General features: G+C 57.9%; 54 protein-coding genes (1 of these 54 cut by a window edge). 36 read left to right on the forward strand and 18 right to left on the reverse strand.

Translation table 11 applies throughout. The features are described from left to right. The 4 genes from PHD44_RS00005 to PHD44_RS00020 form a co-directional block, all read left to right on the forward strand. The coding region (locus PHD44_RS00005) for a transposase domain-containing protein (RefSeq protein WP_300186679.1) at positions 1 to 88 on the forward strand (88 nt) is incomplete at its 5' end. Between the two features lie 342 nt (positions 89 to 430). Continuing rightward, positions 431 to 1,366 (forward strand): branched-chain amino acid transaminase, encoded by a 936-nt coding sequence (locus PHD44_RS00010; RefSeq protein ID WP_300186550.1) that lies wholly within the window; start codon positions 431 to 433, stop codon positions 1,364 to 1,366. Next, the gene (locus PHD44_RS00015) at positions 1,363 to 1,575 is read left to right on the forward strand and encodes a zinc-finger domain-containing protein (protein WP_300186552.1); all 213 of its coding nucleotides are present in this window, start codon (positions 1,363 to 1,365) and stop codon (positions 1,573 to 1,575) included. The genes PHD44_RS00010 and PHD44_RS00015 overlap by 4 nt, the downstream gene beginning before the upstream one ends. 14 nt (positions 1,576 to 1,589) lie before the next feature. Beyond that, the gene (locus PHD44_RS00020) at positions 1,590 to 1,733 is read left to right on the forward strand and encodes a hypothetical protein (RefSeq protein ID WP_300186554.1); all 144 of its coding nucleotides are present in this window, start codon (positions 1,590 to 1,592) and stop codon (positions 1,731 to 1,733) included. 91 nt (positions 1,734 to 1,824) lie between these two features. On the opposite strand, the gene PHD44_RS00025 is transcribed toward PHD44_RS00020, so the two are convergent. Together PHD44_RS00025 and PHD44_RS00030 are read right to left on the reverse strand one after the other, a co-directional pair. Further along, complete coding sequence (locus PHD44_RS00025) at positions 1,825 to 2,841, reverse strand: mitochondrial fission ELM1 family protein (RefSeq protein ID WP_300186556.1); 1,017 nt, start codon at positions 2,839 to 2,841, stop codon at positions 1,825 to 1,827. Continuing rightward, positions 2,838 to 3,509, reverse strand: coding sequence for a 2OG-Fe(II) oxygenase (locus tag PHD44_RS00030; RefSeq protein ID WP_300186558.1), 672 nt, complete (start codon positions 3,507 to 3,509; stop codon positions 2,838 to 2,840). Before PHD44_RS00030 ends, PHD44_RS00025 begins: the two co-directional genes overlap by 4 nt. A 90-nt stretch (positions 3,510 to 3,599) precedes the next feature. Between PHD44_RS00030 and PHD44_RS00035 the strand changes: the two genes are divergently transcribed. The 8 genes from PHD44_RS00035 (at position 3,600) to PHD44_RS00070 (ending at position 12,460) form a co-directional block, all read left to right on the forward strand. Continuing rightward, a complete protein-coding gene (locus PHD44_RS00035) occupies positions 3,600 to 4,769 on the forward strand; it encodes a glycosyltransferase family 4 protein (RefSeq protein WP_300186560.1) in 1,170 nt (389 codons plus the stop codon). Then, entirely contained in the window at positions 4,766 to 5,842 is a 1,077-nt protein-coding gene (locus PHD44_RS00040; RefSeq protein ID WP_300186562.1) for a glycosyltransferase, read from the forward strand. The genes PHD44_RS00035 and PHD44_RS00040 overlap by 4 nt, the downstream gene beginning before the upstream one ends. 3 nt (positions 5,843 to 5,845) lie before the next feature. Then, complete coding sequence (gene asnB, locus PHD44_RS00045) at positions 5,846 to 7,678, forward strand: asparagine synthase (glutamine-hydrolyzing) (RefSeq protein WP_300186564.1); 1,833 nt, start codon at positions 5,846 to 5,848, stop codon at positions 7,676 to 7,678. An 85-nt stretch (positions 7,679 to 7,763) separates the two neighbouring features. Further along, positions 7,764 to 8,426 carry a 2OG-Fe(II) oxygenase gene (locus tag PHD44_RS00050; RefSeq protein ID WP_300186566.1) on the forward strand — a complete coding sequence of 221 codons (663 nt, stop codon included), beginning with the start codon at positions 7,764 to 7,766 and terminating at the stop codon, positions 8,424 to 8,426. A gap of 42 nt (positions 8,427 to 8,468) precedes the next feature. Next, positions 8,469 to 9,239 carry a polysaccharide deacetylase family protein gene (locus PHD44_RS00055; RefSeq protein ID WP_300186568.1) on the forward strand — a complete coding sequence of 257 codons (771 nt, stop codon included), beginning with the start codon at positions 8,469 to 8,471 and terminating at the stop codon, positions 9,237 to 9,239. Then, positions 9,236 to 10,069 (forward strand): glycosyltransferase family 2 protein, encoded by an 834-nt coding sequence (locus tag PHD44_RS00060; RefSeq protein ID WP_300186570.1) that lies wholly within the window; start codon positions 9,236 to 9,238, stop codon positions 10,067 to 10,069. The genes PHD44_RS00055 and PHD44_RS00060 overlap by 4 nt, the downstream gene beginning before the upstream one ends. Then, positions 10,066 to 11,343, forward strand: coding sequence for an O-antigen ligase family protein (locus PHD44_RS00065; RefSeq protein ID WP_300186572.1), 1,278 nt, complete (start codon positions 10,066 to 10,068; stop codon positions 11,341 to 11,343). Before PHD44_RS00060 ends, PHD44_RS00065 begins: the two co-directional genes overlap by 4 nt. Next, complete coding sequence (locus tag PHD44_RS00070; RefSeq protein WP_300186574.1) at positions 11,306 to 12,460, forward strand: glycosyltransferase family 4 protein; 1,155 nt, start codon at positions 11,306 to 11,308, stop codon at positions 12,458 to 12,460. Before PHD44_RS00065 ends, PHD44_RS00070 begins: the two co-directional genes overlap by 38 nt. Here PHD44_RS00070 and PHD44_RS00075 read toward each other — a convergent pair whose 3' ends face one another. After that, complete coding sequence (locus PHD44_RS00075) at positions 12,461 to 13,387, reverse strand: lipid A biosynthesis lauroyl acyltransferase (RefSeq protein WP_300186576.1); 927 nt, start codon at positions 13,385 to 13,387, stop codon at positions 12,461 to 12,463. On the opposite strand from PHD44_RS00075, the gene PHD44_RS00080 reads away from it, so the two are divergent. The 7 genes from PHD44_RS00080 to PHD44_RS00110 all read left to right on the forward strand — a co-directional run bounded on the left by PHD44_RS00080 (position 13,362) and on the right by PHD44_RS00110 (position 18,029). Then, positions 13,362 to 13,631, forward strand: a complete 270-nt coding sequence (locus PHD44_RS00080) for a hypothetical protein (protein ID WP_300186578.1) — start codon at positions 13,362 to 13,364, stop codon at positions 13,629 to 13,631. The two genes, PHD44_RS00075 and PHD44_RS00080, sit on opposite strands and share 26 nt — an antisense overlap. Further along, positions 13,628 to 13,858 carry a hypothetical protein gene (locus PHD44_RS00085; protein WP_300186580.1) on the forward strand — a complete coding sequence of 77 codons (231 nt, stop codon included), beginning with the start codon at positions 13,628 to 13,630 and terminating at the stop codon, positions 13,856 to 13,858. Before PHD44_RS00080 ends, PHD44_RS00085 begins: the two co-directional genes overlap by 4 nt. Before the next feature lie 100 nt (positions 13,859 to 13,958). Then, positions 13,959 to 14,504, forward strand: coding sequence for a GIY-YIG nuclease family protein (locus PHD44_RS12690; RefSeq protein WP_367181996.1), 546 nt, complete (start codon positions 13,959 to 13,961; stop codon positions 14,502 to 14,504). After that, complete coding sequence (locus PHD44_RS00095) at positions 14,501 to 15,748, forward strand: 3-deoxy-D-manno-octulosonic acid transferase (RefSeq protein ID WP_300186582.1); 1,248 nt, start codon at positions 14,501 to 14,503, stop codon at positions 15,746 to 15,748. Before PHD44_RS12690 ends, PHD44_RS00095 begins: the two co-directional genes overlap by 4 nt. Positions 15,749 to 15,750: 2 nt before the next feature. Beyond that, the gene (locus tag PHD44_RS00100) at positions 15,751 to 16,698 is read left to right on the forward strand and encodes an ATP-binding cassette domain-containing protein (RefSeq protein WP_300186584.1); all 948 of its coding nucleotides are present in this window, start codon (positions 15,751 to 15,753) and stop codon (positions 16,696 to 16,698) included. After that, complete coding sequence (locus tag PHD44_RS00105) at positions 16,695 to 17,543, forward strand: ABC transporter permease (RefSeq protein WP_300186586.1); 849 nt, start codon at positions 16,695 to 16,697, stop codon at positions 17,541 to 17,543. The genes PHD44_RS00100 and PHD44_RS00105 overlap by 4 nt, the downstream gene beginning before the upstream one ends. A gap of 210 nt (positions 17,544 to 17,753) precedes the next feature. Next, entirely contained in the window at positions 17,754 to 18,029 is a 276-nt protein-coding gene (locus PHD44_RS00110) for a hypothetical protein (RefSeq protein WP_300186588.1), read from the forward strand. A gap of 473 nt (positions 18,030 to 18,502) precedes the next feature. Here the strand turns inward: PHD44_RS00110 and PHD44_RS00115 are convergent, their stop codons facing one another. The 4 genes from PHD44_RS00115 to PHD44_RS00130 form a co-directional block, all read right to left on the reverse strand. Next, on the reverse strand, positions 18,503 to 20,512 hold the full coding sequence (locus PHD44_RS00115; protein WP_300186590.1) for a hypothetical protein: 2,010 nt from the start codon (positions 20,510 to 20,512) through the stop codon (positions 18,503 to 18,505). A gap of 189 nt (positions 20,513 to 20,701) precedes the next feature. Then, positions 20,702 to 21,445 carry an SDR family oxidoreductase gene (locus PHD44_RS00120; protein WP_300186592.1) on the reverse strand — a complete coding sequence of 248 codons (744 nt, stop codon included), beginning with the start codon at positions 21,443 to 21,445 and terminating at the stop codon, positions 20,702 to 20,704. A gap of 10 nt (positions 21,446 to 21,455) precedes the next feature. Beyond that, positions 21,456 to 22,067, reverse strand: coding sequence for a GTP cyclohydrolase I FolE (folE, locus tag PHD44_RS00125; RefSeq protein WP_300186594.1), 612 nt, complete (start codon positions 22,065 to 22,067; stop codon positions 21,456 to 21,458). A 249-nt stretch (positions 22,068 to 22,316) separates the two neighbouring features. Beyond that, complete coding sequence (locus tag PHD44_RS00130) at positions 22,317 to 23,171, reverse strand: GyrI-like domain-containing protein (RefSeq protein ID WP_300186596.1); 855 nt, start codon at positions 23,169 to 23,171, stop codon at positions 22,317 to 22,319. Between the two features lie 133 nt (positions 23,172 to 23,304). Between PHD44_RS00130 and PHD44_RS00135 the strand changes: the two genes are divergently transcribed. Continuing rightward, positions 23,305 to 28,542 (forward strand): ESPR-type extended signal peptide-containing protein, encoded by a 5,238-nt coding sequence (locus PHD44_RS00135; RefSeq protein ID WP_300186598.1) that lies wholly within the window; start codon positions 23,305 to 23,307, stop codon positions 28,540 to 28,542. A 344-nt stretch (positions 28,543 to 28,886) separates the two neighbouring features. Here the strand turns inward: PHD44_RS00135 and PHD44_RS00140 are convergent, their stop codons facing one another. Next, positions 28,887 to 29,009 carry a hypothetical protein gene (locus tag PHD44_RS00140; RefSeq protein ID WP_300186600.1) on the reverse strand — a complete coding sequence of 41 codons (123 nt, stop codon included), beginning with the start codon at positions 29,007 to 29,009 and terminating at the stop codon, positions 28,887 to 28,889. Positions 29,010 to 29,128: 119 nt separating this feature from the next. Here PHD44_RS00140 and argS point away from each other — a divergent pair, with 119 nt between their 5' ends. The 6 genes from argS (at position 29,129) to trpE (ending at position 35,269) form a co-directional block, all read left to right on the forward strand. Beyond that, a complete protein-coding gene (argS, locus tag PHD44_RS00145) occupies positions 29,129 to 30,850 on the forward strand; it encodes an arginine--tRNA ligase (RefSeq protein WP_300186682.1) in 1,722 nt (573 codons plus the stop codon). Positions 30,851 to 30,880: 30 nt separating this feature from the next. Continuing rightward, the gene (locus PHD44_RS00150) at positions 30,881 to 31,465 is read left to right on the forward strand and encodes an SPOR domain-containing protein (RefSeq protein WP_300186602.1); all 585 of its coding nucleotides are present in this window, start codon (positions 30,881 to 30,883) and stop codon (positions 31,463 to 31,465) included. A 109-nt stretch (positions 31,466 to 31,574) separates the two neighbouring features. Beyond that, positions 31,575 to 32,270: a ribulose-phosphate 3-epimerase gene (rpe, locus tag PHD44_RS00155; protein WP_300186603.1), complete on the forward strand. Its 696-nt coding sequence runs from the start codon at positions 31,575 to 31,577 to the stop codon at positions 32,268 to 32,270. Beyond that, complete coding sequence (locus PHD44_RS00160) at positions 32,270 to 32,953, forward strand: phosphoglycolate phosphatase (protein ID WP_300186605.1); 684 nt, start codon at positions 32,270 to 32,272, stop codon at positions 32,951 to 32,953. Before rpe ends, PHD44_RS00160 begins: the two co-directional genes overlap by 1 nt. A 26-nt stretch (positions 32,954 to 32,979) precedes the next feature. Next, the gene (locus PHD44_RS00165) at positions 32,980 to 33,657 is read left to right on the forward strand and encodes a phosphoglycolate phosphatase (RefSeq protein WP_300186606.1); all 678 of its coding nucleotides are present in this window, start codon (positions 32,980 to 32,982) and stop codon (positions 33,655 to 33,657) included. A 103-nt stretch (positions 33,658 to 33,760) separates the two neighbouring features. Continuing rightward, a complete protein-coding gene (trpE, locus tag PHD44_RS00170; RefSeq protein ID WP_300186607.1) occupies positions 33,761 to 35,269 on the forward strand; it encodes an anthranilate synthase component I in 1,509 nt (502 codons plus the stop codon). Between the two features lie 86 nt (positions 35,270 to 35,355). On the opposite strand, the gene bioB is transcribed toward trpE, so the two are convergent. Together bioB and PHD44_RS00180 are read right to left on the reverse strand one after the other, a co-directional pair. Then, a complete protein-coding gene (bioB, locus tag PHD44_RS00175; protein WP_300186608.1) occupies positions 35,356 to 36,396 on the reverse strand; it encodes a biotin synthase BioB in 1,041 nt (346 codons plus the stop codon). A 55-nt stretch (positions 36,397 to 36,451) separates the two neighbouring features. After that, a complete protein-coding gene (locus tag PHD44_RS00180; RefSeq protein ID WP_300186609.1) occupies positions 36,452 to 36,874 on the reverse strand; it encodes a hypothetical protein in 423 nt (140 codons plus the stop codon). A 45-nt stretch (positions 36,875 to 36,919) separates the two neighbouring features. Between PHD44_RS00180 and PHD44_RS00185 the strand changes: the two genes are divergently transcribed. From PHD44_RS00185 to PHD44_RS00195, 3 genes are all read left to right on the forward strand, one after another. Continuing rightward, the gene (locus tag PHD44_RS00185) at positions 36,920 to 37,678 is read left to right on the forward strand and encodes a ComF family protein (RefSeq protein WP_300186610.1); all 759 of its coding nucleotides are present in this window, start codon (positions 36,920 to 36,922) and stop codon (positions 37,676 to 37,678) included. Positions 37,679 to 37,871: 193 nt separating this feature from the next. After that, the gene (locus tag PHD44_RS00190) at positions 37,872 to 38,117 is read left to right on the forward strand and encodes a type B 50S ribosomal protein L31 (protein ID WP_298218422.1); all 246 of its coding nucleotides are present in this window, start codon (positions 37,872 to 37,874) and stop codon (positions 38,115 to 38,117) included. Between the two features lie 19 nt (positions 38,118 to 38,136). Next, complete coding sequence (locus PHD44_RS00195; RefSeq protein WP_300186611.1) at positions 38,137 to 38,973, forward strand: thermonuclease family protein; 837 nt, start codon at positions 38,137 to 38,139, stop codon at positions 38,971 to 38,973. A 23-nt stretch (positions 38,974 to 38,996) separates the two neighbouring features. Here PHD44_RS00195 and hemF read toward each other — a convergent pair whose 3' ends face one another. The 8 genes from hemF to PHD44_RS00235 form a co-directional block, all read right to left on the reverse strand. After that, positions 38,997 to 39,938, reverse strand: coding sequence for an oxygen-dependent coproporphyrinogen oxidase (hemF, locus tag PHD44_RS00200; protein WP_300186685.1), 942 nt, complete (start codon positions 39,936 to 39,938; stop codon positions 38,997 to 38,999). 156 nt (positions 39,939 to 40,094) lie between these two features. After that, positions 40,095 to 41,084 (reverse strand): sensor domain-containing diguanylate cyclase, encoded by a 990-nt coding sequence (locus PHD44_RS00205; RefSeq protein ID WP_300186612.1) that lies wholly within the window; start codon positions 41,082 to 41,084, stop codon positions 40,095 to 40,097. Positions 41,085 to 41,091: 7 nt separating this feature from the next. Further along, a complete protein-coding gene (locus PHD44_RS00210) occupies positions 41,092 to 42,273 on the reverse strand; it encodes a DUF917 family protein (RefSeq protein ID WP_300186613.1) in 1,182 nt (393 codons plus the stop codon). Between the two features lie 282 nt (positions 42,274 to 42,555). Continuing rightward, complete coding sequence (locus tag PHD44_RS00215) at positions 42,556 to 43,113, reverse strand: Sua5/YciO/YrdC/YwlC family protein (RefSeq protein WP_300186614.1); 558 nt, start codon at positions 43,111 to 43,113, stop codon at positions 42,556 to 42,558. A 64-nt stretch (positions 43,114 to 43,177) separates the two neighbouring features. After that, entirely contained in the window at positions 43,178 to 45,682 is a 2,505-nt protein-coding gene (locus PHD44_RS00220) for a DNA topoisomerase I (RefSeq protein WP_300186615.1), read from the reverse strand. A gap of 199 nt (positions 45,683 to 45,881) precedes the next feature. Next, entirely contained in the window at positions 45,882 to 46,382 is a 501-nt protein-coding gene (locus PHD44_RS00225; RefSeq protein WP_300186616.1) for a DUF494 domain-containing protein, read from the reverse strand. A 47-nt stretch (positions 46,383 to 46,429) separates the two neighbouring features. Further along, positions 46,430 to 47,584 (reverse strand): DNA-processing protein DprA, encoded by a 1,155-nt coding sequence (gene dprA, locus PHD44_RS00230; protein ID WP_300186617.1) that lies wholly within the window; start codon positions 47,582 to 47,584, stop codon positions 46,430 to 46,432. Between the two features lie 299 nt (positions 47,585 to 47,883). Further along, positions 47,884 to 49,065 (reverse strand): LysM peptidoglycan-binding domain-containing protein, encoded by a 1,182-nt coding sequence (locus PHD44_RS00235; RefSeq protein ID WP_300186618.1) that lies wholly within the window; start codon positions 49,063 to 49,065, stop codon positions 47,884 to 47,886. Between the two features lie 502 nt (positions 49,066 to 49,567). Here PHD44_RS00235 and def point away from each other — a divergent pair. The 7 genes in view from def to trkA are tightly spaced (at most 25 nt apart) and all read left to right on the forward strand, a layout consistent with a single transcriptional unit that may run on beyond the window. Continuing rightward, on the forward strand, positions 49,568 to 50,083 hold the full coding sequence (gene def / locus PHD44_RS00240; RefSeq protein ID WP_300186619.1) for a peptide deformylase: 516 nt from the start codon (positions 49,568 to 49,570) through the stop codon (positions 50,081 to 50,083). Positions 50,084 to 50,093: 10 nt separating this feature from the next. Continuing rightward, the gene (gene fmt / locus PHD44_RS00245; protein ID WP_300186620.1) at positions 50,094 to 51,029 is read left to right on the forward strand and encodes a methionyl-tRNA formyltransferase; all 936 of its coding nucleotides are present in this window, start codon (positions 50,094 to 50,096) and stop codon (positions 51,027 to 51,029) included. Beyond that, the gene (gene rsmB, locus PHD44_RS00250; protein ID WP_300186621.1) at positions 51,022 to 52,518 is read left to right on the forward strand and encodes a 16S rRNA (cytosine(967)-C(5))-methyltransferase RsmB; all 1,497 of its coding nucleotides are present in this window, start codon (positions 51,022 to 51,024) and stop codon (positions 52,516 to 52,518) included. Before fmt ends, rsmB begins: the two co-directional genes overlap by 8 nt. Continuing rightward, positions 52,484 to 53,125 (forward strand): DUF4390 domain-containing protein, encoded by a 642-nt coding sequence (locus PHD44_RS00255; protein ID WP_300186622.1) that lies wholly within the window; start codon positions 52,484 to 52,486, stop codon positions 53,123 to 53,125. The genes rsmB and PHD44_RS00255 overlap by 35 nt, the downstream gene beginning before the upstream one ends. After that, positions 53,122 to 55,569: an ATP-binding protein gene (locus tag PHD44_RS00260; protein WP_300186623.1), complete on the forward strand. Its 2,448-nt coding sequence runs from the start codon at positions 53,122 to 53,124 to the stop codon at positions 55,567 to 55,569. Before PHD44_RS00255 ends, PHD44_RS00260 begins: the two co-directional genes overlap by 4 nt. A gap of 12 nt (positions 55,570 to 55,581) precedes the next feature. After that, entirely contained in the window at positions 55,582 to 56,967 is a 1,386-nt protein-coding gene (locus tag PHD44_RS00265; protein ID WP_300186624.1) for a sigma-54 dependent transcriptional regulator, read from the forward strand. 25 nt (positions 56,968 to 56,992) lie between these two features. Beyond that, positions 56,993 to 57,553: the start of a Trk system potassium transporter TrkA gene (gene trkA / locus PHD44_RS00270; RefSeq protein WP_300186625.1), read on the forward strand. It continues 816 nt past the right edge of the window; 561 of the gene's 1,377 nt are visible here — the first part of the coding sequence; its start codon is at positions 56,993 to 56,995; its stop codon lies beyond the right edge, outside the window.

A 57,553-nucleotide genomic window follows, 5' to 3' on the forward strand; every position in this document is an offset into this window, starting at 1 on the left:
CGCCTGGTTGAAAGACACCCTCGAAAAACTACCCACCTGGCCCAACAGCCGCATCGATGAACTGTTGCCCTTCAGGCAGAAAGCATAAACGACCCATGTTTTACAGGTGGAGCGGTTGGACGCTTACGAAACGGTACACTAGGTCTGCTCTCGACCTATGGCTACTTGCAACTTGGTGTATCATTATTATCTTGCTCAGAAAGTTAGAGCAGTTACGTTTTATTGCCAAGACCCTTCATTTTTCTTGTTGACGGCAAGTCGCGGACTTGCTGGTATCGGTGAAAAAAGCGTCACTGATGATCGATCTTCGCTCGATAGCGTGCTCAAGAGAAGGCCCTGCGCCTGTCTTTGTCTGGATTGATTTTCTGGGTTGATTTATGTTCGGTTGCCCATGCGGGTAGGTGCTTTTCAATATTTCAGAGGCTTAATCATGTCGATGGCTGATCGTGACGGTTTTATATGGTTTGATGGTGAGTTGATCGATTGGCGCTCTGCTCAGGTCCATGTGCTGACGCACAGTCTTCACTATGGTATGGGTTGTTTCGAGGGCGTTCGAGCCTATAAGACGGATCGAGGAACATCCATCTTCCGATTGGAAGATCACACGCGCCGCCTGGCGAACTCTGCCCGCATTCTCGGGATGCCCTTGCCTTATTCGGAGAGTGTGATCAACGAAGCCCATCGCGAAGTGATTCGTTCGAACAGGCTTGAGAGTGCCTATATGCGTCCGATCGTGTTCTATGGTTCCGAGGGTATGGGGCTTCGGGCGGATAACCTGAAAGTCCACGTGGCGGTCGCCGCCTGGGAGTGGGGTGCTTACTTGGGTGCGGATAACATCCAAAAGGGCATCCGGATCAAGACGTCAAGCTATTCGCGGCACCATGTCAATGTGACAATGTGCAAGGCCAAGTCGACCGGCTCTTACATGAATTCCATGATGGCGTTGCGCGAAGTGACACACGACGGGTACGACGAAGCCATGCTGCTGGATACCCAGGGCTTTGTTGCGGAAGGTTCCGGCGAGAATATCTTTCTAGTCAAAGACGGTATTTTGTATACACCGGATCTGACGGCAGCTCTAGACGGTATCACGCGCCGCACCATCATCACTTTGGCGAAACGATTTGGTTATGAAGTGATTGAAAAGCGCATCACCCGCGATGAAGTCTACATTGCCGATGAAGCATTTTTCACCGGGACGGCGGCCGAGGTCACGCCTATCCGTGAAGTCGATAACCGGCCGATCGGCAGTGGTTCACGCGGCCCGATTACCGAACGCTTGCAGTCGGCCTATTTTGATCTGGTCCATGGTCGCTTCGATACCCAATTCGATGGTTGGCTCGATTTTACCGAGGTGCGTGCATGAACCCGAATACCGCAGCCCATCCTGAGCAATACAAAAAGGCCAGCGCTGCGCGTGAAGTAGCCGTCCATCAGTCGGATCTGCCCGTATTTTGTCCTCGTGCAGATGAGACGCTTTGGAATGCGCATCCTCGTGTTTATATTCATCTGGAGAAGCCGGGTGATCAAGCGCGCTGTATTTATTGCGGCACGCTTTATCGGCTGATCGATTAAGTCGGATAAAGCGCATGTGGACTTTGGTGCAGAACAATCCGGTGATGGTTGCCATCATCGTCGCGGTGGTGCTGATCGCAATTGCGCTTCACGTGGGTATTTATCTGGTGATCAAGCGATTGGTGAATCGTGACTTGCCCCCGGCATCGGATGAATAAGTGCCACTTAATACCAGGTTTTTACTGTCCCGCCTTTGCGGGATTTTTTTCGCGTCCGATTGCTGGTTGGTGTGTCGCTAGAAATACAACGTCAGGTGCGACGGTGCTGATGAAACCGTTCACGTACCAACCGGGCAACATGAGGCGTGTCGTTGACGGGATCATAGTTCCAGTGTTCCAGCTTGTGTTCCAGTGCGCGTTCAAATGGACGTGTGACGCCTTCTTCGCGCAGCATACGATGAAAGTCCACAAGTCGCCCCGAGTAGCCATCGAAATCCAGCGTATATACTGGTTTGCCGGTTGAGGCGGCTTCCGACACCATCGACACCGAATCGCCGGTCACGATCAGATAATCGGCCATGCCGAGAATCGCGTGATAGGGGTTCGGCCCCTCGTTGTTCCAGAACCAGTGCGTTGTGCCCGCAAGCGCCGCTTCCATGGCAGCGATATTTTCCGTGCCTGTGCGTCGCGATGCCGTGATCCATAAGTGAGCGCTTTGTTCGGCGGCTACCTTCAGCAGTGTTTCGATCAGTGCTCGACTTTTTTGGGGCGTCAGGGTTGCCGTCGCATTACTGCCGCCAATCAGAACGCCAATAATTGGTCGTTGTTGTTTGATCTCGATCAACTCCGGGTGAATGTTGGTTTGCTGCGAGATGGCCTGTTCGATTTTTTCAGGCGTGACATGGTGCAGTGCACCACGGGTATTGACGACATTCGACCCGATCAAGCCATCGTGACGGGGTGGCGCGATCAGATCCACCAGATGATGCGGCATCTGCGGGTTCTGGATATGCACGGTGAATACCCGCCCGCGGCTGGCCCGTTTGACCCCCAGCGCGGCTGCGGCGCCCAGGCGCCCACAGGATATGATGATGTCCGGCCAGGGCGCCTTCAATGGAGAGGATTGCGGCGTGAGGCGGGTGTGCGCTTTGGGTAGCCAGTGACCGGGCAGCCAACGCCAGGGCTTGGTCAGATTGACCAGCTTGACCTCGAATGGCCAGCCGATGTGCTCGGCCAAGCCAACCGCCTGGTTGCGCAAACCGACGGCATCATTCGTCAGTAGCCAGATTTTTGGGGGCGATGATGTTTCCTGCGGTTCTGTGCTCATGCCGAGGTGACAGGTTTGTTCGGGAAGGCGAGCTCGTGGCGGTTACGCCATTCCTGAGTGACATAGTTGATAATCAGGGTTCGGCGTATGCCATTGATTTTTCTTGGTTCGAACCCATGCCACGTATTGGTTGACGGGACGAAGATCATGGCCGTGTTGAACGTGGCGAGTACGCGCTGTGCGGGCGATTCTTTGGTCAGATAAATGTCCGTTCCCCAGCTTTCATGTTCCGGATCTTCGGACATGTACGCCAGCATGGTGAATTTTTTCACGCCCAGATCGGTGTGAGGTTCCAGCCAGAAGCCTTGCGTGTCGAGCGCGTATTCGATCCGGAGGTTGGTGCCGGTCAGGTCGAGGCCACAGCACTTCTCAATCACACGAATCATTTCGGGTGATTGCAGTGCATGTGCAATGGCAGAGCAGGTGGGGTAGCGCGCGATGGCATCCTGATCAAAAAACTTACGCAGTTCGTTGTGGGTTTCCCGTCGCCCACCCGTATCATCGATGACGGGCGGCGAGAACGGGAGCTTGGCAATCGATCGGGCCGTTTCCAGTGGAAACAACTCACGCAAGCGCCAGTGCCGGTAGGGTGACTCTTCCTGTTTAGCGGACTCGAATGAGTGCTTCAGGCTGGCTTTTACGGCATCTAATAGCGTTGAATCGGGCATACGCATGACCTTAAGATAACTAAACGATGAGAAGATATTGACAGGTATAATAATCCTCTTATCGCCTAAACGTTAATTTGTGTCCAATCTATGACCCTATTGCCAGTTAATCCGGCCACTGATCGGCCCGTCGAGCGTCAGTCGCTGATTGTGATGCAATTGCTGCCCGCGCTTGAAAGCGGCGGTGTCGAGCGCGGGACCATTGAAATTGCGGCCGCGCTCATGGCGGCAGGACACAAGGCCATCGTGGTGTCGGGTGGCGGGCGCATGGTTGCCGAGTTGGAGGCGCTGGGTGCGGAACATATCACCCTGCCTATTGGTAAGAAATCCCTGACCAGTCTGCGCTATATTCCGATTCTGCGGCGCTTGATGCGGGAAAAGCAGGTGGACATCGTCCACCTGCGTTCCCGATTGCCGGCCTGGTTGGGTTATCTGGCCTGGAAGAAGCTCGATCCAGCTACTCGCCCGCGTCTGGTCACCACCGTGCACGGGCCGTACACCCCAAACTTCTATAGCGCTGTCATGCTCAAAGGCGAACGAATCATTGCGGTTTCCGACATGATTGTTGCGTACATTCGGCGGCATTACCCCTGGGTTGATCCCGTCAAAATCACACGCATCTATCGTGGCGTCGATCCGGTTGCATTCTCGCCGGAATATCAACCCGAGTCGTCATGGTTGTCGCGTTGGCAGACTGAGTTCCCGCAAGCGGTCGGCAAATGGACGATTACCTTGCCGGGGCGAATCACCCGCTGGAAGGGGCAACTTGATCTTCTTCATATTGTTGTACGTCTGAAGGCGGAAGGTATCCCAGTTCATGCATTAATCGTCGGCGGCGCGCATCCGCGAAAGCAGTCGTTTTTGCAGGAAATCGAAGCGGAAATTTCGCGACGGAATTTGACCGAAGACGTGACCCTGGTCGGTCAGCGTTCAGACCTCAAAAACATCATGGCGATCAGTGACGTGGTGCTCTCGCTGTCGACCGAGCCGGAAGCATTCGGACGGGTCAGTCTGGAAGCCTTGAGTCTTGGTCGCCCCGTCCTTGGCTATGCCCACGGCGGCGTGGGTGAACAACTCGCGACCATGTATCCCGCCGGTGCCATCGCGTTGGGTGATATCGATGCGGCCGTTGCCACCTTGTCACGCTGGTATCGAGATGGCGCGCCCGAGGTGCCCTCCGAGCGTCCGTTTACTTTGGCTACCATGCAGGCACAGACACTGGCACTGTATCGTGACCTTCAAGCCAGCCCTCGACAATGAGTGATTCTGAGATCCAAACAATGCAAATCATCGGTTCTGCCCGCATGGGCGGGGCTGAAAACTTTTTTCTCCGGCTGCACAAGGCGTTGAACGAGTCCGGTGTGCCGTCCCTCGCCGTCACGCGCAAAGGCAGCGAATTGACCGATCTCGTGCAAGGTGCGGGCATCACGGCGCGAATGGGTAATGTGTTCGATCCGTTTTCCCGATGGTCGCTTTCGCGGGCGATCAAATTGCACCGGCCGGACATCGTGCAAACCTGGATGGGTCGGGCAACCCGGCTGGTTCACCTCAAACCGAAGCTGCGACCGGCGCATGTCGCGCGACTGGGTGGTTTCTATGATCCCGCGCAATATCGTCACGCCCATGCGCTGGTCGGGAACACGCGAGGGATCTGTGATTTTTTGATTCGTCAAGGCGTGCCTGCCGATAAGGTTCACTTTATCGGCAATTTCGTGCAACCGACGCCCCAAGTCGCGCCGGAATTAGTGCAACAGTGGCGTGAGAAACTCGGTCTTGGGGCCGATGACCGGGTGATCTTCGCACTGGGCCGACTGCATCCGAATAAAGGCTTTGACACGCTGATCGCGGCTTTCTCCCAACTTCCGCCAACCGCTGGTGCGCCTCATCTGGTGATTGCAGGCGATGGCCCCTTGGCCGAGCAACTGGATCGACAGATTTCCCAGAGCCCCGTTGCGGCGCGGATTCATCGCGTGGGTTGGCAGCAGCAGACCGACGCCTTGTTTGCGCTGGCCGATCTGTTCGTCTGCCCTTCGCGACATGAGCCCCTGGGGAATGTGATTCTGGAGGCATGGGGGCACGGTTTGCCCGTGCTTTCAACAATGTCCGATGGCGCATTGGAATTAATCACGCCCGATGAAAATGGCGTAATGACCCCCATCGACGAACCCGAAGCCATGGCGGCGTCGATAGCGTCCTTGTTGAATCTGCCGAACACTCAGTTGGTGGCATTCGGACGTGCCGGTGCAGCCGAACTGTTGCGGCATCACAGCCAGGATGCGGTGGTCGCGCAGTACGCAGCGCTCTATCGCAAGCTCATGACAACCTGGGTTTGATCCATGTGCGGTATTGCAGGCATCTACACACCCGGTCACGCGATTGATTCCAGCATTCTGGATCAAATGGCCCAGCGCTTGGCACACCGCGGCCCCGATGGCGCGGGGCAATTTATCGATCACGATCTGGGGTTCGTGCACACGCGGCTGTCCATAGTGGATCTGGCCGGTGGCGCTCAGCCATTGTTCAGCCCATCGGGTCGGTCCGTCACCGTTGCCAACGGTGAAATTTACAATGCCCCGGATGTCTTTCGTGATCTGGCCGCGCGATCCATCACGCCCACCTCGCATTCCGATTGTGCCGTCATTCCCATATTGGCAGAGCAGGACGCGGCGGGTTTCTTGCCAATGTTGCGCGGCATGTTCGCGCTAGCCGTGTTTGATCGTGATCGACGCACGTTGGTGATCGCTCGGGATCGCATGGGCATCAAACCCTTGTATATTTGTCGCGTGCCCCACGGGCTTGCGTTTGCCTCGGAAATCAAGGGTCTTTGGCCGCTGGTCTCGGCTCAGGCAACCATGAATCCTGCCGCGGCTATGGCTTTCCTGCAGCAGAATTTCGTGATCGGCAGAGAAACAGCCATCCACGGCATCGAGCGACTCATGCCGGGTGAGCGGATCGATCTCGCTGCCGACGGGCAGATTCGCACATCGGTTTGGTGGTCACTGACCGATGAGGCACGCGCTGCGCGTGAAACCGATTGGACGCAGACGGATGCCCTGACCCAATTCGACGAATTACTGCATGCGTCCATGGCGGAGCACCGCCACGCGGATGTGCCGATTGGCCTGTTCCTCTCCGGCGGAATCGATTCATCCATTTTGGCCTATCAGCAAGCCGGAGCTCCTGACGCGCATGCCTGGACGGTCGGTTTCGACACCCACTCGGTGCACGATGAACGCGCTGCTGCCCAGCAATTGGCAGAGCAGTTGCATATACCGCTCAGCACGATTGCGCTTCGCCCTGAGCGATTGTTTGATCGTCAGGTCATGGCCTTGTGGGCGGGTGACGATCTGATGGGCGATGCGGCCTGCCTGCCCACACTGGAATTGGCGCAGGCGGCGAGTCGATCACACAAGGTGGTGTTTTCGGGCGAAGGCGGCGACGAGGTGTTTGCCGGTTATGGTCGATATCGACCGGTGCCGGTCCAGCGCTGGTTGCGCGCGTTGTTGAAGCCGGGTAGTGGCGGTTTTCGCACGCGTGGACGGCTCGACCGAACGCCACGTGGTCTGTTGACCTCCGAATTCTGGCGGCAGGATGACATCTGGCGGGATACCCAGGCCGAATACTGGCAGCAGAGCCGTGGACTGGACCTGATGACGCGGATGCAGTTGCTCGACATGCAAGGGTGGTTGGTCGAGGATTTGTTGACCAAGCTCGACCGGATGTTGATGGCCTATGGTGTCGAAGGGCGCGTACCGTTTCTGGATCACCGAATGGTGCTGTTTGGCTTATCGTTGCCTGTGCAGTTGCGCCGTCAGGGGCGGCTCGGTAAACAACTGTTGCGCCAGTGGTTGGCGAAGCAATCGGCCGCATCAATCAATCCCGCGGCCACTGCCCGCAAGAAAGGATTCACCGTTCCGGTGGGTGATTGGATTCGCAGTGTCGGCGCGCACGACCTGTTCGAGGCGCTTTCTCGGCAGGCTGTTATCGCGGACATGTTTCATCTTCCTGCTTTGCGCCAATGCGTACAGCAAGCGGCGCTTGGTGACCGTTCATCGGTGGATACGGTGATGGGTATCGTTCAGTTGGCCATTTGGCACCGCATCGTCTTTGAACAGGACTTTTCCCGTCCGCCGGACAGGGTCGACCCCATCGCTTGGCTTAAGACGTGATTTTTTGCGTTATTCCCGGACGACATGCGCCTTCATGGTGCGTGTTATGATTTGGCAATTGGATTCTTGTAAGGGTGATAAAGTCATGCTGAAAGCCGATCAACTGGTTGATTTCGCTGCTTTTGATGCGGCTCCTTTGGTAAAGGAGCCCTTCGTGCATTTTGTGGCACATGATTTTGTGCCCAAGTCGGTGATGGCTGATATCGACCGGGACTTCCCTGAGGTGCCCAAGCGCGGCAGCTTCCCCATGAGCGAACTCGACAGTGGGCCGAGTTTCAAGGCCTTGGTCGAGTACCTCGAAAGCGAGGAAGTGGCGCGCAAGTTTTCCGAAAAACTGGGTATCGACCTGGTCGGTAAGCCCACGACCATGACGATTCGCGGGTACAGCGGTGAACAGGACGGACGGGTTCATACCGACTCGCGCAGCAAGCTGGTGACGGTGCTGCTGTATCTGAACAGTGACTGGAATCCCGCTGATGGCGGCCTGCGGCTGCTCAATTCAGATAACTTGGAAGACAGCTTCGATGAAGTGATTCCGGCGGCAGGCACCCTGCTCGCATTCGTCAACACCGAGAATGCCTGGCACGGCCATAAGCCATTCGTCGGCCAGCGGCGCAGCATTCAGCTCAACTGGGTGGTCAGTGACGCTGCCGTGCGCCGCAGTCAGTGGCGTCACGGGCTTTCGGCCAAGATCAAACGCTGGTTTGGCGGCGGGAAGAAAGCAAAGCCGGTCGATGATGCGTATTGATCCTGTCGCCGTCCTCGGTTCGGTCATGCGCTGGATGGCGGCATGATTGAAGGGCTACTGGTCGCCGCTTTCGGCTTGGCCGGGGTGATCGCGCTGGTGGCATTGGCCGCTCGTTACAATTTCTGGCGCTGGCCGAAGCCGCTCGGCTGGCCGCGCATTTTGATGTATCACCGCATTCAACCCGCTGCTGCCGAGAGCCCACGGGGCGAGGGAATCACGGCAACGACAACCCAGTTCGAAGCGCATCTGGCCTGGCTGGCCGCGCACGGCGCCCGCTTTGTGACCGTATCCGAACTGATGGCCGCCGAAAATCCGGCACATATGGTCGCGATTACCTTCGATGATGGTTACGCGGACAACTTCACCCATGCCTGGCCGATTCTGAAGAAATTTTCTGCTCCGGCCACCATTTATCTGGCGCCGGATATGCCGGATATCGAGCGCTTGAGCCCTGAAATGATTGCCGAGATGAGCGCGGCAGGTATCGAGTTTGGTGCCCACACGATGACTCATATTCACTTGCCGTCAACCGACGACAACCAGGCGCTGGCCGAAATTCAAGCCTCGAAAAATGCGGTGGAATCACTGACGGGCAAGCCTTGCACGAGTTTTGCTTATCCGTATGGCAAATTCTCTGACAAGCACGTGGCGATGGTCGCGGCGGCCGGATTCGAGACTGCCGTGACCACCAAGAAAAAGATTCTGCCGCGCCGTAAGTTCGATCCGTTGTGTCTGCCGCGTTTGTCGATAGTCGGACAAATGAACCGGTTCGAATTCTGGCTGACCATCACCCGAGGACGCTATCGCGTATGAATGACATTGCCACCCCGCCGCACGAAGCGCGCGCCGTCGTGCCGGTCAGTGTGTTCCTGATCACCAAGAATTGCGCCCGGTGGCTGGATGAGGTGCTATCTGCCGTGTCTGGCTTTGCACAAATCATCATCGTCGATTCCGGCTCGACTGATGAAACTTTAGAGATTGCCAAACGCCACGGTGCGCGCATCGTGCATCAGGAATTTCTGGGATATGGGCAGCAAAAGCAGGTAGCGCTTGATCTGTGCACCCAACCCTGGGTGCTCAATCTCGATGGCGATGAAGTGGTCGACGCCGAACTGCGCGACGCGATTATCGAACTGGTACGGCGTGACGATCCCAACGTGATTGGCGGACAGGTTCGATTCCGCGATTGGTTCATCGGCGTGCCAGCCAGTAAACACACGCGGGCGATTTCGCGCGTGCGCTTGTGGCGTCGTGGGGCTGGGCGCTTTCTGTCCGAGCAGATCGTGCATGAATCCGTGCAACTGGATGCGGGTGGCCGAATCGAACATCTGCCCGGATGGGTCGAACATTACGGTGTGGAATCGGTTGCCCTGCGTGTGCAGAAGATCAATCATTATTCGACGATGCGCGCTGAGCTGGACGCGAGTCGCGGCAAAAAACCATCGGCGCTCAAGCTATTTACGATTTTCCCGCTGCGTTTTCTCAAGAACTATCTGCTCCGGCGCGCGTTTCTCGATGGCCGTCGCGGATTGATTCAGGCGATGGCGAGCGCGTATTACTCCTTTCTTATCGAAGCCAAGAAATTCGAAGCCGCAGAGCGCGAGCGTTTGGGGCTGGCGTCTAAACCCAAGGATAAATCATGAATTCGGATCACTTTGTGCAAAATTCGGTGTCACCAGCTTATCGACCGTTGGACTGGGCGCAGAAATTGGCGCTCATTGGCGTGCTGCTCTTGCCAATTTTGGTGCTGTTCAAGCGGGTGCCTGCCGAAGTTGCGGTCGGCGTGACCGTTCTGATCGCGCTGTTCGTTGCGATTCGTCGTCGGGATTTCTCCTGGTTGGCGCAAGGTTGGGTGTACGCGGCAGCGGCACTGTCGGTTATTTTGCTCGTGCTCTCGCCCTTCTCGGTGAATCCGGCCAACTCGGCCTTGTCCGCCGTGCTGGCTTTCCGTTGGCCCGTATTCGCCGCCGCGCTGATCTGGTTGTTCTCAAGGCAGCCTAATACCCTTGTATGGTTCGAGCGCGCCATGCTGGCCGTGATTGTGTTCATTGTGCTGGATACGTTTCTGCAATATGCGATCGGGCGGGATATTTTCGGGCATGTGCCGAACAGCCCGGTTCGTCTGACAGGGCCATTCGAGCACCCCATGGTGGGCACGTTTACGGATCGGGTCTGGTTTATCGGGCTGGCAGTCGTCTGGTTCGCCGCGTTGCGATGGCGAGAACTCTGGGCATTGCTCGCCATTGCCGGTATGTCGGCAGTCGGCGCGCTATTCCTGTTTTTAACGGGCGAGCGAGCCGCGTTGTTAACCTATTTACTGGGTAGTGGTTTGGTCATGCTGGGCGTGATGATTCACCATCGTCGTTGGCGTATGCCGCTGATCGGACTGCTCGTCGTGCTCGGTGTGGCCGTGGCCGGCGTTGCCATAACCCAGAAAGAAATGGTGCATCGCAGCGTGGATTCGACGGTTCACACCATCGGGCATCTGGATGAAACCGTCTATGGTCTCAACTTTATGACGGCCTTCGCCGAATTTGAGGCCAAACCCTGGACGGGGGTTGGCACGCGTGAATTCAAAGCCTATTGCGATACTCATCTGCCTGCCTACAAGGCGCGCTACGACGCCATGGGTTTTGATGGCGCGGTGATTCATCCGCATAATTTTTACAGCGGTATGTTGGCCGAGGGCGGCATTTTCGCTTTCGTCATTTTCGTGTCCATGGTGCTGTTGTTGTTTACCAAAGTGATTGGTGACTCGATTCGTCACGGTGTGCCGATGCAAGCCTACTTTGGTAGCGCCGTGTTGCTTACCACATTCTGGCCGCTGCAAAGCACGATGGAATATTTCAATGGCTGGACGGCTGCCGTGATCTGGACGGGTGTGGCGTGGTCGATGGCCCGTGCCCGTGCTGCCTGAGCGTGTGCCACCACAATCCGGACAAAATGCGGTGACCGATACGGCGATTATCCTCCCGCATCGAGAGGCTTTTTCCGTCGATCGCCCGGGCGCGATTGCACTGACGGTGGCGAACCAACTTGAGCACGAACCCGATGGCAGCGCCATTTGGGGGGATCCCTTGCACGCAGCGCCCCTCGTGCCTTCGGTGTCGTATGTCGGTTTGGCGACGCCCAAATGGTGGCCCGCGAGACAAACAGTGCGTTATCGTTGGGCGATTGCCCGCGCCATAAAACGCCAGAACCCACAGCGACTGGAAATCCATAATCGGGCGCATTTGTTCCATGAGTTCAGCCACCTCAAATTGGGGTTATCACTGTATCTGCATAACGACCCGCAATCGATTCGTGGTCTGAAAACACCCGAAGACCGGCAGCGTGTGTTGATGCGTGCCGATTATGTCGTCGCCGTAAGTGAATTCATTCGACAGCGTTTGTGCGAAGGCGTGTCCGCATCGCTTTGTGCGCGTGTGGTCGTTGTGCCCAATACCGTGGATTTGACTCGGTTCGCGCCCGGAACAGCAAAGCAGAAAGAAATACTGTTCGTGGGGCGGCTGATTCCCGAAAAGGGTGCGCTACCCTTGTTACAAGCCTTGCAAACGGTATTGCCCCGGTTTCCCGAATGGCGCGCCCGCTTTATCGGTGCCTGGCATTTCGGGCAGACCACGGCGCAGTATCCGCACGAACGTGCGTTGCTGGCGACCCTTCAGCCACAAATGCGCGACCGGATTCTGTTCGACTGGTATCAGCCTTATGAGATGGTGACCACGGCATTCAATCGAGCGGCCATCGCGGTGGTGCCTTCGCTCTGGGCGGAGCCTTTTGGCCGAACGGCGCTGGAAGGTATGGCGGCGGGTTGCGCGGTGATCGCGTCAAATCGCGGCGGCCTGCCGGAAGTGATCGGTGAGGCGGGGCTGCTGGTCGAGCCGACGGCTGAACATCTGTCGGCCGCATTGACGCGATTGATGTCCGATGATGCCCATCGTCAGGCCATCGGGGCACTCGCTGCGACCAGAGCCCAAACGGTGTTTGAGCCATCGCTCATCCACGAAAAAATCAATATTCTGCGAAGAAGCTGATTAACCCGGTTCGACTGCTGCGTTGGCTTTATCCGGTGCCCGGTTTTTGTAGCGTCGATGGCCCCATAGATATGCACCTGGTTGAGCGCGTATTTCCTCTTCCAATACGGTGACGAGCCTGGCCGTATCGGCAACATCATCGCCACTGGGCAGATTTTCCAGCGGTGGCTGAATGATCACCTCGTAGGTTTCCCCCGATCGGCGCACGTAATAGGGCAAAACAACCGCATTGCCCATCCGTGCCAGAATCGGAATGGCCAGATTAGTGGTGCAGGGGACGCCGAAGAAGGGAATGAAGGCGCTCTGTTTGCCGTGGAAGCTTTGATCGGCCGCCGTCCAGATGATCCCGCCTTTTTTGAGCGTGCGGACCATGGCACGCGTGTTCTCGCGATCGATCAGACTGGCCACGTGCTTGCGACGCCCGACGTTGATCAGCTCGTCGATGACGGGGTTATCGTTCGGGCGATAAACGGCATGAACCGGCCAGCGTCGTGCGGCAAGATAAACGGAAACCTCGCCTTGGGTGAAATGGCCTGCATTGAGTATCACGCCCTGGCCGCGGGCGAGCGCGGCTTCAACATGCTCCGCGCCGATGACCGTGTGCGCAGGCGGTGGTTCGGTTTTGCCATACCAACCCCAGATGGATTCCAGCGCATCCGCGCCCAGGCGGTCGAAATGTTCGTTAATGATCTCATCGCGCCACGCTGCCGTGGAATCGGGGAAGGCAGTTTGCAGGTTTTGCGCCATAATCTTGCGTCGCTTACAGACGAAACGTTTACTCACGCGTCCCAATAGTGCGCCGAGGCGGAGTCGAGCAGATTGCGGCAGGGCGGCAATGCCGCGGAGCAGCCAGGTAAGCAGACCCAGTGAAATTTTTTGCAGGAAGGAGAGCGAATGCGTCATGGCAGCGATTTTAACAGATGGCATCAATGGCTGCCTTGAAGCACCTATTGCGATACCCCCGTCATTCTGCATGGAGCCACCCTTCCCGTCATTCTGCACGAAGCGAAGCGCAGTTGCAGAATCCATCGTGCCGCTTGGCGCATGGCAGCATGGACCCTGCGACTTCGCGCAGGGTGACGGTAGTGACTTCGCGCAGGGTGACGGCAATGACTTCGCAGAGGGTGACGGTAGTGGCCGTTTGATGAGCTTCAAGGAGGCGACGGCATGACAGGTAATACATCCTCCCCGTCATTCTGCACGGAGCCATCCTCCCCGTCATTCTGCATGGAGCGAAGCGCAGTTGCAGAATCCATCGTGCCGCATGGCGCATGGCAGCATGGACCCTGCGACTTCGCGCAGGGTGACGGTAGTGACTTCGCGCAGGGTGACGGCAATGACTTCGCAGAGGATGACGGTAGTGGCCGTTTGATGAGCTTCAAGGAGGCGACGGCATGACAGGTAATACATCCTCCCCGTCATTCTGCATGGAGCCACCTTCCCCGTCATTCTGCACGGAGCGAAGCGCAGTTGCAGAATCCATTCGTGAGGTGACCTAATGACCAAGTCAGCCTATGTTTACATTCTTGCCAGCAAAAAACGCGGCACTTTATACACCGGTGTCACCAACAACCTAGAACGCCGCATGTACGAGCACAAGCATCATCTACTCGATGGGTTTACCAGCAAATACGATGTAACCCGGTTGGTCTGGTTTGAGCAGGGTGAGGATATTGCGGCGGCAATCAGCCTTGAAAAGAAAATCAAGAACCGTAACAGGCAATGGAAGATCGACCTGATAGAAAAGCGAAATCCGGGCTGGCTGGACCTTTCTGCGGGGTGGATGGATTCTGCGACTCCGCCTGACGGCTCCGCGCAGAATGACAGAGAGGGTGGCTTCGCGCAGAAAGACGCGCTTCGCTTATCGTCACCCAGCGCGAAGTTGCAGGGTCCATACTGCCATGCGCCAAGCGACACGATGGATTCTGCGACTCCGCCTGACGGCTCCGCGCAGAATGACAGAAAGGGTGGCTCCGCGCAGAATGACGGGGAAGGTGGCCCTGTGCGCAATGACGATGAGACGGGAATGATGGATCTCTTATGACTCGATGGGCATACCAATTCGCATTGATGCTTGCGCTGCCTTGGCTGATTATCGATGCTTGGTGCCGTTATTTTCGTGCCCCTGAATCGCATCGACTCCCTTGGGCTCAGTTTGGGCGGGTTGCCAAGGATTTGCCTATGGGTTGCGTTTGGCTGCATGCGGTTTCTCTGGGAGAGATTCGGGCGGCGGCCTCCTTGATTCGCGCACTGCAATCGCGTTGGCCCGATTTGCCTTTGGTGGTGAGCACCATGACGGAAACCGGTGCCCAAGCGGCGCGGGAATTGGGGCTGCGGCATTTCTATGCCCCGTTTGATTATGCCTTTGCGCAACGTGCCGTGCTCCGGCGACTTCGGCCGAAATTGATCGTTGTGATGGAAACTGAACTCTGGCCGAATTGGGCGCGGGTGGCACAGGCTTGCGGCGTGCCGATGGCGGTGGTCAATGCCCGCTTGTCGGATCGGTCATTTCGGCGGTATCGCCGGTGGGGTGGCACCTTGCTCAAACAGACGCTGAGCCGTATCGGCCTGATCTGCACCCAATCGAGTGATGATCAGGCGCGATTTCGCGCCCTCGCGCCAGATGTGATGCACGATCGCATCATCGATTGCGGCAATATCAAATTTGATGTGGCAAAGCCGAAAGTCGAGTCCTGGTCCGCGGGTACCCGCCCCGTCTGGCTGGCGGCGAGTACCCATGAGGGCGAAGAGTCCTTGCTTCTGGACGCGCATAAACACTTGCTGGCGGATCATCCCGATGCGTTGCTGGTGCTGGCGCCGAGGCACCCTGAGCGCGCGCAGCAGGTGTTGTCGTTGATATCCAGCCGAGGGTTGGACACGCAGCGCTCGTCGATGGGGCTAACGGTGGATACAAAAACCCAGGTGCTGCTGGTCGACCAGACCGGATTGCTCATGCAATTCTTTGCCGCCATCGAGGTGATATTCATGGGCGGATCGCTTGTCATGACGGGCGGGCATAATCCCATCGAACCGGCCGTGTTCGGCCGTGCGGTACTCAGTGGGCCGAATGTGCATAATTTCCGGGCGGTGTTCCGATTGCTGGCAGAGCGAGACGCCGTGCGTATGGTGGAAGATGCAGCGGACGTGGTCGCCGCCGTCGAAGCTGCCTGGGCGCAACCGGAAGCATGGCGGCAAGCCGGAGCACGTGCCCATGCTGTCGTGCAAGCCAATCGAGGGTCGACGGCGCGGGTTGTTGATGCCTTGGATCGTATTTTATCGAGGAGTTGAGTGTGTTTGATCCGCCAATGAAAAAGTCAGTCACCGTGGCAGCGCCGGTCGTCCGCGCGCAAGGGCTGGTGAAGCAGTTCGGGCAATTTCGTGCCGTGGATGGCATCGATTTCACGATTCCTCCGGGGCAGTGCTTCGGGTTCCTCGGCCCCAATGGCGCGGGCAAGACCACCACGCTGAAAATGCTGATGGGGTTGGCAGATTTTGACGCGGGATCGCTATCCGTTTTGGGGCAGGCGTTGCCCGATCACGCTCGGGCCATTCGAGCCCGTGTCGGGCTGGTGCCACAGGCAGATAACCTCGATCCGGATTTCACCGTGCGGGAGAACCTGTTCATGTACGCCCGCTTTTTTGGCCTGAGGCGCGCCGCCGTGGCTGATCGGGTGGAGGCGCTGCTTGCCTTTTCCGAGTTGGCGGCAAAAGCCGATGCCAAGGTTGAAACCTTGAGCGGGGGCTTGAAGCGACGGCTAACCATTGCCCGCGCGCTGATCAACGATCCGGAGATTGTCATTCTCGACGAGCCGACGACCGGGCTTGATCCGCAGGTGCGCCACCTGATTTGGGCACGTCTGTCTGAACTGCGCGCCCGTGGCGTCACGCTCGTGCTGACCACGCATTATATGGAGGAGGCCGAACGGCTCTGCGACCAACTTGTCGTGATGGATCATGGACGAATTCTGGATCAAGGCTCACCCAAGGAGCTGATCCAGCGGCATGTGGAAAGCGATGTGATCGAATTGCGTGGCACGGTCAGCGAGGGTTTGTTCACCACCTTGCGATCCATGAGTGCGCACGCCGAACGTCAAGGCACTGCGGTATATGTTTACACCCATGCGCCGGCGCCGATCCTCGAATTTCTCGGTGATGATTCGGAGCTGACCGTCATCCATCGGCGCGCCGGGCTGGAGGATGTCTTTTTACGATTGACGGGGCGAGGTTTACGGGAATGAGTCGATCCACAACGAATCGAATCCAAGCCAAACGAAGCCAGGCCAGTCCAAGCCAGGCAAGTCGAACCATCTGGGCGATGCCACGTTTTCGATGGGCCGCGCTCGCTTTGTTGGAGCGCAATTTCCTGGTTTGGAAAAAATTGATCGGCCCGGCCATCGTGCTGAACTTCGGAGAGCCGCTGATTTACCTGCTGGGTCTGGGGTTGGGGCTCGGGCATCTGGTCGGTGAAGTCGGCGGTTTGCCGTATCTCGTCTTTCTGGCCTCCGGTGTCGTGGCTTCATCGGCAATGACCACGGTATCGTTCGAGGGCATGTACTCGGTATTCACCCGCATGGTGCCGCAAAAGACCTACGACGCCATCATGGCGACACCGATGGATATCGACGACATCGTTCTGGGCGAGAGCATCTGGGCGGCATTAAAGGGGTTGCTGAGTGCCATCGCCATTTTGATTGTTGCCGCAGTACTGGGCGCGGTGCCCGGCGGCTGGATGGCTGCGTGGGCGTTGCCGGTCGTTTTCCTGATGGGGCTCGCCTTTGTGGGGCCGGCCATTATCATGAGTGCGATTGCCGGCAGCTATGATTTCTTCAACTACTACTTTGTTCTGGTGGTGACACCCATGTTCATGCTGTCGGGCGTGTTTTTTCCGCTGGACAGCATGCCCCACGCGTTACAAGTCGGGGTGCAGTTTCTGCCTTTAACCCATGCTATTGAAATTATTAGACCTTTGATTGTTGGCCAGCCTGTTGAGCACCTTGTGCTTCACCTGGCTGTGCTGCTGTTTTTCGCACTGATAGGCTATTTTTTCGCCGTAGCCATGGTCCGCCGCCGCCTGTGGGTGTGAACATTCTTGTTTTGAACTGTTTTTTGATTTTATGTCCGAAAAATAGCATCACCTTGCGACATGTGTTGTTTTTTTAATAAAGTCGACTGAATTTGTTTTTAACTAATTGATTTTGTTTGTTTTATGTTTTTTAAAATCCTGTAGTTTTTGATAAAGTGTAGGCGTATCATCTATATGCTTCTTTAATTATTTTTCAATCAGGGGTTTTCGATGAAATCAAGCATGATCAAATGGGTTGCCGGTGCGTGTGTTGCAACAGTGGTGGCCTTTTCTGGCGTAGTTATGGCGGCGGAGCCTGTTGCTCCAGCACCGATGGATCACGCGGCAGCCAAACCCGCTCACGCAAAGCACGTTGTTAAAAAGCATGCCGTTAAAAAGCATGTCGTAAAAAAACATCTTGTTAAGAAGAATGTGAAAGCACACCGCGTAGTGGCAAAAAAACATCATGTGGCTTCAATGAAGAAAGTTTCATCAGCGAAGAAATAATCGATCAATCTGAGCAAACCGACAGCTTTGCCCAGAAAAGACGTAAAACCCGGCATGGCCGGGTTTTTTATGGTGTGATAAACGTCTCTAAAATGAAAAGTGTGCCGAAATCTTGAATTAACGTAATTCTCATATAAGGGTAGGTCGAAAAATGTTTCAAGGTGCCCGTACGTCCCATGGATGGGGCGTCGCCCAATAACGCGGGCTTGCGCCCGCTTCGAATTAATCTGACGCAATTTTGCGTAAATTATTGAAATTGAGAGAGTTAATTGCGACTGGATACATCCATGGGTACCTCGAAATGCCCGTGATTCGTCGTTCCCGCGAAAGCGGGAACCCAGGAAAATCAACGCGCTGGATTCCCGCCTACGCGGGAATGACGGGTTTTTCGAGTTTCACCCATGTGCCCAGCCCTTCGGGAAACGCAAAGCGTTTCAGCGTTACTTCCTGCAAAGATGATGGTTCCCCGATATTTACCAGCCCACGCTCAAGCTGCCGTGAATCGCCGTGCTGCCGCCGGTTGAAGTGGCCGCACCGATTGAAGCCACAAGGGGATGGGCTTCCCCGTAATTGAATCGATGGGCGTATTGCAACGCCACTGCGGATTGGCCGCCGTATGAACCGACGCCCGCTGTCATGCTGTTGCCCGAAGCGCCGAAACTTGGCACAGCGCCCGCCAGCGCTACCGCCGAGGCAATGCCTCGATTTGCGCGGGAGTCGGCTTCGTTCAGCGTATTGGCATTGGCCGCATTCAGTTGATTGAGGTTGACCGCATCGGTGCCCTGCGTGCCGGGCGCGACATTGGTGATCTGCCGGGTCAAGCCAGCGGTGGCATTGCCCACGCTCACACTGTTGCCGCGGTTGGCCACCGAGCCTTGACCGAGCGCCACCGAATTGCTGCCGTTGGCCGTGGTGTTCGCGCCCAGCGCCACCGAGTTATTGCCATTGGCGATGGCATTGTTACCCACCGCTGTCGTCGGGTCGGCATTGGCCTGCGCCCCGGCACCGATCGCGACCGAACCGGCGTAACTGGCGCGGGCATTGGTGCCCAGTGCCATCGTGTCATCACCGTTTGCTGTGGCGCCATTGCCTTGCGCGGTCGCATTTCTCCCCTGCGCGGTGGCACCCGTACCACAGACATAAGAGCCGTTACTACCCTTGGTGCACACCCCGGCTGCGGCCAGATTGGCCAGCGCGGCGTTGATTTGTGTGACCTGGGTATTGGTATAGGTGTTGGCAGTAGATACAGCCGCTTGTTGTGAGGCATAAAGCTGCCCGCCATTGACAGCATCGGTGCTGCTCGCGCTGACTGTACCGTTGGCCACATTGATGACCCGGCGTTGCTGCGTAGCCGAACCGACGCTCACCACATTGGCTTGGCCGCCATCACTGCTGCCCGCGCCCAGCGCCACTGAATTGATTCCGCTCGCCTGTGATTGTGCGCCGATTGCCACGCCATTGCTGCTGCTGGCCGAGGCATAGTAGCCATTGGCCACACTGCCAACTCCCGAGGCATTGCTGTCCGCGCCAAAAGCGGCGCTGGCGGCGCCGGTCGATGAGCTCGAAGCCCCGACGGCCGCGCTGTAATCCCCGCCGGCATTGCTGTATATGCCCCCGGCAAAACCCTGGGTGCCGGTTGCGGTATTGCTCATTCCCACCGCCACGCTTTGAGCGCCCGATGCTTGTGCCCCAGCGCCGACCGCCAGACTGTTCGCGCCGGTGGCGCCACTGTAATAACCAATGGCGGTACTGATGCTGTTGCTGGCCGTGCTGTTCAGGCCAACGGCAATGCTGCCATACCCCCCTTGTGCCTGACTGCCCGCACCGACCGCAATGCCACCCGTGCTTACTGCGCCCGCGCCCGTGCCGATGGCAATCGAATTACCGCCATTGGCGGTGGTTGGGGTGCCTCCAAAGCTGCCCGAAACAACGCCCGTCGAAGTGCCGATAGCAATATTCCCTGATGTTTGAGATGTACCACTATAGGTAGATGCCTGAGCACCCACGGCAATATCGCCGTTGCCTTGGGCTAAGCTGTAGGCGCCGTTGGTCGTACTACCTATGCTACTGGCCGTGCTGGAATAGCCGCTGGCTGAACTGTAGGTGCCGCTGGCTGAGCTGTAGGAGCCGTTGGCAGTGCTACCGCTCCCGCTAGCCGTGCTGACTGAACCGGTGGCCGTACTACCTATGCCACTGGCTGAGCTGATATAGCCACTGGCAGTACTCTGAATGCCGTTGGCTCTGCTGTAATAACCGTTGGCCGTGCTGTTGTCGCCGCTGGCCGTACTGCTGACTCCGATGGCCGTACTGCTGGCTCCGCTGGCCGTGCTTCCTGGACCAACGGCTACGCTATCCACTCCGCTGGCGTTGCCGCCATCGACACTACCAGCCCACACCGGCTCGGCTAGGGTAAACAGGGTGATGGCCAGGGCAGCCGCCAGCGGCTTGAGCGTGGGGAATGAGGGGATGGTTTGCGGGTTCATGAAGTGTGCTCCTTGCTGATGAATGGTTGAGCGGTCGACGGGCGCTGCGCGCCTTTGGGTTAAACTCAAAGGTATCCGTTTTATTTTGAAATCAAGCAGAAATAATAGCAATGCGTTGAATTGAGGCGGGAAATGTGCCCCCGCATCAGGGAACCCCACCAGCTGGGCAGACGGTTGGTTTGTGGCGGATTAATCCCGTGCCGAGGGATTGAGCAAATGCAGCCCGCAGTCGACCGGTAGGGTGATGCCAGTGACGGCGGGGCAATCGAGCAGGTAGTCTAGGCTTGTGGCAATGACGCCGGCCCCCGGCTCGAACGGCAAGAGGTTCTTGGCGAGCCGGTTAGCGCGTTTTTCGGTGGAATCCTGTTCATGAAACAGGATTAAACCCGGCGCAATGGCGTTGACCCGGGTGTGTGGGGCGAGTCTGATCGCCAGTGAACGCATGGCGCTCTCTGCTGCGGCTTTGGAGGCGAGGTAGTGCAGATGGGCATCGCTGCCTGCAGACACCTTGGTGTCGGTGAGAAACACCACCGTTCTTGTGGCGCGTCCATCCAAGGAGGGTGCGGGTAGGCGATGCTGGAGCGCCAGGGTCAGCTGAACGGGTGTGGTGACATGCAGTTGATAGAGCTGCGTGATCAATCCCGGCTGGCTTGCGCAGTCGGTATCACTGGGCCAGATCGAAGCATTATGGACAATCGCATCGAGCCGGTCGGTGTAAGCGGCGATGTCGTCAATCAATCCGGGCAGGGCGGCCGTATCGGTCAAGTCGATCTGAACAGCGTGCAGGCCCTGTTCGCGCAGGTTGGCCAGCTCGGCTGTTTCTTGCCGATACGTGCCGATGACCCGATCGCCGCGCGCCAGATAGTGGGCGACCAGATGCGCCCCAATGCGGCGACTGACGCCAGTAATAAGAAGCGTTCGGCGAGCGTTCATGCGTTGTGTTCTAACCCCTGCCGATCAATTGCAAAAACTCGTTGCGCGCCCGCGCGTCGCTGCGGAACGTACCCAGCATCATCGAGGTGATGGTTTCGGCATTTACCTTCTCCACTCCGCGCATGGCCATGCACATGTGCGCGGCACGCACCTGAACGGCGACACCTCGGGCCTCGGTAGATTGCTGAACGGCATCGGCGATCTGCTGGGTCATGTTTTCCTGAATCTGTAATCGACGGGCATACAGATCGACAATGCGCGCCAGTTTCGACAGGCCGATGACTTTGCCCTGCGGAATATAGCCAATGTCAACGTGGCCGATAATCGGCAGCATGTGGTGCTCGCACAAGCTGTAGAACTCGATGTTGCGCACCACGACCATCTCGTCGTTGTTTGAGGCGAACAACGCATTGCCGATAGCACTTTGAAGCGGTTTGTTCAGTCCGTGCGTGAGATAAAGCAGTGCCTTGGCGACGCGTTTTGGCGTGTCTTGCAGGCCCTCGCGATCCGGGTCTTCGCCCAGCGCGTCAAGGATCTGGTGCACGGCGGCTTCGATGGTGGCGATACGCGTCGGGTTTTGGTCGAGGGGTTCGGGAAAGTCGTCTTCGTGTAGGGGGCTCATGAGTAAAGTTATTCCAAAGTGAGACAAGGGAAGCGCTGATTTATTCAGTGCTTCCCGCTTGGGGCAGGATGCCCCAACACGAATCAAAGACGTAAGTCTTTGATTCGTGAGCGCTATCGGGGCGTGTACCGCGATGAGCGAGCTGATTTATTCCAAGGATGGAATAAATCAGCATTTACCAAGTGAAAAAATGCTCCACTCGAATTTAGCAGACGCACGCGCATGTCGTCTGCAAACAAACGTGTCGTTTCAGGTAATCGGCAGGCGAATTTCGAAATGCCATTCATGTTCCGGCATTTGCCAGGGGGCTTCGGTAAACCATTCGAGGGCGGGGCGCAGGTCCAGTTGCCAGCCGCTGCTGGGCAGCCATTGACAGACCAGCCGTTGGTAGCGATCCGGAACCAGCTCATGGTAGTGCCCCCGTCCGACCAGTGCCGCATAGGCACCACCGGCAATGGTCTGATGCGTCAGGTCGGACGAGGTCGGAATCTGATCCAGCAAAGCGGGATTTTGAGGCAGGAAACCGCAGTCATAGCGAATTTCACCCTTGGGGGTTACATCGGGGTCATCCCAGGTGACCCCGACAAATACGCCCTGTTTTGAGTCGAGCCCTGTCCGTGCCATTCGTGTGCCAAAAACGCGCCAATAATGCGGTACCTGATCGTAATTTCCCACAAAACGCTGACTGATGATCTTAAGGGGCGGCAGCACCCCGTGCGTCACCGGCACGCGCGAGGGTTGGGTTGCCAAATCGCCGTACTGCATCCTGAATTGACGCCTGAAGCAGGTTGGGTTGACCCCCCATTCACGCTGGAAAGCCCGGCAAAAACTCTGCTGACTTTCGTAACCAACCGTTTGGGCTATCGATAAAACGGATTGATCGGTGCGACCAAGCAAAATGGCCGCCTCGTTCAGACGCAGGCGTCGCTGCCAGCTGCGGGGGCTTTGCCCCAACCATTTCAGAAACAGCCGATTCAGCGTGTAGACACTTACACCGTGTTCGGCGCAAAAGGTTTTGAGCGCAACCGGGTCAGACTGACGTGCTTCAAGCAGCCGACAGACCTGGAGTTGATCAAGATAGTGTTGCTGAAAACGGGGGGGCATCCGGGATATCGCAATTTCGGCTAAAAGTTGGTTCCGCTATTTAAGTACATTTTCGGCATGAAAGCCTCTGAATTGACCCGGAGGCATCTTGAGATCCCGAATTTCAGTACATGCTTGCGCAGAGGAACTGCACATGAACCATATTTATCGTCTTGTTCGTCATCGTACCACCGGCAAGATCCGGGTGGTTTCTGAATTGGCCCGTGGGGCAGGGAAATCTGGCCGATCTCGTGTGGATAATCCTGCCTCATCCCACGTCTCGACGCGCGTCACCCCAAGCGTCTTCCAGGGCATGCTGTTTTTGGGAGCGTTGCTGCTCAGTGTGAATGCGCTGGCGGCCACGGGCACGGCGGGCGGCGATGGCGGCTCACCGCAGAATGCCAGTCTGTTGGGTGCTCAAGGCACGGGCAGCAACAGCCCGAACAATGACGGTGGTTATGGCGGTTGTGCTACCTGCGGTCAGACCAATGGCTCGGCTGGTGCGGGCGCCAATGGCAGTGGCGGTGGTGCCGGGATGACGACACCCACTGCGGGCGGGGCGGGCAATACCGGCGGGGGTGATGGTGGGCGCGGCTTTTATGGCGGTGGCGGTGGCGGCGGTGGCAGCCTCGAAACCCAAGGCGTGGGCGGCGGTGGCGGTGGCGGCCTGGCCGGTTCGAGCTACTCCGGCGGTGGTGGCGGCGGCGGGGGTGGTGTCGGCGGCACCTGGACAGCCGGAGGCTCTGCCACCCGAACCGAAAGCGTCACCGGCGGTAGCGGCGGCAATGGCGGTTCGGGCGGCGGCGGCACGCTGTTCGTTGGCCACGGATTTTATGGTGGCGGCGGTGGCGGTGGTGCCGCGTTTTATATCGGCTCCGGTAATCTGACTTTGGGTGGCACCTATACTGGCGGGGCGGGCGGTAACGCTTATTTCAACCCGAACGACAACAGTTATGGCGGCGGTGGCGGTGGCGGGGCGGGCCTGGTGATTGGCGATGCCAATACCACGGTGCTGTCTGCTGGCGGCGCAGTCAACGGCGGAACGGGCGGTGGCGGCGATGCGGCCGGCAATGGCGGCGCGGGCATCGTGCTCGGTACCGGCAATACCTTGACCATCGACCAGAATGCCAGTGTCTCGGGCGGTACCGGCGGCACGGGGGCGTTCGCCGGGCAGGGTGGCGTGGGCATTATCGCCACCGGCAGCAGCCTGATTGATGTCAAAGGCTCCGTTTCCGGTGGTGTTTCCGGTTCGGGTTCGGGAGCGAGCAGCGATCCGGCCGATGCCATTGATTTGAGCGGCGGCGGCAATACGGTACAACTGGATACCACGGCACAGGTTCACGGCAAGATCGTCAGCAGCAGCGGCGCGACCAATGGTGGCGATACCTTGTTGCTGACCGGCGGGGGTGGCGGCACGATCGGTGCCGATCAGTTGGTGGGTTTTGGTACCTATGCGGCCAATAGCGGTGCGTGGACGCTCACCGGCACCGGCGATGCCAGCCAGAACTGGACCTTGTCCGGCGGCGCGACGGGTTTGATCGGCACCACCCAAAGCCTGGTCGGCAACATCAATATGGGTAATGGCAGCTATGTCAATTTTCTCAATAATCCAGGCGGCACGTATTACGGCACGCTCAATGGCGCGGGTGATGTCAGCATCAATGGCGGCAGCGTGACCTTTGCGGGCCAGAATACCTACTCGGGTGCCACGGTTTTGAGCAATGGAGCGACGCTCTCGCTCACCGGCAATGGCGTGCTGGGAAATAACACCTATGTGAGTATGAGTGGCGGCTCGGTGCTGGATTTTTCGGCCTCGAACCTGGCGCAGAACAGCGATACCCAGTATCTGGACGACTTGGCAGGAGATGCGGGTAGTGTCGTGCATCTGGGCAGTGGCCGCATCAACATCACCGGCGCAGGCGGACAGGTATTCAATGGCACGATCGACGGTACGGGCGCGGCCTTGTTTACGGTGTCGGGCGGTCAATGGGGCTTGGGCGGCACGGTGACGACCGGTTTGCCGTTTGTCATTCAGGGCGGCGCTCAGGTCAATATTTATGGCGACGGCACCATCACCAACGGCGTGAGCGTGAATGGCATGCTCTCTTTGGGAAATACAAACCAAGGCTTCACGACCCGTTTTTTACAGGGCAGCGGCATGGTGGCGCTGAGTGACAAAAGCCTGACGCTGACCGATGGTGGCGATTCGACCTATTATGGGCAAATCACCGGCGGCGCGGGCAGTACGCTGCATTTAACCGGCGGCACGCAGATCTTCACTCGCGATGTGGGCTTTCAATTTTTCAGCGGTAAAACGCTGATCGACCCCGGTGCCAACCTGCTGCTGAATCTGGCGGCGACCATGCCCAAATCCGATGTCACGGTCAATGGCACGCTGACGGTGGCAGGTCCTGGCCCGTCGACCGCAGAGGTACGCACGCTCAATGGCGATGGGGTGGTCAACATCACCGGATCGCGCGCCTTGCAGATCGACGATCAGGGCGGCGTGTTCTCCGGCACGATCACCAATGCGACCAATACCACGGGTAACCTCGTGATTGCGTCCAGCGCAGCACAGACACTATCGGGGGTGAATACCTATAACGGCACCACGACGTTAAGAGGCGCTTCCACGCTCACGCTGTCTGGCGCCGGTTCGATTGCCGACTCTGCCAATGTCATCCTCAACACCTTGAGTTTGCTGGATATTTCCGGCACCACGGCAGGTACCACGATTCAGCAAGTGCAAGGAACAGGCAACATCCAACTGGGCGATCATACCCTGACGCTCAGCAATCCCAATGCCAATAACATGACCTTCGATGGGCAGATTCTGGGCGGGGCCGGTGGCCTGCATCTGCAAAATGGTAGTCTGAACCTATCGTTGCCGGGTACCTACCACGGCGATACCGTAATCGATCCGTCGGCAACGCTGGCATTTAGCGGCCAGGGATCACTGGCAGACAGTACGGTCGTCGTCAATGGCACGCTGGATGGCACGGCCACCAATCTGGTTAATGCATCGAACAATAATTATGTGGTTGTCGGCGGGCTTTCTGGGGATGGCGTGGTCAACCTCGCGCAACCGAACTCATTGCAAATCAACAATGCCCAGGATAGCGTGTTTTCCGGACAGTTGAATTTTGGTTCCGGCACGCCGGGGATGTTGGGTTTTCTGGTGATGCAAGGCGGCACGCAAACCTTCGATAGTGCCATTTCATTGCCGATCGCCGCGCTCATCCAGCAAAATGCCACGCTCAGGTTCGGTAGCAATGGTTCATTGAGTTTGCCAGCGCAAGGTAGCCTGTATAACGACGGCACACTGGATTTCAGCGCCAGTTCCGCCACGCAGACCACCGGTACCATCGGTGGTCTGGGGGCGATGATTCTGGGCAGCGGTGGCCTATCGCTCACGGGTGATAACAGCGAATACACCGGGGTGATTAGCGGCAGTGGTGGTATTAACCTGACCACCGGCACCTTGGTGTTTGACGGGGCCAATACCTATTCTGGTAACACCGTGGTCGCCACGGGGGCATCGCTGCTGCTGAACAATCAAGGCAGTCTCGCCAATTCTCAGGTAAAAAATGACGGCGTGGTTGATTTAAGTGCGGCCACGATCAACCCGACCGTGGCGGGAATCAGTGGCAGCGGTGCGCTAAAGCTGGGCAGTAACACGCTGCATCTGGCGAATGCACAAGGCGTATTTGATGGTGCCGTGAGTGGCAGCGGCACGCTGAGCATGGATGGCGGTTCGTGGACTTACAACACCACGGCGGCACAGGCCAGCGGGTTTACGGGGGCGACCAACATCACCGGCGGCCAGATGATGGTCGGTGATGAACAGCACGGCAATGCCTATCTCCCAGGCGATGTGGCCGTTCAATCGGGCGCCACCCTGCGCGGTCACGGCACGATCGGCGGCGATGTGCAGAACGACGGCACCGTATTTCCGGGCGGTTCGGTTGGTATCCTTACGGTTAATGGTAATTACACCCAGGCAGCTAATGGTGTGCTGACCGCTCAAGTATTGCCTAGCGCCAATCCGGTCGCGGGCGTCGATTACGATCAACTGCATGTGCTCGGTCAGGCCACGCTTGACGGGGCACTGGATGTCGTTGTCGATTCCGGTCAATACACCATCGGCACGCAATACGACCTTGTTAAGGCCGATGGCGGTGTATCCGGGCAATTTGCGCAGGTGGCCTACAACCCGGCATTCGCCGCATACATCACCCCCACCGTGCAGTATTCGGCCAACACAGCCAGCTTGAGACTTCTGCCAACGGCCGCTCCGACACCGACTCCGACACCGACTCCGACACCGACTCCGACACCGACACCGACTCCGACACCGACTCCGACTCCGACTCCGACTCCGACTCCGACTCCGACTCCGACTCCGACTCCGACTCCGACTCCGACACCGACTCCGACTCCGACTCCGACTCCGGCTCCGACTCCGACCCCGGCTCCGGGCCTTGCTTACACCACGGCAAATGCAGCGGTAGCGCAGCCTTGGATCACGCAGCACAGTCTGTTGTCCGTCGGCGATACCCTTGCTGACGCACCAACTCATGGTCGCATCAGCGGTCGTCATGTCTGGTTGCGGGCGCTCAAAGGCCAGGGTGGAGCGAATGCCGCCTCTGTCGATCAAAACGGAGTTGTGCTGGGTGCCTCGAAGGCGGTTTCAGATGACTGGTCTGCCGGTGTTGCCTTCGCTCATACCCGAACGCAAACTCAAACCAGCTATCAATCAGTCCAAGGGCGTGGTTTGGGGCTGTATGCCTTGAGTGAGTTCAATCAAGGCCCTTGGCGAATCGATGCATCAGTGGGTGGTGGACGACTCACACAGGACAGTACCCGCCACCTCGATCCGACGGGATTGGTGGCTTCGGGCGATACCCACGGCTGGTATGGTTCGGCTGCTGTCACCGCGCGATACCACCACCAAATAAACAAAAAAGGGTTTATCGAGCCCTATGCTGGCGCGGCTTACCTCTACAGTCATACCCAGGCGTTTGAAGAGAGCGGCGCGGGCTTGCTGAACCTGTCGTACGCATCACGCGGCAGCAGTCTTGGTCGATTCAGCACCGGGGTAAAAGCAGGTATGGATCTCGGCAATGCGGGCGGAATGCAGGTTCGCCCCTGGGTGCTTGCCGGCGTTACTGCCTATGCCGGTGACACCCGGTCCACCCAGAATCTGTCGCTCGGTGTGCTCGATCAAACCTTGACCGCCCGGGGCGCTTCCCACACGGCCCTGGCAACCGGTGCAGGGGTAACCTTCGAAAGTCCGGGGCATCAGTGGCATACCACATTGGCCTACGAGGGGGAACATAGCCACGACAGCCACTTTAACAGTGTGCAATTGAAGGTTTCGTATCGCTGGTAAGCGCGCTTGTGATTTCGCATATCGTTGGGAGAGGCGGCTATTTAACGATCTTGGAACAGAATCTGAACAACGTAAACAGGATGACTTGGGCGCATTAAGAATAAATGCCTTCGATGCGGCTTTTGCCTGATGGATGGCAAGCGGGATAAACTGGGCGGACTAAGGAACCTCTGATTGAATCCTTCGTGGCCGAGACGGGCTTTTGAGGGATGAGTCGCGAGGCGCGGTGCGAAACGGGCTTGCGCCAGCTCAATGCGAAGCAGGCGCAAGCCCGCGTTAATGGTTATTCCATTCGTGAGCGGCGCAACACAGCGGGCTTACGCCAGCTACGCGTAAAATCGCCCTCAAAAGCCCGTCCCATGCGGGTTGCCGCCCAAAAGCCGCAACACTTCGTTATCGGCCTTGGCATCGTAGCGTAAACTACGACCTGCGGCCTCTGCCTCGTTTTGCGACTTTTGGATCAGCAACTCGGCTCACGAGGGATTCAATCAGAGGTTCCTTAAATCATCCTTACCCAAATCCTTTTACGTTGGACATTGAATTGAAAGCCCAAATCGAACTTCGTCTGTTGAACGCCGTGCGCCACATGCAAGAACAAGGCGTGCTGGACGCGGCCATCAATGTGACGCCCGCACTCACGGTGCCGAAAGATCCCAGCCATGGCGATTTTGCCACCAACATCGCTTTGCAAATTGCCAAGCCCATGGGTGTGCCGCCGCGTGTGGCAGCGGAGCGACTGCTCGAAGCATTGACGGATCGCAGTGGTATTCGTCAGATCGAGATTGCCGGCCCGGGCTTTCTGAACTTTTTCGTCGATCCGGCGGCGGCGTTTGCCTTGATCGACACCATCCTTTCGGCGGGGGGCACGTTCGGTCACTCGCAGTTCGGTGCGGGGAAAAAGGTTCAGGTCGAGTTCGTTTCCGCCAATCCGACCGGCCCGCTGCACGTCGGGCATGGCCGGGGCGCGGCCTATGGTGCCGTGGTCGCGGACCTGCTCGCGGCCGTCGGTTTCGACGTGCACCGGGAATACTATGTGAATGATGCCGGGCGGCAGATGCATATTCTGGCCGTCAGCATCTGGCTGCGTTACCTGGAAGCCTGTGGTGCCAAGCTGACCTTCCCCGCGAATGGCTACAAATCCGAAGCATATATTTTCGACATCGCCCGAGCGCTCAAGACCGAGCATGGCGACACATTGTTCGTATCGACAGAGGATGTATTTACCAACCTGCCGCCGGATGAGCCGCAGGGTGGCGACAAGGATGTGTACATCGACACCTTGATCGAGCGGGCAAAAACCCTGTTGGGCGAAACGCGTTACCGCACGGTGTTCGATGCGGGCCTGAACTCGATTCTGGCCGACATTCGCGACGATCTGCGGGAATTCGGTGTGGAATACGAGCAATGGTATTCCGAGCAGACGCTGGAAGATCGCGGCTTGATCGACCGTGCGATCGCCAAGCTGGAGGAACGCGGCTTCATCTACGAGCAAAACGGCGCGCTGTGGTTCAAATCGACCGAGTTTGGTGACGATAAAGACAGGGTGGTTCGTCGCGACAACGGTCAAAGCACCTATTTCGCCTCCGATATCGCTTATCACATGGAGAAATTCGAGCGCGGTTTCGAGCGCGTGATTGATATCTGGGGCGCGGATCACCATGGTTATGTCCCCCGTGTGAAGGCGGCGCTGACCGCGCTGGGGTTTGATGCGTCCCGGCTCGATGTTTCCCTCGTGCAGTTTGCGATCTTGTATCGCGGTGGCGAGCGGGTGCAGATGTCGACCCGTTCCGGCAGCTTCGTGACCTTGCGCGAACTGCGCCAGGAAGTCGGTAACGAGGCGGCCCGTTTCTTCTACATCATGCGCGCCGCAGCGCAGCATCTGGATTTCGATCTTGATCTGGCAAAAAGCCAATCCAACGACAACCCGCTGTACTACATCCAATACGCCCACGCGCGGGTATGCAGTGTGTTCCGTCAGTTGCCGCTGCGTGGATTTACCCACGATGCCGAGAACGGCCGCAGCGCCTATGCACGATTGACCGAATCGCACGAACAGGCGCTGTTCAAGCGGCTCTCGCAGTTCAGTGATACCGTGCAACGTGCCGCGGTGAATCTCGAACCGCATCTGCTGGTGCATTATCTGCGTGAACTCGCGCAGGATTTCCATGCCTACTACAATGCGCACGCATTTCTTGTGGCCGATGATGCGCCGTTGCGTGACGCGCGTTTGAATCTGGTTGCGGCGACCCGTCAGGTGTTGGGCAATGGTCTGGCGCTGCTCGGCATGAGCGCACCGGAAGAAATGTAAGCCAGAAATTCAAATCAGGTAACTTCACACATGGCTCAAAGCAAACGCACGCCGACCAATCGTCGCCGCAGCAATCCGCCCGCCGGTTCCGCGGGAAAATGGATTGTTGCGTTGCTGCTGGTAGTGATTGTGCTGCTCGGTTACGTCGCTTCACATCTGTGGAAAAAAGACACGCATTTGGGTTCAGGCTCGGGGCAGCAGGATGCCCGTTCGGTCGAGAAGCCCGATGAGAAGCCGCCGGTCAAGCCGGATTTCGAGTTCTATACCCTGTTGCCTCAGCAGAACAACGGACCGGCCATTACGACTCCGGACAAGCAGCTTCCTCCGGACAAAGCCACATCTGAAAACAAGACGACCGGAACGCCGGCAGGCAAGGCGCCGGAACGAAACTACTGGATACAGGCCGGTTCTTTTGCCACCGAGGCCGAGGCCGACCGTCGCAAGGCGGAAATTGCCATGCAGGGCTTTGCTTCGGAAGTCCGCCCGGCCAGCGTGAACGGCAAAACCTATTACCGAATTCAGATCGGCCCGATCAAACAGGAGCAACTCGCCACATTGCGCAAGCGTCTGTCCGATGCCCACATCGATACGTTGCCACCGAAAGTGGCGCCTTGATTCCTGATTTTTCGGGATTTTTACCCGTCAGGATCGGTCTGGCTTAATTTTTCCAGTCGATTCGGGTACATTGCATCACAGTTTTTACTTTAATTTATGGGGAAACCGCATGTCTGATTTCATCATTGCACCGAGTATCTTGTCTGCCAACTTCGCCGCACTGGGGGACGAGGTCGATAAGGTTATCGCCTCCGGCGCCGACTGGGTGCATTTCGACGTCATGGACAACCACTATGTGCCCAACCTGACGATCGGCCCGCTGGTGTGTGAGGCCCTGCGCAAACATGGCGTGACCGCACCGATTGACGTGCATTTGATGGTCAAGCCGGTCGATCGCATCATTCCCGACTTCGCCAAGGCCGGTGCCACCTACATCACCTTCCACCCCGAAGCCTCCGAGCACATCGACCGTAGTTTGCAACTGATTCGTGATTGCGGCTGCAAATCCGGCTTGGTATTCAATCCGGCCACACCGCTGGACGTGCTCGAATACGCCATCGAAAAAGTGGACATGATCCTGCTGATGTCGGTCAACCCCGGTTTCGGCGGGCAGAAATTCATTCCTTATGTGCTCGACAAAGCCCGTCAGGCGCGCAAGATCATTGATGCCTCCGGTCGCACCGACATCCGTCTGGAAATCGACGGCGGCGTGAGCCCGGCCAATATCCGTGAAATCGCCGAAGCGGGTGTGGATACCTTCGTTTCCGGTTCTGCTCTGTTCGGCAAGGCCAGTGCAAACGACGCGAATCGCTATGACACGATCCTCTCGGAATTCCGCGCCGAACTCGCCAAGGTTAAAAAGTAATGCCGCAATTTGCGCCCAACTTGGTGCTGTTCGATCTGGACGGCACCTTGGTGGACTCGGTGCCGGATCTGCACGAAGCGGTCAATCGAATGCTTGCCGAGCTCGGCCGTCCGACACGCATGATCGAGCAGGTTCGTGATTGGATCGGTAATGGCATCAAGCCGTTAGTGAGCCGCGCCTTGACCGGCCAAATGGATGGCAAGGTCGATGAAGCGCTGCTTGATGAGGCCATCGCCGCGTTTGATCGTGCTTATCAGGCAACCAATGGCAAATTTACCCGGATTTTCCCGGGCGTCATCGAGGGGCTGAAATACGTGCGCACACTCGATATTCCCGTGGGTCTGATGACCAACACGCCCCGCGCCTACACCGAGCCGCTTCTGGCCGAAACTGGCCTGTTGCGTTTTTTTGATCATGTGCATTGTGGCGATGATTTACCGGTGCAAAAACCCGATGCGGGTCCGTTGCTTTATGTGGCGGGCTGGTTTCGGGTTGAACCGACGGGCGCGCTGATGGTGGGCGATTCCATCTCTGACCTGAATGCCGCGCGCGCGGCCGGATTTAATATCGTCTGCACGAGCTATGGCTACAATCACGGACGCGATATCCGCGACTACAACCCTGATGCCATGATCGACTCGCTTGACGAGTTGAAATCACTGTTGGTGGGCGCGACTACTTAATTTTTCTGCAATTTCCGAGTTCTACCATGAAATTTACCCCCAAAATGGTGTTGTTCGATCTGGATGGCACGCTGATCGATTCCGTGCCGGATCTGCTGGTTGCCGTCAACCAGATGCAGGATGAACTCGGCTTGCCGCACCGTGCCGAAGCCGATGTGCGTAACTGGGTCGGCAACGGTATCGAGCGCCTGGTCGAACGCGCACTGACCAACGATTTGCACGGTACGCCCGATGCGGCTCTGTTCGACAAGGCCATGCCGATTTTCAAACGCTTGTATGCCGAATCCAATGGCAAGCATTCCTGCGTATTCCCTGGCGTGAAAGAGGGCATTGCCTACGTCAAATCGCTGGGGCTGTCCGTCGGTTGCGTGACCAACAAGGCCGCTGCATTCACCTTGCCATTACTCAAGGATATGGGCTTGCTCGATTCATTCGAAACGGTCATTGCCGGCGATACGCTGCCCCTGAAAAAGCCCGATCCCGCCCCGCTGATTTACGCCGCAGGCTGGTTCAAGGTGCATCCGCGTGAAGCGTTGATGATCGGCGACTCGATTTCCGATGTGAAGGCGGCACGTGCGGCCGGTTTCTCCATTATCTGCATGAGCTACGGCTACAACCACGGCGAAGACATCCGCAACTATCACCCCGATGCGGTGATCGATTCGATGGCGGAATTCCCCAAGCTGATCGGCAAGGCATCATGACGCAACGGGTGTTTTTACGGACAAAACGGCGATGGCGGAACTGAACAGTTCATTCCCGCTCTGTCCATAGCGCCGTAAAGCACGAAAAGTTAAGGAAATTGTCATGTCGTTCACCCCAACCGCTACTCAACTGAAGGCCCTTGCTGCCGAAGGTTTCAACCGCGTCCCGTTCACCCGCGCCATTTCCGGAGATTACGACACACCGTTGTCGGTGTACCGCAAACTGGCCGATGCGCCCAACAGTTACCTGTTTGAATCAGTCATGGGCGGCGAGCGTTGGGGACGTTATTCGATCATCGGGCTGGCGGCGCGGACGGTGCTGCGTGTTTATGGCCATAAGATCGAAGTGCGCCGGGACAATGAGCTGATCGAAACCACCGAGGCGGACGATCCGCTCGCCTGGGTCGAGTCATTCAAGGCGCGCTATCGTGTGTTCGAGCCGGAAGGGATGCCGCGCTTCCACGGTGGCTTGGTGGGTTATTTCGGGTTCGAAACCATTCGCTATATCGAGCCACGGCTGGCTGCGAAACCACCCAAGCCCGACCCGTTGGGCACGCCCGATATTCTGCTCATGGTGTCCGAGCAGGTCGTAGTGGTGGACAACCTCTCCAGCCAACTCCTGCTGGTGACGCTGGTCGATCCGGCCCAGGTCAATGCCCTCGAAGAAGGCGCTAGGCACCTAGATGCCCTGACCGAACGTCTGCGAACCGAGCGGGTGCGCTATGCGCCACTGGCCCATCCTCGTTATATCGACGAGAACGATTTCAAGGCCAGCTTCACGCGCGAAGGCTACGAATCGGCCGTGCTGAAAATTCGCGAATACATCGCGGCGGGTGATGTGATGCAGGTCGTGCCCAGCCAACGGATGACCATCGGCTACGATGCGCCACCGATTGACCTCTATCGTGCCCTGCGCAGCCTGAACCCCTCGCCGTACATGTATTTCATCGATTGCGGCGATCATCAGGTCATCGGCTCAAGCCCCGAGATTCTCGCCCGTCTCGAAGACAACGAGATTACCGTGCGCCCCATCGCCGGTACGCGCCCGCGCGGCAAAACCCATGCGGAAGATCTCGCGCTGGAACAGGATCTGCTGAGTGACCCGAAGGAAATCGCCGAACACGTCATGCTCATCGATCTCGGGCGCAGCGACACCGGTCGCGTGGCCGAAATCGGTTCCGTGAAACTCGAAGAACGCATGATCATCGAGCGCTATTCGCATGTGATGCACATCGTCTCGCAAGTGACCGGCCAGCTTAAAGCCGGTCTCAATGCCATCGATGTACTCCGCGCCACCTTCCCGGCAGGCACCGTCAGCGGCGCGCCGAAGATCCGCGCACTGGAAATCATCGACGAGCTCGAACCCGTCAAGCGCGGCGTCTACGCCGGTGCCGTCGGTTACTGGGCATGGAATGGCAACATGGACACCGCCATCGCCATCCGCACCGGCGTCCTCAAGGACGGTGAACTCCACATTCAGGCCGGTGGCGGCATCGTCGCCGACTCCATCCCCGCCAACGAATGGGAAGAAACCCTCAACAAACGCCGAGCCCTATTCCGCGCCGCCGCCGTCGCACAGGCGGGGGTGGATGGTGCTGAGGAGCATTCATGACACGTGTTGTTGGGTGATTTATCCGAGTACGAGGATGAAAAAGGCGCGGATTTCGCGCCTTTTTCTTGAAACTGGAATTTACCTACTTAGTGGTGGTGTGCGTGTGAACATCCGCCGCCACAGCCGCCCATCGGGCTGGTGTGGTCTTCGTCATCGTCGTCCCGTTCGGTAAATCCGGCAGGGATGAGCGGGTGGATGCCAAGTTTGTCAAACAGGGCGCGGTCGCGGTTCTGATCGGCGTTGTCGGTGGTCAGGAGTTTGTCGCCGTAGAAAATGCTGTTCGCACCGGCGAAGAAGCACCAGGCTTGCGCTTCGTCGCTCATGCCCTCGCGGCCGGCGGACAGGCGGACGTGCGATGTGGGCATGAGGATGCGGGCGACGGCGACGGTGCGGATGAACTCGATCGGATCGAGGGCGGGGATGTCCGCCATCGGTGTGCCGGGGATGCGCACCAGCATGTTGAGCGGCACGGATTCCGGTGCGCGCGGCAGGTTGGCCAGCGTGGCCAGAAACGAGGCGCGGTCCTCGCGTGATTCGCCCATACCCAGAATGCCGCCGGAGCAGACGTTGATGCCGCTGTCACGCACATGCGCCAATGTGTCGAGCCGATCCTGCATGCTGCGGGTGGTGATGACTTCGCCGTAGAACTCAGGTGAGGTATCGATATTATGGTTGTAGTAATCGAGCCCGGCTTCTTTCAAGCGGCCAGCCTGGGGCGCGGTGAGCATGCCTAGGGTGACGCAGGCTTCCATACCCAGATCTTTGACGACACCAACCATGCTGATGACATTTTCCAGCTGCTTGTCGGTCGGGTTTCGCCAAGCGGCACCCATGCAGAATCGGGTGGCTCCGGCTTCGCGGGCACGTAGGGCGGATTCCCGCACTTCCGATAGCGGCAGCAGCCGCTCGCGTTCCAGCCCGGTATCGTATTTCGAACTCTGCGCGCAGTACGAACAATCCTCCGGGCAGGCGCCGGTTTTGATGGAAAGCAGGGTGCTGATCTGAACGGCATTGGCGTCGAAATGCGCACGATGGGTTTCGTGCGCACGGAACAAAAGATCGTTGAACGGCAGGTCGAACAGGGCGAGAACCTGGGTCAGATCCCAGGGGTTGGACGTTTTAGACAAGGGCAGCCTCACATGCAGGAAAGGATTGGTTTGACAGGTGATTGGTGATTCGTCTTTATTGGTCGTCTTCAAAGGGACGATGGGGTTCAATCACGCAATCGACCCATGTGTCGTGATTGATCTTGTAAAGATCGTAAATCGTCCATGGGATCAGAATCACGGCCGCAATGGCCCAGATCACAAGATAATAGGTAACGTTGACCGGGAAGAACACCGCCACCGCCACGGCGGTCCCGGCGACACCATAGAACCGGTAGGCGGCCCACTGGGTATAGTGGCCTACCTTGGGATTTGGGTGATGTTTGTTCAGCGCGTAAATCAGCATGGACATGCCCGTCCAGAAAATCCCAAGCGGCAGCGGAACGAGAACGGCAACCAGCGTGCCATAATTGAACCACTTGGCGGCTCTACGCGAGGATGCGCCGGAAACGATTTTTCCTTCTTCTTCGTCTTCGATGGCGTGGATATATTCAGTCATGGGAACAGGCTCCCTTAATATTGGTACATGGAGTATGAATGTAGCATGAATCGACTGGCCGGACTAACACGGTTTCTGGTGCCTTCACCCTGCTACCTGTGTGGAACGCCAAGCGTGGAGGACAGCGGGTTGTGCGCCCGATGTGCCAGCGATTTATCGGCTGATAAGAGAACCCTGCCGCACCGTTGTCCGCAATGCGCGATTCGGGTGAGTGAAGCCGGGCAACGTTGCGCCGCGTGCCTGCGGCATCCACCGCATTTCGATTTTGCTGTTGCGGGGCAGGATTTTAACGCAGCAAGCCGATACCTGATTCATCAGTTCAAATATCGCAAGGACCCCGGTGTGCTTAATGCGTTGATGCAGCCGCTTTTCTTGTCTATCGAGCAGGCGTATGGCCGGCGTCAAGATGGTCTGCCAAATAACCAATTGAAAGACTGGCCGGATGTGTTGATCCCGATGCCCATTCATCCCGAGCGGCGGCAGGTTCGTGGATTCAATCAGGCACGCTTGATTGCCGACCGGATCGGGCGGCGTTTTGATTTGCCCGTTCATGGAAAGGCGGTAGTGCGTTCCGGGTCCAGCGAATCTCAAAGCGGGTTGTCTGCCATTGATCGCCGCAAAAGCCTGAAAAACGCCTTCGAGGTCAGGCAGGCTTTGCCCCGGCATGTCGTGATTGTTGATGATGTGATGACGACCGGTAGTTCTGCCGATGCCCTGGCGCATGCCCTTAAGCGGTCAGGGGTGCGGATGGTCTCCGTCTGGGTATTGGCGCGTACGCCCGCGCCGGGTGATATTCCTCATTGAACCCCGGCTGCTCCAGTTGTTTTTCAGTGTGTTCGTGTGCTTGAGTGCCGCCTGTCTTTGAGGTATCATCGCCGCCCTTATTTACTATTGCTTTGAATGCTGCAAAGTCCATGATCATTGTGGGCCGTTGTGGCGAAAGCGATCGAATCGAACAACCCACGAATTTTATGGGTAAAAACTCAAGGTATCACTCATGAAACCAGACATTCATCCTAATTACCGTCCTGTCGTGTTTCAGGATCTGGCCTCCGATTTTGCCATGCTGACGCGTTCTACCATTCGCGCCAAAGAGACCATCAAATGGACCGACGGCGAAGAATATCCGTTGGTGAAGGTTGAAGTCTCCTCTGCCAGCCACCCGTTCTACACCGGCAAGCGCATGGATTCCAGTACCGCCAAGCAAGTGGATAAATTCCGCAACCGCTACGGTAAGAAGTAATTCCGCGCGTTTCGACGCCATGCTCAAAGCGTGTAAAAAGGCACCCCGCTCGATTTGGCTGGGTGCCTTTTTTCTTTTTCTTGCCAGCGTATTTTCGTCATTCGTATCGGCAGAGGAGCAATGCCCACCGCCAAGAAACGCGATTTCCGCCACGGTGGCTTATGTCGATGATGGCGACACCGTTCGGCTGACCAATGGCGATCGGGTACGCCTGGCGGGTATCGATGCCCCCGAGGTGGCGCATCCTGCTTATGCTGATCGGGCCGCACGACCTTCAGAGCCATTCGGAGATGCCAGCCGTCAGGCATTGATGGCACTGTTGGCAACGTCGCACAACCGATTGCGCGTGCAATATGGCGCTGAGCCCGAAGATCGTTACGGCCGCAAGCTGGCCTATCTTTATCTTCCTGATGGTAAATCCATTCAGGCTGATCTGGTCGCGCGGGGGCTGGCGATGGCGGTGTACATGCCGCCGAACCTGGCACTCGCCGACTGCCTGACTTCAATTGAAAAAACAGCCCGTCATCACCACGCCGGTATCTGGTCGAACAGCGAATATGATCCGGGTATCGCGACGGCCAAAGGCATCCCGGATGATGTTCAGGGCGCGGCCATCGTTCGCGGCAAGGTGGTCTCGGTGCACCGCAGTCGCAAAAACATATGGATCAATCTGGAAGGCCGGGTGGCATTGCAGATTTCGGCTCGTGCCTGGGATCAGTTCCGAGGCATTGATTTTTATCGCTGGAAGGGGCGCGAATTGCGCGCGCGCGGCTGGCTGGTGCACACCAAAAGTCGCTATGAAGATTGGCGTATGCCGATCGAGTCACCTCGCTCCATCGAGCTCTTGGCGCGATAGGCCGACGCGCAATCTCTTGAAAATCAGCTTTGGCCGTGTTCGGCCAGCCAATCGCGCGGACGGAGGAATTCACGATAGAGTTCTGCCTCAGGGCTGTCTGGGGCGGGCGTCCAATCATAACGCCAGCGTACTTCCGGCGGCATGGACATCAGGATCGATTCAGCGCGGCCGCCCGATTGCAAGCCAAACAGCGTACCCCGATCATAGACGAGGTTGAACTCCACATACCGACCGCGTCGATAGAGCTGGAAGTCGCGTTCGCGTTCGCCGTAGGGCGTGTCTTTGCGCTTCGCCACAATCGGCGTGTAGGCGGGCAGGTAATGGTCGCCAACAGAACGCATCAGGCCGAAGGCCTGCTCGAAATCAATCTGTCCATCGGCGCCGTAATCATCGAAGAATAACCCGCCGACGCCGCGGGGCTCACTGCGGTGCTTGAGCCAGAAATATTCATCGCACCATTGCTTGAAGCGCGGGTATAACTCATCACCGAATGGCGTGCACGCTGCGCGGGACTGCTCATGCCAATGCACGGCATCTTCGGCAAAACCATAATACGGCGTGAGATCAAAACCGCCGCCAAACCACCATACCGGCTTTACGCCAGGCTTCTGCGCCTGGAAAAAGCGCACATTGGCGTGTGAGGTCGGTGCGTACGGGTTGCGCGGGTGAATAACCAGAGAAACGCCCAAGGCTTCGAAGCTGCCACCGGCAAGGTCGGGGCGGTGCGCCGTGGCCGAAGGCGGGAGCTTTTGGCCGGTCACATGCGAGAAATTGATACCCGCCCGCTCGAATACCTCACCGCCCTCCAGCACGCGGCCACGCCCCATCCCATTGAGCGCTTCGGTTTCGGGGCGCTGCCAGTCGTCGTTTAGAAAACGGGTGGTGGATTCGAAGGCTTCAAGCCCGGATACGATCCGGTCCTGCAGGTCGATGAGATAGTCGCGAACGCGTTGAATGTCGGGCATGGTGATTTGTCTCGTGATGTGTCCGCGCGCTGCGCGTGACATGGGCCGAAATCATGGGTCGAGGGAGGCGGCGGATTATAGCAGGTCGGGCGGACGCACTTGCATGGCTGGCGGGGTTGCTTCGGTCCCGCATGAGCGGGGACTACTATGGTCGGGTTAATCCACCGCTCCGGCGGGAACACCCTGCACGCAATTCCGCCCCGAAGCTTTTGCACTGTAAAGCGCTTTGTCTGCGTTGATCAGTAAGTCCTTGAAGGAAAAGTGCTCGGGTGACAGTGCAGCAAAACCGATGCTGACGGTGAAGTGCAGTGGGGCGCCGTCCTCAAGCATGATGGATTGTGCGGCGATGGTTTGTCTCAAACGTTCTGCCATTTCTTTTGCGGTACCGATGTCGGCCTCGGGCAGAATGAGAGCGAACTCCTCCCCGCCGATACGCCCCACGGTGTCGACGCTGCCACGAACGCTGTGCACGCAGGCTTCGGCGACGGCGCAGATTACCTGATCACCCATGGGGTGCCCCCAGGTGTCATTGATCTGTTTGAACAGGTCGATATCCACCATGAGCAGAGCGAGCTGATGTCTCAGTCGGATGGCCCTTTGGACTTCGACTTCACCGGTGTCCATGATTTGGCGTCGGTTGGCGATCCCGGTTAGAGGGTCACTGGTTGCCAATGACTGCAGCATGAAGTTCATCTTTTCGAGCAGAACATTCTGCTCAGACAGGCGGCGGTTGATGTTAATCAGTTCATCTTCCTTGCGTTTGCGGTCATCGATATTGAACGTTACGCCGATGAACCGTCGTCCCGGATTTTTGCCATCCCGATCCATGACCTTGCCGTAATTGGCATACCAGACCCAGTCACCATGCTTTGCACGGATTCTGAACTCACACCGATAGGTGGCGGTTTTGCCACTCAGGTGATCTTCGACCGCCTGCTTGAGGATCGAAACATCATCAGGGTGGATGATCTTGAAGATCTCATCGATGCAGTAGGCCCCTTCGTGTTCGTCATAACCGAGTTCGGAGAATATCTTGTGAACCTTGCAGACTACCTCGCCGCTGACCAGGTCGTTTTCCCAGAGATCGAGTCCGGCTGCTTCAAGTGCGAGAGCCAGTCGTTCCTTGTTGATGTCTGCTTCTTCCATAGGGGCTTCAGCTCGGGTTGGGCAATTTACCGGCATAGCCGATATTTCGCAGTAAAGCGGCAAAGGATGAAACAACCCCTTGGGCCGAATAAAACGCTTCCGCTGCCTCTACCTTGATGACGCTGACCATCTTCCCGGTGCTCGAGCCCGTGGTGGTGTCGAAGTAAACGGCCAGATCGCTTTCTGCATTGGAAAATCCGCATCCTGTACTTTCCGAGTAGTAGCAAATGGAATCCGGCGCGATGATGTCCGGCTCATTGCTCATGCTCGAATACATGATCAGATTTTCGTTCAGGTTGTAGATGTAATGGGTTTCGGTGCTGTCAGCTTGGTTCTGAGCATTGTCCAGGCGAATGACTCCGGTATCCATAGACGCACTGGTTGTTGATTGCGTAACATCGGTTATGAAGAAGTTGGTTGCAACCGCACTGGCCGTGCGACCGGTCAGTGAACAGATCTCTGTGACAACATCGGCCGTTGACGGTGGCGTGGGCGATTGGATCAGATACTTACCTAGAGCCCAAGCCTGTGACAGTGTGTTCTTAATGTAATTGCCCGCCAAAGCGTAATTGTTCCCCGCGTTTGATGGCCATAACGCGATGCCTGAAAAACTTCCGAAGGCGGAAACAATCCCCCCGGCCAGTGTTTCAGTTTGTGCTGCGGTTGTTGCCGAGAGTACGGCGGATTGAACATCGGCGGATTCGGAGGCATCGTTGGCCAAAGCGCAAGGACTCGACGCCATCGCGCCGCTGTATGTTGTTTGTGGTAACTCCGGTACTGCCCGTCCAGCCCCATCGCCATCCACTACCCAGTCGATGGCGTTGCCGGACAGGGCCGCAGCGATCAAGGGGATGAGGGCGTTGATCGGACCGACTTCAACCGGTATGACGCATCCAAGTGTGCTTCCGGTCGAGTCCTGATAGAGCGCAACCGTATTAATGATGGCGTTTTCAATATCGGCCAGTGTCAGCGCTTCTGCCGCATCGGGTGAGCCCATTAATGCCAGAACGCAGCAGTCTGTCGCTCCATCGTATGGTTTGACGGATACGGCGCCAGTCCAACCGCTCGCCGCGATCTCATCCAATATGCTGACCGCATCCTCGTAACTGCCCCCGCCACCACTGGCCAGAATGGCTGCGCCTGCAGCGATGCAACGGAAGTCCTCTATGCCGTAACTGCTGGTGGTCACTTCATACTCCTTGTTCTCTGCAGGATTTCAGTCACAAATTCCGAGCGGACACAGTTCCAGCTGCGCCGTGACGGTCTTCCAATAACCATGTAGTTCGATTGGCTGAGCGTACCCTATAGTAATGTGCGCTGGCTAGCGGTCTGTTCGGTGCAGGGAAGAGTTGTATTTATCCTGACTGGATAGGGGGTTATCGGTTGAGGTTACCGTTGTTGAAGCCATGTAGGGGGGTATTCGGAGTCAGGCTTCAAGCACTCTTGTTGGCATGCATGTTCTCGTGTGACGTTAACGTCTTAGCCAGTCTCCAGTGCGCCAGTGTCGGATCGGGGTGGGTTGGGCTTGTGTATCGACCGGGCCGGTCAAAATCCCTTCGAGCCGATCATCGAAATATCGCCGAACGGCCAGAGCACTGCGCGCAGGTGGACGCTGTGCGGGATTTGCACTGGTGGACACGATGGCGGTGTTGGCTGCTTGGGCGAGGGCTGCAGCGACGGGGTGCGCGGTGACGCGGACAGCCACTTCATCCCGCCCGCCGGTAATCCAGTCCGGGGTGTTCTGACTGGCCGGCACCACCCAGGTGGATGGCCCGGGCCAATGGGCACTGATCCTGGCCAGTTCTTCTGAGGATAACGATATCCACGGGTGGATCTGCTCGAGGTTGGCGGCGAGTAGAATCAGGCCCTTGCGCCAGTCCCGCTGCTTGAGCGTCAGTATCCGCTCGACGGCGATCTCATCCAGCGGGTCGCAGCCCAGGCCGAATACCGCTTCGGTGGGATAGGCGATCACGCCGCCTTGAGAGACGATCTGGCCGGTAAGGCGAAGGCGAAAGGGGCTGTTGTGCATGATGAATTCGGTGATTGGGCTGGGTCAAATCATCTAATGCGCCAGGTTTTGGGCGCTTGCGCCCTTATTCCGACTCGGGTGCGGCAGGTTTTTTGCTGCGGGTAGTGGTCGCCTTTTTTGCCGGAGTTTTCTTTGCAGGCGCATCCATATCGGTCGCGCTGGCCTTTTTGACGCGCGTCGTTGTCGATTTCTTGGCTGTTGTTTTTGCGGTTGTCGCTTTTGGAGCGGCTGTTTTCTTGGTCGTCGTTTTCGCAGCGGTTTTGCCGCGCGCCGATTTCTTTTCGGGTGCGGCGGCAAGCAAGGCGACGCACTCGTCCAGTGTCAGGGATTTTGGATCCTTGTCCTTGGGGATTTTGGCGTTCTTTTTGCCGTCGGTTATGTAGGGGCCGTAGCGACCGTTTTGCACTGACACACCGTTATCAAACTGGGTGATGTAGCGATTCTTCTCGGCGAGTTTTTTGATCTCGATGATTTCGAGCGCGCGGGGCAATTCGATGGTGTACGGATCGTCATCCTTGCCCAGCGATGCGTACATCTTGCCGAATTTCACGAAGGGGCCGAAGCGGCCGATGGCAACCTCGACTGGTTCGCCTTCCGGGGTTTCCCCCAGATGTCTTGGCAGTTGAAACAGATCCAGCGCTTCATCCAGCGTGATGGTGGCAATGCTCTGGCTGCGCTTGAGCGAAGCGAACTTGGGCTTTTCCTCGTCGTCCTTGGTGCCGATCTGGGCGAAGGGGCCGAATCGCCCGAGCCGGACGGAGACGGGTTTGCCCGATTTGGGATCGATTCCCAGTTCACGCCCCTGGGCGGCCTCCTGCCGGGTGACATTCTCATTGGTGTGCTCGACGCGGTCATGGAAGGGCGTCCAGAACTCGCGCATCAATGGCACCCAATCGCGCTCGCCGCGGGATACGGCATCCAGGTCGTCTTCCAGCTTGGCGGTGAATTCGTAATCGACGATGTCGCGGAAGTAATCGGTCAGAAAGCCATTGACGACGCGGCCCATATCGGTGGGTTTGAAGCGTCTCTGGTCGAGCAGCACGTATTCGCGCGCCTGAAGTGTGGAGATGATGCTGGCATAGGTCGAAGGGCGACCGATACCGTACTCTTCCAGCGTTTTGACCAGACTTGCCTCGGTAAAGCGCGGTGGTGGCTCGGTGAAGTGCTGGTCGGCCGCGATGTCGTTCAGGGCGATCTTGTCGCCTACGGCCAACGGCGGCAGACGGCGATCCTCGTCATTGTCTCCGGACGTATCGTCTTCATCCTCGCGATAAAGCGCGATGAAGCCAGGGAATTTGAGGGTGGAGCCATTGGCGCGGAAGCTATGCTGATCATTGACCGCGAGATCGACAGAAACCTGATCGTAGACAGCCGGTGTCATTTGCGAAGCGACTGCGCGCTTGAAAATCATTTCATACAGGCGGAACTGATCCTTGTTCAGGAACGCGCGTACCGATTCGGGGGTATTCGCTGCTGAAGTCGGACGGATGGCCTCATGCGCTTCCTGCGCGTTTTTGGATTTGGTCTTGTAGCGGTTCGCGTTGGCGGGAAGGTAGGCTGCACCGTACTTCTCGCCGATATGTGCCCGAATCTCCGTGAGCGCGTCCTCGGAGAGCGTCACGGCATCGGTTCGCATGTAGGTAATCAAGCCCACGGCGCCCGCGCCGATGTCGACACCTTCGTACAACTCCTGAGCCAGGCGCATGACGCGCGATGCGGAGAGCCCCAGTTTGCGAACCCCTTCCTGCTGGAGCGTCGAGGTGGTAAATGGCGGTGCCGGGTTGCGCTTGCGTTCGCGTTTTTCCACCGAGCGGACGGTGAGCGTGCCGGCGGCGGCTTCGAGGATCCGGCTGCGTGCGGATTGCGCGTCCGTTTCGTTGGTCAGGGTGAATTGTTCGACCTTTTGCCCGTCCAGTGTCAGCAGGCGCGCATTGAATCGACTCTTTTCGGCAGCCCGATCGGCCTGGCAGTCGGCGAGAATGGTCCAGTATTCCTGCGGGGTGAACGCCTCGATTTCGGCCTCGCGTTCGACGATCAGGCGCAGGGCGGGGCTTTGCACACGTCCGGCGGATAGCCCCGGATTGATCTTTTTCCACAAGAGCGGCGAGAGGTTGAAGCCCACGAGATAATCGAGCGCGCGGCGTGCCTGCTGGGCATTGATCAGATCGATGGAAAGATCACGAGGATGCGCGACCGCTTCCTGTACCGCTTTTTTGGTGATTTCGTAGAACACCACCCGTTGCGCCGTCTTGTTCTTCAGCAAGCCTGCTTCCGCCAAGAGTTCGCGCAAGTGCCAGGAAATGGCCTCGCCTTCGCGATCGGGGTCGGTTGCGAGCAGGAGGGTGTCGGCTGATTTCAGTGCCTTTTTAATGGCATCGACGTGGCGAATGTTCTTTTCGATCAGCGCGTAGCTCATCGCAAAGTCGTGCGCTGTATCCACAGCGCCGTCTTTGGGGATCAGGTCGCGCACATGGCCATAGGACGCGAGTACCTCGTAGCCGGGGCCGAGGTATTTCTTAATGGTTTTCGCCTTGGCGGGCGACTCAACGATAACAAGCGTTTGGCTCATAGGGACTCGGCGATCTTAAGGATGCTAATCAGGTGTATTAAGAAATCTCTGCAAGAATCAATCCATGGCTTCGTGCTGAAACACCCGTGCCGATAAACGCCCGGCACGGGCAATCAATTCAATGACTTGCATCATTGAGCGGCAGGGCGTCGATGCCCTGCGCGGGAAGATCTGTATTTGTGCAGACCTCCGCTAAAAATCAGTGCAACAATTCTGCTGTTTCGGCGAACACGAGGTCTTCCATCCAGGCAAATGCGGCTTCCTCGCCGGGTCGGGCGAACAGCACGAGCATGACGACCCATTTGATGTCTTCGAGATCCAGTTCTTCGTTATCCAATGCCAGTGCGCGCTCGATGACGGTTTCCCGTGTCTGGGCGCTCAAGATACCAATAGCCTCGAGTTGGACCAGCAGGCCACGCGACTCGACATCCAGGGCCATCTGTTCCTCGGCCGTAAATACGCGGAACGAGGTTGGCTTGGGCGCGCTGACTTCTGCCAGCGGCAAGTTGGATAGCTCTGCCGGTTCGCTGGCTGCCGCATCCAGCCAGGAAAACGCGCGTCCGATCTCATCAGCGTCAAAACCGGCATGGAGCAGTTTTTTCTGGAGATCCGTGCGCAGCGGCGCTGGAGGCAAGTGGGGTTCTTCTTCCATATGGTTTTCAAACAGATACATCAACAAATCAAGCACGGTTTCTTTCATGGAATCTCTCAGGGGACGAAGTTGAACGACGCACGGTTGCCCGTCCGTCAGGCCGTTCTCACATACAACCCTCCGGGTAAGGTGGTGACGTGTCCAGCAAGTTCAAGCATGAGGAGGATGGAGGAAACTTCGGCGGGGGTCAATCCGCTGGATGCAATCAGCGTGTCTGCAGATTGAGGATCGAAGCCAAGACAGTCCAGAATTTTCTGTTGTTCCGGGTCGAGGTGGGCGGCGGGAACGGTGGTTGGCTCTGGTTCGAACGAGGCGGTGTCGACCATTTGACGCAGGCGTGCGCCGAGGGTGTCGATGAGTTCCTCGAAAATGTCCTGGGCGGTTTCGACCAGCTTGGCGCCTTCCCGGATCAGTCGGTGCGGGCCGCGACTCAAGGGGTTGTGGATCGATCCGGGTATGGCAAAGACTTCGCGCCCCTGCTCGGCGGCAAGGCGCGCGGTAATGAGCGAACCGCTCTGCAGGCTGGCTTCTACAATCAAAACGCCTTCCGACAGACCGCTGATCAGCCGATTGCGCCGAGGGAAATGCTCCTTTCTGGCCAGGGTGCCGGGGGGCCATTCGCTGATGAGCAAGCCACCCTGTGCCACGATTTGCTCGGCGAGTTCACGGTGTTCGCGCGGGTAGATGATATCCGGTCCGGTTCCCATGACGGCAATGGTGGCGCCGTGAGCGGCCAGAGCCCCGCGATGGGCAGCGGCGTCAATTCCCAGCGCCAGTCCGCTGGTGATGACGAGGCCCTGCGCGGACAGATAGCGGGCGAAGGCGCGCGCATTGTTAATCCCGCCGCTCGTCGGTGTACGGGCGCCGACGATGGCAAGTTGTGGTTCTTGCATTAGCCGGATGTCGCCTTTGCCAAAGAGTGCCGCAGGCGCGTCGGGAAGGTCGGCAAGTTGCGGTGGGTAGGATTTTTCCCCGGCGAGTACCAGATGGTGCTGTTCGGATTCATTGAGCCAGGACAGCATGGTTTCGACACGATCAGCCATGCCGCGAGGTTGTTGATGGGCCAGAGAAGCGGGTAGGCCCAGGCGGATCCATTCCGATGCGGGTGCCTGTAGGGCTGCCAGCGGTGTTTCGAATGCATCCAGAAGTCGGCGCAGACGTTTCGGGCCCATGCCATTGATGGTGATCAGAAACAGTAACGCCCGGCGCGCATCGGCGTCGGGCGTTGTTTGGTGCTCAGAGGTCAGCAAGGGAGCCTCTGCACGAATCGATAGTGTCTCTGCGGGCCGCCAAGGGTCCAGGTGCAAGGCGCGGTGCGCGGGGAATGGCCGTAGCCATTCTCAAGCGCCGCAACGCCGCAGATGGGCCCTTGACGGCCCGCCCGGATGGGGCTTGCGGGTTTGCCCGCACTCGGCGTTGCTGCCTCTTGATGGGCAATGAGCCCATCTTCGAGTCGGCGCCTTGATTGCGAACAAACCCGCAAGCCAGAGGCACCATCGATTCGTGCAGAGGCTCCCAAGGAAAAGACACGGTCCTGAGGCTGGGCGCCTCAGTCGGCCGTTGGGGTTTGCAGCAAATCGCCAATGCGCACTGGCCGCTTGGTTTGAACCACCAGCGCCAAGCTTGCGCGATCGTACACACGGAAGACCATGGCGGTGCCGATTGGGAAGTCGGGCAATTTGACTCTGGGCGGCGAAGGAATTTCAAAGCCTTCAGGCTTGCTGTTTTCTGCCAGCTCTTTGGGGTTGATTGTGTACTTGTCACTGACAATTTGGCCAGGCTTGCTGATGCGCAGCATATCGCCGGGTACCAGGCCGTTATTACTGCCGGCATTGATAATCACAACCTGATAGGTCGCAACTTGTGTAATGGCATCGGGGATGTCGATAACGACCGCGTTGATTGGCACGGCCGGAATACTGGGCGTGACATCGTGGTCGAACGGTTCGTTGATGACGGGTAGCACACGGTCGCCATCCAGGATTTCGCGGGCACTTTTGGTGATGCGCAACGTCGTCGGGTCACCGCGGTGCATCACTTCGGCCTGACCTTTGTAGATGGCGCGATAGCCGAGGAAGTCGCCTGTGACCGGGTCGACCAGCGGCCTGCCCTTGCCGAGAATGGAGAACGTGTTCGAGTTTTCCGTCAGCGCCGGGCGTGCGTACACGACATCACCGAAACTGGTGGACGTCGTTTGATCACGATTTGCCAGAACATAAGGTGCCGATTCTAATTGTTTTTCCGACATGATCTGGTCATACGACAGGAAGGGTTTCAAATCTTCCAAGGGGATGGCCGATATTGCGGGCGGCAGTGTCTCGTAGCGAATATGGGGGCGCAGGGTGATGCCCAGGCGCGGTTTACCGCCGATGTACATGATGCCGATCTTGTCGCCGGGGTATATTTTGTGCGGGTTTTTGATTTCGGGGTTGTCATACCAGATTTCAGGCCAGTAGTAGGGGTCTTTCAGGAAGTGGTTGGCGATCGACCAGAGCGTGTCGCCCTTCTTGACGGTGTATTCATTGGCCTTGAGCGAAATGAACTGCGCCTTGGTTTCGTCCGGAGTCAGCGTGCCTTTGACCGGGCCGCGCGTGGCGCCAAGCGGCAGTCCATCCGGCGCGGGCTGGTTCACGATATTGACGGGCGGACGCTCGGCAGCACAGCCAGACAGCAACGCGGTGGTAATGAGGGAAAACGAGAGTAGAACCGGTAATCCTTTTGACGATCTCATGGGCAACATCCTTGGGTTTTCAGCCGAAAACGGGGCAACATTGGGGCAGTGGCCGAACCCTTGGTGCTTGTGGGTTCGCGCAACACCGCCCGTGTACATGACTCAAGTATGTGGTCTAGGCAAGTGGCCTAGGTACAAAGCTTGGGCTCGCGTACAATGTTGCGGCAAATAAGCTTATTTGTAAAAGAATTTGAGCGCCGCGTCCACAGGCGCGTGCAGATTGATCTGCAAAATAGGTGGGCGGTGATGTTTTTCTGCGATGATGGATAGCTGTCTGGTGTTGTTTTTCGGGGTTTTTGCCCTAGGTTGAGGATATGGGGTTGTGCCGCCATGAACGAACACTTAAATGAGTGTTCATGAAGAATTAAAAATCACATTTTTTGATTTTCGTCCTCTGAATTATTCCAGGATGGAATGATTCTTAAGTTTCCCTAAGGCTGGATGTGTGATCCCCCCCCCCCCGGAATTTATTCCAAGTATTTTTTAGTGAGTTTTGTTGGATATGTCGTTACTTGAAGTGTTGCTTTTTCCCGATGAAAGACTGCGCCGGGTGGCTGCCGAGGTGAAGCAGTTTGACGCGCGCGTCCAGCGTTTAAGTGAGCAGATGCTGGAAACAATGTATGACTCTCGCGGCGTCGGTTTGGCCGCGACGCAAGTCAACGTGCACGAACGATTGTTTGTGGCGGACTGTGCCGAGGACGGATGTGCCCCGGAGCCATTGGTTTTCATCAATCCTGTGATTCTTGATCGCAGTGGCTCGGTCGAATCGGAAGAAGGTTGCCTTTCGATCCCCGGTGTCACCGACAAGGTGATGCGCGCAGAAGCCGTTCACGTGCGCGCGCAGGATGCTTCTGGCAAGAGTTTTGAACGTGAGGCGAGTGGTTTGCTGGCTATCTGTATTCAGCATGAAATCGACCATCTCGATGGGCGTCTTTTTATCGATTACCTTTCGCCGCTCAAGCGCCAGCGTATCCGCAAGAAACTCGAAAAGGCCCAGCGCCAGAAGGAATCAGCATGAAGGAATCGGCATGACGGTGCGCATCATCTACGCGGGCACGCCCTTGTTTGCCGTGCCTGCTCTCCAAGCTTTGGCGGCGGATGATTCAGTGGAACTGGTGGCGGTGTACACCCAGCCCGACCGTCCCTCCGGTCGCGGGCAGAAATTAACACCGTCACCGGTGAAGGAAGCCGCGCTGGCGATGGGAATCCCCGTGGAACAGCCGTCGAGCTTGCGTGATGAATCGGCGCAGGCTGCGCTGGCCGGTTACCGACCCGACCTCATGGTTGTTGCCGCCTATGGCCTTATTCTCCCGGTTCCGGTTCTGGAAACCCCGCGACTGGGTGCGATCAATATTCACGCCTCGCTGTTGCCGCGCTGGCGTGGTGCGGCTCCCATTGCGCGTGCCATCGAAGCGGGCGATTCGGTGACGGGTATCACGATCATGCAGATGGCCGAGGGCCTGGATACCGGCGATATGTTGCACAAGGTCGAGCTGGCCATTCGGCCAACCGATACGGCGGCCACGCTGCATGATCGATTGGCCGAATTGGGCGCGCAGGCCTTGATGGCCGCGTTGCCCGGTATCATCGCAGGTTCAATCACGCCCGAGCCGCAGGATGATGCCCAGGCCTGCTATGCGGCGAAATTGAGCAAGGCGGAAGGTCGCCTGGACTGGCGCGAACCGGCCGACCTGCTGGCACGCCGCGTGCGCGCGTTCGATCCATGGCCGGTTGCGTATACCGAGTTCAAGTCTGCCCCATTGCGAATATGGTCCGCAGAAGTCGAACCGAACAGCCCGAAAGCCGAACCCGGTACCGTGGTCGCGGTGGATGCTTCGGGGTTTGTTGTGTCTACTGCCGCAGGGGGGGTGCGGGTGCTGGCCTGTCAGCAGGCGGGTGGAAAGCGGATTTGTGCGGCCGATTTTGCACGTAACCATCAACTGCTCGGTGCCCGCTTTGACTGATTCTTCCAAAAACGCGCAAAGAAATCCATGGGGCGGCCGTTCGGATCGATCTGCCCCATCTACCCCGAAAGGCCAGGCACAGAAGGGCTCTTCGGCGAAATCATCGCATAGGCCGCATCAGCGCTCGGCAGCCAACTTTGATCCGGATCGTCCCGTCCGGGTCGATCCGCGCACCTTGCCCCGATTGTCTCCCGAAGCCTTGACGGCTCAGCTTCTGCTGTCTGTCGTTGTTCAGGGGGTATCGCTCGATGCCGCCCTGGGGCGGGTGCTGTCCCAGGCGCAGCCGGTTCATCGCGGTCTGGTTCAGGCGATGGGCTACGAGGTGCTTCGGCATTATGAGGCGCTGGTATTCTGGCGAGATAGCCTGCTGGAGCGACCCATCCCCGCCAAATCGGCCATTATCGCGTTGTTGCTTCTGGTCGGGCTGGAGCGCATTCGCGGCGCACGTCGAGAGGCCTCGCGCTCTGTCAATTCCGCTGTGCAAGCCGCAAGGGAGCTCGGGCATCCGTGGGCGACCGGTTTGCTCAATGCAGTGTTGAGACGAGCGGCGCGTCAAATCGAGGAAGGTGTTGATCCCTTTGCCGGAGCCACGCCTGCTGCTGCCGCGCGCTTGCCGGCGTGGTTGTTCGAGGCGCTGGTGGCCGATTGGGGGGAGGAGCGCGCGTCCCGCCTAGGGTTCGCGCTGGCGACGCATCCACCCATGACCTTGCGTGTGGTGGGTGATCGGGCGGTTTATGGCGAGCAACTGACTTCGATGGAGATCGAGGCAAACCCCACGGCCTTTTCGACGCGCGGACTCAATCTGGTCCATCCCATGGATGTCGACCGCCTGCCCGGTTTCGGCGAGGGGCAGGTGTCGGTTCAGGATGAAGCCGCCCAGTGGGTTGTCGACCTGCTCGATCTGGCGCCGGGGCAGCACGTGCTCGATGCCTGTAGCGCGCCCGGCGGCAAGACGCTGGCCATGTTGCAACATCAACCCCAAGCAAGTGTGACGGCAGTGGATATCGATACCACGCGTATGGCCCGGGTGCAGGAAAACCTGGAGCGCGGTCAGGTGTTCGCCCGTTTGATTGTTGGTGATGCGGGCGCACCGCAAGACTGGTGGGATGGTCAGCCGTTCGATCGCATCCTTGCCGATGTGCCCTGCTCGGCAACGGGGGTGATCCGGCGTCATCCCGACATCAAACGTTTACGCCGACCGGAAGACTTGCCCGTTCTGGTCGCGCGACAGGCTGCGATTCTCGATGCGCTCTGGTCACTGCTCAAGTCGGGCGGGCGTATGGTCTATGCCACCTGTTCCATCCTGGATCGGGAAAACGCGGCGCAGATTGCCGCGTTCTTGCGGCGGCATGGTGATGCGCGTGCGCTGCCCATGGCTGTGGATTGGGGCGAGATGCGACAAACCGATGGGCAGTTTCTGGGGCGACAGGTTTTCCCTGTTCCGGAAGGGCACGATGGGTTCTTTTATGCTGTGCTGGAAAAAAACTGATCGGGCGGTTGATCGCTGCCGCGCTGCAGTGTCGGCGCTGTCGTTTTTCCTGCTCCTTCTGTTCGCGCTGCCCGGGACCGAGGCCAGTGCCTCCAGCGCGACCATTGTGCGCGCACATGCGGAGATTCGAGAGGGTGTCGTCTATCTCGATGTCGACCTCAAGCTTGTGCTCGACAAGGAGATGATTGATGCCATGCGCAATGCCATCCCACTCAACCTGTCGATGATTTCCGTCATCGAATCGCCGCGTGACTGGTGGTTTCCTGATGAAGTTGCCTCGGATCAGCGGCGTTATCAACTGGAGTACCATGCACTGTCAAAAACCTGGCTCGTGACCGATACGCTTGAACACGAGGCGCGCAGTTTCAGTACCTTGGATGGTGCGTTGCGCTCTCTGCAACGGATTCGTGCGTGGCCGGTGACGACCGCCAAGCATCTGAAAGGCCGCGGCCCGTTGGTCGGGCGGGTGCGTATGGTGCTGGATGTCAACAAATTGCCCTTGCCACTGAGGTTGCCGGCCTTGTTCGATTCCCGCTGGTCACTCAATAGCGATTGGTTTTCCTGGGCTGTGCCGACAGTCGGGGCAGATACGGGAGACGGTTTGTGAAGTTTGTCGGCCGCTGGGGGCAGTTCTACACCCGTTGGATTCGTCGACTGGTACCACCGATCAGCGTGATGGTCGTCGTACTGTTGTTGATTCTGATGTATTTGATTTCGGAATCGCTCCAGCGGGCCAACCAGCCGGAGCATCTCTATCTTTCCCTGTTGGGGCTGTCTGCGCTGGGGATTCTGTTTCTGGCTGCGGTCGTACTCGGGCACATCATCCGGCTGGTCAGCAATTATCGGCGCGGGGTGCCCGGCGCTCGCCTGACCGCGCGGCTGGTGCTCACGTTTGTCGGACTGACTTCGACCCCCGTGCTCATCGTGTTTTATTTTTCCGTATCGTTCATCCAGCGTGGCATCGATTCCTGGTTCGATGTGCAGGTCGAACAGGCGATGTCGGATGCACTCTCGTTGTCGCAATTGGCATTTGACGGGCAGATGCGTACCGCCATGAATGAAACCCTGCGGGCGGCCAAACAGCTCCAGGGCGTATCGGGTGATCTGGTTGCCCTGGATTTGAACGCGGTACGCCGCAATACCGGCGCCCATGAGATGACGATTTTCGGTTCTCGCAACCTGATTGTGGCCTCCGCCTCGGATGATATGCAGGCCATCGTGCCTTCCCGCCCGGACGAAACGGCACTGAGCCATGCCCGCGCAGGCAAGGACTTTATCGGGCTTGATCCCGGGGGCGGGGATTCCATGCGTATCCGGGTCGTCGTCCCGCTCACGGCGGGCCTGACCGGTGATGGCAGTAGTGAAGTCCTGCAGGCGCTGTATTCCATTTCGCCGCGTGCGAACCAGCTATCGAGTAGCGTGCAGGCTGCTTTCAACGAATACCGTTCCTTGATTTTTCTCCACAAATCGCTGAAAAGAACCTTTACCTTTGCGCTGACCTTGGCATTGCTGTTGTCCTTGCTGACGGCGGTATGGCTGGCCTTTATCGCCGCACGCAAGCTGTTGGCGCCGATTCAGGAGCTGGCTGCCGGGACACGAGCGGTCGCCGAGGGGGACTATAGCCTCCGCTTGCCTGTGGATCGTCGGGACGACCTGGGGCAGCTGGTGCAGTCGTTCAACACGATGACGGCGCGGGTGCGCCGGGCGCATCAGGTCATGCAGCAGCTTCAGGAAGTGGCGGATCAGGAACGCGATTATCTGGAGACGGTGATTCAACATCTTTCATCCGGTGTGCTGACTCTGTCGCCAGATGGCCGCATCACACGAAGCAATTCTGTCGTAACGCAATTGTTGAGTATCGCCAGCCAGCACATCGACGGTTGCACGCTGACCGAGATTTGCCAGACATACCCCCATCTGGAGCCGATCTGTGCCGCTTTCAGCCATCTGCTTGAGCCTGGGCAATTGCCGGCCGGTGCCACCGTTGAAGCCCAGGTGCGGATCATGGGCGATGCCGGGCGACGCATCTTGTTGAGTCGTGTGGCTGCATTGCCAGCCGATGATGTGACCGGTGGTTTTGTTCTGGTTTTCGAGGATGTCACCACCCTGATTCAGGCCCAGCGCGACGCGGCCTGGTCCGAAGTGGCGCGTCGGTTGGCGCATGAAATCAAGAACCCGCTTACGCCCATTCAGTTATCGGCGGAGCGCTTGCGTCGACGGTTGCTGGGCAACCTCAGCGATGAGTCCGCGCAGATTCTGGATCGCTCGACCCAGACCATCATCAGTCAGGTCGAGGCAATGAAGTTCATGGTGAATGAATTCGCCGAATACGCGCGCTCGCCACAGATCACCCTGAAATTGCTGGATCTGGATGAGCTGGTCTCGGAAGTTATCGATTTGTACAAAGGCGGCGATATCCCCGTGCTGCATCGATCCGCCGGGCATCCGCTGCCCGTGCGTGCCGATCCGGGGCGGATTCGGCAGGTATTGCACAACCTGATTCGCAATGCGCAGCAGGCAATGACCGAGCAGGGCTGCCCCGGCGGCGAACAACCCGAGGTGACGCTATCGACCGGGTTGCATCAGGAAGGCGGTCTGGTTCTGGTTGAGTTGACGGTAACCGATAATGGCCCGGGATTCCCTGAAGATATGATTGATCGCCTGTTTGAGCCGTACACCACGACACGCCCCAAGGGATCGGGACTGGGCTTGGCGATCGTGAAGAAAATCGTGGAAGAACATAGCGGTATGGTGCTGGCCTCCAATGTGCAGGATGGACCCGTCGAATTGCACGGTGATATCCCGGCGCGGGGTGTGGCCGGTACGAAAACAGGCGCGCGCATTGTGATTCGTTTACCCTTTGCGCTTCCAGAGATACCGGTGAATACGGAAGTGGAGACGATGTCGTCATCTTCGATCCTGACGGGTTCGCAGGAAGATCGTCCAGAAACGTCTCCCCTGGATTCGACAAGCAGGCATAATGCCCCGAGGGACTTGTTCCGCCGTCCGCACGAGACCCGTGCGGATGCCGATTTAGATCATTCAGGATAACAATGGCACACCATGAGTATTGGACACATTCTGGTCGTTGACGATGAAGTTGAAATTCGCAATTTGCTGGCGGAGTTGCTGGCGGATGAAGGGTATACGGTATCCAGCGCGGCCGATGCGAACGAAGCACGTGCCCTGATTGCCGCGCGTCGTCCGGATCTGATTCTTCTGGATATCTGGATGCCGGGCCAAGATGGTATTTCCCTGCTGCGTGAATGGGCCGAGCAGGATCAACTGGTTTGGCCGGTGGTCATGATGTCCGGTCATGGCACGGTGGAGACTGCGGTGGAAGCCACGCGATTAGGCGCATTCGATTTCATCGAAAAACCCATTTCACTCGACAAACTGCTGCTCGTCATCGAACACGGCCTTGAAAATAACCGTTTGAGCCGTGAAAACGAACAACTCAAGCGTAGCGTTCCCGATCCGTTCGAGTTGATCGGGGACAGCGAATACATGTCCACCCTGCGCTCACAGGCGAAAAAGGTCGCCGGGCATGATGCCTGGGTGCTCATCTCCGGCGAGCCGGGCACCGGCAAGCAGGCACTGGCGCGCTTTATCCACCAGCATTCACCCCGTCGACATTTCCCGTTCATCGATACCGGCGGCGTCGCCATGGGGGGGCGCCAGAATGCGGCCATCGAGCTGTTCGGTGCGGAAAGCGAGGGCAAGATCCGGTACGGTCTGCTCGAACAGGCCAATGGCGGCACGTTGTTCATTGCCGAAGCGGCGGATATGGACGAGCAGACCCAGATGCAGCTGATTTCCGCCCTCGAGAATCAGACCTTCTTCCGGGTGGGTGGCGCCGAACCGGTGCAGGTGGATGTACGCGTGATTGCGGCCACCCGCAAGGATCTGGAAACGGAAGTGCGGCAGGGACGGTTCCGGGAGGATCTGTTCTACCATTTGTCTGTCGTGCCCTTGCGGATCGAACCTCTGCGCCACCACGCCCAGGACGTGCCCGTGCTGCTCACCCACTATCTTGAAGCGGCGCATCGCATCGAAGGTTTACCCCGGCGCGAATTGACCATCGGGGCCCGCAACCTGCTCAAAGCCCATGCCTGGCCGGGCAATGTGCGCGAGTTGAAGAATCTGGTGCAACGCATGCTGATCCTTGGTACGGGCGATGCCATCGATGAACAGGAAGTGCAGCGGGCACTGGGTGTTCTGCCATCGATCGACGCATCAGACGATGCGGCCAGCTCGACCTTGATCTCCCTGAATCTCGATTTACCCTTGCGTGATGCGCGCGATGAGTTCGAGCGACGTTATCTGCTGGCGCAGCTCAAGAGTTGCGACGGATCAATGACCGAACTTGCCCGGCTGACCGGCATGGAACGGACCAATTTGTATCGCAAGCTGAAATCCTTGGGTATCAGCGCGAATGAACGCAGTTGAACACATTAAATAATTAAGGTTTTCTATGAAAATCATCATCCTGGGCGCAGGGCAGGTCGGATCCTCCCTGGCGACGGTGTTGTCTCATGAAACACGGAACTCGGTCACCGTCGTCGACACGGATGCCTCCGCGCTTGCGCGGCTGCAGGAGCGGCTCGATATTCGTACCGTCCAGGGGTACGGCGCCCAACCGAGCGTGTTGGGAGAGGCGGGCGCGGCGGATGCCGATGTGCTTATTGCCGTGACCAGTGCGGACGATACCAATATGCTGGCTTGCGAAGTCGCCTGGGTGTTGTACCGCACGCCGACCAAAATCGCCCGAATTCGTGTGTCCGACTTCCTCGATCACCCCGCCTTGTTCGATAACAACGCGATTCCGGTGGATTACATGATCAGCCCGGAGCGCTTGATCAAGGATTACATCGTCCGGCTCATCGAGTACCCGGATGCGTTGCAGGTGCGTGATTTCGCCGATGGCAAGCTTCGGCTGATCGGTATGCGCGCGGATGCCGACGGCCCGTTGGTCGGGCAGCCAATTCGCTATCTCGCCGCTCTTCTGCCCGATGTCGAGGCACGTGTGGCTGCC

Origin of the sequence: Halothiobacillus sp. (assembly GCF_028710545.1) — a bacterium.
Lineage (GTDB): Bacteria > Pseudomonadota > Gammaproteobacteria > Halothiobacillales > Halothiobacillaceae > Halothiobacillus.

Coding starts and splice junctions, on each gene's coding strand:
- PHD44_RS00060 (WP_300186570.1), top strand. CDS start 9,236: ATGAATGACATTGCCACCCCGCCGCACGAAGCGCGCGCCGTCGTGCCG.
- PHD44_RS00150 (WP_300186602.1), top strand. CDS start 30,881: ATGGCTCAAAGCAAACGCACGCCGACCAATCGTCGCCGCAGCAATCCG.
- PHD44_RS00220 (WP_300186615.1), bottom strand. CDS start 45,682: ATGAGCCAAACGCTTGTTATCGTTGAGTCGCCCGCCAAGGCGAAAACC.
- PHD44_RS00115 (WP_300186590.1), bottom strand. CDS start 20,512: ATGAACCCGCAAACCATCCCCTCATTCCCCACGCTCAAGCCGCTGGCG.
- PHD44_RS00120 (WP_300186592.1), bottom strand. CDS start 21,445: ATGAACGCTCGCCGAACGCTTCTTATTACTGGCGTCAGTCGCCGCATT.
- PHD44_RS00055 (WP_300186568.1), top strand. CDS start 8,469: ATGATTGAAGGGCTACTGGTCGCCGCTTTCGGCTTGGCCGGGGTGATC.
- rpe (WP_300186603.1), top strand. CDS start 31,575: ATGTCTGATTTCATCATTGCACCGAGTATCTTGTCTGCCAACTTCGCC.
- PHD44_RS00015 (WP_300186552.1), top strand. CDS start 1,363: ATGAACCCGAATACCGCAGCCCATCCTGAGCAATACAAAAAGGCCAGC.
- PHD44_RS00265 (WP_300186624.1), top strand. CDS start 55,582: ATGAGTATTGGACACATTCTGGTCGTTGACGATGAAGTTGAAATTCGC.
- PHD44_RS00130 (WP_300186596.1), bottom strand. CDS start 23,171: ATGCCCCCCCGTTTTCAGCAACACTATCTTGATCAACTCCAGGTCTGT.
- def (WP_300186619.1), top strand. CDS start 49,568: ATGTCGTTACTTGAAGTGTTGCTTTTTCCCGATGAAAGACTGCGCCGG.
- PHD44_RS00065 (WP_300186572.1), top strand. CDS start 10,066: ATGAATTCGGATCACTTTGTGCAAAATTCGGTGTCACCAGCTTATCGA.
- PHD44_RS00205 (WP_300186612.1), bottom strand. CDS start 41,084: ATGGAAGAAGCAGACATCAACAAGGAACGACTGGCTCTCGCACTTGAA.
- PHD44_RS00110 (WP_300186588.1), top strand. CDS start 17,754: ATGAAATCAAGCATGATCAAATGGGTTGCCGGTGCGTGTGTTGCAACA.
- PHD44_RS00185 (WP_300186610.1), top strand. CDS start 36,920: ATGAATCGACTGGCCGGACTAACACGGTTTCTGGTGCCTTCACCCTGC.
- PHD44_RS00010 (WP_300186550.1), top strand. CDS start 431: ATGTCGATGGCTGATCGTGACGGTTTTATATGGTTTGATGGTGAGTTG.
- PHD44_RS00040 (WP_300186562.1), top strand. CDS start 4,766: ATGAGTGATTCTGAGATCCAAACAATGCAAATCATCGGTTCTGCCCGC.
- PHD44_RS00160 (WP_300186605.1), top strand. CDS start 32,270: ATGCCGCAATTTGCGCCCAACTTGGTGCTGTTCGATCTGGACGGCACC.
- PHD44_RS00225 (WP_300186616.1), bottom strand. CDS start 46,382: ATGAAAGAAACCGTGCTTGATTTGTTGATGTATCTGTTTGAAAACCAT.
- trpE (WP_300186607.1), top strand. CDS start 33,761: ATGTCGTTCACCCCAACCGCTACTCAACTGAAGGCCCTTGCTGCCGAA.
- PHD44_RS00075 (WP_300186576.1), bottom strand. CDS start 13,387: ATGCCATCTGTTAAAATCGCTGCCATGACGCATTCGCTCTCCTTCCTG.
- PHD44_RS00030 (WP_300186558.1), bottom strand. CDS start 3,509: ATGCCCGATTCAACGCTATTAGATGCCGTAAAAGCCAGCCTGAAGCAC.
- hemF (WP_300186685.1), bottom strand. CDS start 39,938: ATGCCCGACATTCAACGCGTTCGCGACTATCTCATCGACCTGCAGGAC.
- PHD44_RS00255 (WP_300186622.1), top strand. CDS start 52,484: ATGGGTTCTTTTATGCTGTGCTGGAAAAAAACTGATCGGGCGGTTGAT.
- PHD44_RS00025 (WP_300186556.1), bottom strand. CDS start 2,841: ATGAGCACAGAACCGCAGGAAACATCATCGCCCCCAAAAATCTGGCTA.
- PHD44_RS00050 (WP_300186566.1), top strand. CDS start 7,764: ATGCTGAAAGCCGATCAACTGGTTGATTTCGCTGCTTTTGATGCGGCT.
- PHD44_RS00215 (WP_300186614.1), bottom strand. CDS start 43,113: ATGCACAACAGCCCCTTTCGCCTTCGCCTTACCGGCCAGATCGTCTCT.
- PHD44_RS00195 (WP_300186611.1), top strand. CDS start 38,137: ATGCTCAAAGCGTGTAAAAAGGCACCCCGCTCGATTTGGCTGGGTGCC.
- PHD44_RS12690 (WP_367181996.1), top strand. CDS start 13,959: ATGACCAAGTCAGCCTATGTTTACATTCTTGCCAGCAAAAAACGCGGC.
- PHD44_RS00085 (WP_300186580.1), top strand. CDS start 13,628: ATGACAGGTAATACATCCTCCCCGTCATTCTGCACGGAGCCATCCTCC.
- PHD44_RS00190 (WP_298218422.1), top strand. CDS start 37,872: ATGAAACCAGACATTCATCCTAATTACCGTCCTGTCGTGTTTCAGGAT.
- PHD44_RS00235 (WP_300186618.1), bottom strand. CDS start 49,065: ATGAGATCGTCAAAAGGATTACCGGTTCTACTCTCGTTTTCCCTCATT.
- PHD44_RS00080 (WP_300186578.1), top strand. CDS start 13,362: ATGGCAGCGATTTTAACAGATGGCATCAATGGCTGCCTTGAAGCACCT.
- PHD44_RS00035 (WP_300186560.1), top strand. CDS start 3,600: ATGACCCTATTGCCAGTTAATCCGGCCACTGATCGGCCCGTCGAGCGT.
- PHD44_RS00135 (WP_300186598.1), top strand. CDS start 23,305: ATGAACCATATTTATCGTCTTGTTCGTCATCGTACCACCGGCAAGATC.
- asnB (WP_300186564.1), top strand. CDS start 5,846: ATGTGCGGTATTGCAGGCATCTACACACCCGGTCACGCGATTGATTCC.
- fmt (WP_300186620.1), top strand. CDS start 50,094: ATGACGGTGCGCATCATCTACGCGGGCACGCCCTTGTTTGCCGTGCCT.
- PHD44_RS00105 (WP_300186586.1), top strand. CDS start 16,695: ATGAGTCGATCCACAACGAATCGAATCCAAGCCAAACGAAGCCAGGCC.
- argS (WP_300186682.1), top strand. CDS start 29,129: ATGCAAGAACAAGGCGTGCTGGACGCGGCCATCAATGTGACGCCCGCA.
- PHD44_RS00020 (WP_300186554.1), top strand. CDS start 1,590: ATGTGGACTTTGGTGCAGAACAATCCGGTGATGGTTGCCATCATCGTC.
- PHD44_RS00095 (WP_300186582.1), top strand. CDS start 14,501: ATGACTCGATGGGCATACCAATTCGCATTGATGCTTGCGCTGCCTTGG.
- PHD44_RS00165 (WP_300186606.1), top strand. CDS start 32,980: ATGAAATTTACCCCCAAAATGGTGTTGTTCGATCTGGATGGCACGCTG.
- folE (WP_300186594.1), bottom strand. CDS start 22,067: ATGAGCCCCCTACACGAAGACGACTTTCCCGAACCCCTCGACCAAAAC.
- PHD44_RS00180 (WP_300186609.1), bottom strand. CDS start 36,874: ATGACTGAATATATCCACGCCATCGAAGACGAAGAAGAAGGAAAAATC.